A 57,106-nucleotide genomic window follows, 5' to 3' on the forward strand; every position below is an offset into this window, starting at 1 on the left:
AGCCGCCGCTGCCCGTCACCCGGCAGTTCAGGAAGCTGCCCCGCCCCTCCGCCGAGACGTAGAAGCCAGCCTCCGCCGGCGAGGTCACCGTGCAGCGCTCGATGGTCGGGTCGGCGCCCTTGGTGACGATCACGCCGGTCTGGGTGCCGTCGATGGTGCAGCCGGACAGTGTGCCGCCGCTGCCGTGGTCCCGGAACCAGGCCCCCGTCGCGGCCTCCCGGATTCGGCAGTCGTCCAGTTGCGCGGTGGCGCCGTCACTCACCGACACCGCTGTGTTGCGCACTTGGGAGAGGTCGCTGTCCACGACGTCCACGCGCGAGCCCCGGTCGAGGACGAACAGGGCGTCCGGCACGTCGTGCACCCGGCAGGAGTCGAGCACCGCGGTCGCCCCGTCGCTGACCCACACCGCCGGGTAGTCCCCGGTGCTGTCGAAGATCTCGCACTGGTTGGCGTCCACACGGGTGCCCGGGTCCCACACCGACAGGCCGTTGCGACCGAACTGCCGCACCGTCGTGCGGGTCAGCGTGAGCACCGAACGGGACCTGAGGTCGACCGCGTTCTCCGGGATGTCGTGGATGCGGCAGTCGGCCAGGGTGAGCACCGCGTCCGTGTCCATCGTGACGCCGTCCGCGGTGGTGCGGTGCACATCGCAGTCCGTCAGGTGCGCCGTGGCCCGCCCGGTGATCTGCACACCGGAGCCCCTCACCTCGTAGACCTCGCAACCGACCGCCTCCAGCGAGGAGTTCTCCCCGGTCGCCGAGAGGCCCGCGCCCGACGTGTGGTGCACCCGGCAGCGCTCGAGGCGCGGGTGCGCTCCGCCTCGCACGGCGACGCCTGACTGGGCCGCCGCCACCACCTCGCACTCCTCGAACACCCCGCCACCGCCGTCCAGGACGGCGATGCCGACGCCGGCCGGGTTGTCCACCGTGCAGCGCCGCACCGTGGGGCGAGCGTTGCCGCGGACCTCGATGCCGGCCGCGGACCGCGTCATGATCCGCACGTCGACCAGCTCCGGTGTGCCTTCCTCCACGAGGAGCGCGGGAGCCGCCGCGTCCTGCCCCTCGACGTGCAGGTCCTGGACCACGGCGGAGGCGCGCACGGTCAGCGGCACGCCGTCCACCGGCGCGATGCGCACCGAGCCGGGGGAGCCCTCGGGCCCACGCAGCGTCACCGCCCGCTGGAGGACGAGGTTCTCCCGGTAGGTGCCGGGCGCGACGGTCAGGACGTCCCCGTCGCCCGCGGCCTCCAGGGCGGCGGCGAGTGACGCGTATTCACCCGTGCGGCGCCGCCACCGCGATGTACCGGTGTGCGTCACCTGGACCGTGCCCTGTGCCATGGCGCTGCTGTGCCCCCACCTCGTTGATCACGCGGGTTCTCGCGAAGATGCCGGACGGCCCGGCGGGTCCACCGTAGCGTGCGGGGAGGAGGCCGGTTGACCGGAGGCCGAACGCCGTCAACTGCCCGTGCCGGTACGGCCCCAGTCCGGGCCCGCCTTGTCCCACGCCTGGTCCCAGCGGGCGTAACGGCGGAGGACCAGGCGCCAGACGATCAACCGGCGGCAGCCCTCGATGAGCCCCGCGGTCATCGCGGCCACGCCGAAACCGGCCAGCACGGCGTGCGTCGTGGCGGTGGCGCTGTCCAACGGGCGGGCGGTTATTCGGCCGTGGCCGTCGGTCCAGAGCGGGAAACGGTCGCCCGGGTGCGGGGAGGACAGGGTGGCCAGAACCGCGCCGTGCTGTGCGGTACCGTCCGGGGCGGTCCAGTCGGCGAGAACCCGGCTGTGCGCGTCCCGGCTCGTCGAGGAGTCCGGATCGGGGTCCAGCGGCCCGCGGTTGAGCTGTTTGACGACGGTGGCCGCCACCTGGTGACGGCTGTGCTGCTGGTCCCGTACGGAGCGCTGCAGGGAGTCCTGGGCGACCGAGCCGATCAGCGACCCGGCGGTGGGCGCGGCGACCAGGATCAGCAGCAGGGCGACCAGCGCCACCCAGGCCTCGATGAGGTCGGTCGTACGGCGCAGCGGATTGTGCCGCCAGCGCCACAGGCCGTTGATTGCTCGCACGTCCCGCACCCCCTTCCGCGTCCGTGATAACCCCCGCACCCGGCCGTTCACTCTCGAGGCCGGGGAAGAGAGAGGGAAATCACCTCTCTCCCACCCCGCCCGCCTCTCACGAACTTCCTCCGCGGACTCAACGACCGCGGCCCTCGCCCGGGTTCCCACCCGCTCGTGGCATCGCGGCGTTTCTCGCCCCGGGTGCGGAGGGATCCTGTTCCGCACGACGGCGCGGGAAGAACCTCGTACCGCAGACGGCTCGGCCCGGTCGGGGAAACGGCCGGAGCTCCCGGCCAACCGCCCTATGCGAGGACCGTGACCGGGTCGCCGATGCGGATCAGGCCGGTCGTCTCCGGTACGAGGTTCTGCCCGAAGGCGAGTTGGCCGCCGAAGCGGCGGTGGCGGGCGAGCGTGCGCAGCGGCTCCTTGCCGCGCTCGGCGGTGCTCTGGTCCGTGGTGGTCACGACACAGCGCCCGCACATCTTGGCGACCCGGAACGTGACCTCGCCGATGGAGATCCGCTTCCAGCCGTCCTCGGCCCAGGGTTCGCTTCCGGCCACCACGAGGTTCGGCCGGAACCGGTTCATGGGCAGCGGGCCCTCGTCGGCGTGATCGCCCTGCGCGATCAGGGAATTGAGAGCATCGAGGGAGGCGACCGAGGCGAGCAACAGCGGGTAGGCGTCCGCCAGGCTCACGGTCTCGCCCGGACGCCCGTACGGCGGGTCGTCGATCGGGCGGCGGGTGGCCGGATCGTCGAGGTGGACGAGGGTCACAGGCTCACCCAGGAAGGCGCTGAACCACTCGCTCGCCTCGGGGCCTGCGGGGACCGTCTCGATCTTCTCTCCCGCCCACTTCGCGGTCGTCGTGCCGACGGGATCGGGCACGGCGACGGTCAGCGGCTCAAGAGCTTCCGCGGACACCCGGACACCGCCCCCGGGCAGCGGCTCGGCGGCCGCCAACGCCAGAGTCGGGCGCTCGCGCTGGGTGACGACCCGGCCGGAGTCGTCGATCAGTGCCCAGCGCCGGTCCCCGGCCAGCCCCCATGGCTCCACCACAGCCTCGTGGGGCGCCTGGCCCCGCAGCGCCTTGACCGGGTGGACGTGAATCGAGTGCAGCGCTGAATTCGGCATGAGGCCATCGTGCCACCGGCATCGACGGCCTCACGCGGTTCGCGGATCAGTATCCGCGGTACTGCTGCCCGTTGTAGTACGGGTCCTGGTAGGGCGCCGGGGCCGGGCGCTGCGCCGCGGGACGCATCGACTCGTAGCCCGAGGCCATCGGGCGCGGCTGCTGCATCTGCTGTGGGGCCGGATAGCCGCGCGGCCCCGCCTGCTGCGGGATGTACGCGGTCGGGGCCTGTTGCAGCGGTGCGGGCTGCGGTGTCTGGGGGTAGCCGTACGCCGGGGCCTGATGGGAGGGCCCGGACGCCAGCGCGGGCAGCGCCGACGGCAGTGCGGGCAGGCTGCTGCCCGGCGTCTCGTATGCGGAGGGGACCCGGATCGGAGCGATCTGCGGGGTGCCCCGCTCGGCGACGAGCTTGTCGTAGATCGGAGTGTCCGGGAAGGGCGACGCGGAGTAGTAACCGCCGCCATAGGTGGAGCGGGGGGAGGTCATGGGACATAAGTTAAGCCCACGATGTGCTGGTTGGGGAGACCGATAAGAGGGTTGTTTTCCGTGTCCGGGGTGACGCGGGATCCCCAATGCGAGCGAACTTGGCAAAAAGGGGCGGCAAGTCGGTCCCGGATCGTGTAAAGGCCGAGTTCCGGGTGGGTTACCGTCGGTTGTGCAGCGGCCTTGCGGGGCGGGTCGCGGGAGTTCGGGCCCCGGGGGAATAGGTTGGCCCCACGGATGCGAGGCGCTGTCCGGGCCCCGGTCCCGGCGTGGCGACAGGTGGATGGGGGCGGACATGTCGATGGCGAAGGGGTCCAACCTTCAGGTGCCGACCACGGCGCTGCGCGTCGAACTGGGTCGGCGTTCCGGACCGGGCGTGCCCGACGCGGACGCCTCGGCGCTGCTGCTGGTCTCCGGCAGAGTCCGTACGGACGCAGACTTCGTCTTCTACAACCAGCCCGCGCATCCCTCCGGCGCGGTGCGCCACGAGGGCAAGCGGGACCTGGGCGGCCAGGTGACGGACACCCTCCTCGTCGACCTCACGCGCGTGGAACCCGAGGTCGAGACGGTGGTGCTCGCCGCCTCCGCCGACGGCGGCACGTTCGGGCAGGTGCCCGGCCTGTACATCCGGGTGCTCGACGCCCGGCAGGGTACCGAGGTCGCGCGCTTCGACCCCGCCGCCACCGTCGAGACGGCGTTCGTGCTGGGGGAGTTCTACCGCCGCCAGGGCGCCTGGAAGTTCCGCGCCGTCGGCCAGGGCTACAGCAGCGGACTCGAGGGTCTGGCCACGGACTACGGGATCACGGTGGACGAGCCGCAGCACGCCGCGCCCCCGCCTCCACCGCCCGCCCCGCCGGCGGCACCCCCCGCCCCGGTACGCCTCACCAAGGTCACGCTCACCAAGCAGGCACCCACCGTCTCGCTGGCCAAACAGGGCGGCACCTCCGGGGCGATGCGCGTCAACCTCAACTGGCAGGTGCGCGGGCGGTACTCCGGAGCGGGCCGCGAACAGGGCCGGGCGGTGCCCCGCCACGCGGACCTCGACCTGGACCTGTGCGCCCTGTACGAGCTGTCCGACGGCAGGAAAGGCGTCGTCCAGGCGCTCGGCAACGCCTTCGGCTCGCTGCACCGACCGCCGTACATCCACCTCGACGGCGACGACCGCACCGGAGCCCTGGACACCGGCGAGAACCTCACCGTCAACCTGGACCACAAGGACCGCTTCCGGCGCATCCTCGTCTTCGTGACCATCTACGAAGGTGCCCGGTCCTTCGCCGACCTGCACGCCACGGTCACGCTCCAGCCGCAGCACGGTGCCCCCGTCGAGTTCTTCCTGGACGAGTGCACGGTGCCCTCCACCGTGTGCGCGCTCGCCCTCATCACGAACACCGGCGGCGACCTGGTCGTCCAGCGCGAGGCCCGCTATCTCGTCCCGGAGCGCGGGGTCAGCCCGCAGCGCACCGTCGACCGGGCCTACGGATGGGGCATGAACTGGACACCCGGCAGGAAATGACCGGATCGCGTGTCATCGCCTCCGGCCCGCTCACTGCTCGTCCAGCACCGCGTCCGGGCGCGCGTATGTGCGACCCTTCCATGCCGCGCCGCGCCCCCGGTAGTGCTGCACCGCCGAATCGACCGTCATCAGCAGGTACAGGAAAGCGGTGACCGACAGCAGCGGAGCGAGCCACAGCGGCTGACGGTAGTAGCGCAGCATGGGCACGTACGTCGCCGTCATCACCGCCTTCGCGAGCCCGCCCACCACCACGGCCGCCACATCGCCGGTGACGATCCCGGCGACCAGCGCGACGGACGGCACCAGGTAGACGATCGCGAGTCCGAGCACCGTACCGACGAGCAGCAGCGGATTGTGCCTGAGCTGGGCGTAGGCGCTGCGCGAGACCATCCGCCACAGGTCGTGCAGCCGTGGGTACGGGCGCACGCTGTCGACCCGGTCGGCAAGCCCCAACCAGATGCGGCCGCCGCTTCGCTTGACCGCGCGAGCGAGCGCCACGTCGTCGATGACGGCCTGCCGGACGGCGTCCGGAATCCGTGCCCGCTCGGCGGCGTCGGTCCGCAGCAGCACGCACCCGCCCGCCGCGGCCGCCGTCCGCGAGCCCTTCACCGCGATCCGGCGGAAGGGGTACAGCTGCGCGAAGAAGTACACGAAGGCGGGCACGACGAGCCTCTCCCACACGCTCTCCACCCGCAGCCGCGCCATCTGGGAGACGAGGTCGAAGCCGCCGGTGCGCGCGGCCGCCACCAACTCCCGCAGGCTGTCGGGCGCGTGGGCGATGTCGGCGTCCGTCAGGAGCAGATACTCGGGCGCACGCGCGCGTGCCAGTCCGATTCCGTGGCGTACGGCCCACAGCTTGCCCGTCCAGCCCGGAGGAGGCTCGCCGGGGGAGCCGACGGTGAGCGGCAGCCCGCCGTGCCGCTCCGCCAGCTCGCGGGCCAGCTCCCCGGTGCCATCGGAACTGCCGTCATCGATCAGGAAGACCTCGGCGCGCCCGGGATAGTCCTGCGCGAGCAACGAGGGGAGACTGTGCGGGAGTACGGCGGCCTCGTCCCGCGCCGGTACGACCACACAGACGGACGGCCACTCCTCGGGGTCCCGGCGCGGCGGCAACCGCACATCCGTACGCCAGAAGAAGCCCTGGCCGAGCAGCAGCCACAACCAGGCTGCCAGTGACGCGACGGCGATCCACACAACGGCACTCACCCGTGGCAGTCTGCCCCACCACGGGGTCCGTTGGGCGCATCGTCTATGGTTGCCGGGTGAAGATCGCGCTCATGGACTCCGGAATCGGACTGCTGCCGGCCGCCGCCGCGGTACGCCGTCTGCGGCCAGACGCGGACCTCGTCCTCTCCTGGGACCCCGACGGGATGCCGTGGGGGCCGCGCACACCGGAGGACATCACGGAGCGGGCACTGGCCGTCGCGGAGGCCGCCGCCGCCCATGGCCCCGATGTCCTGATCGTCGCCTGCAACACCGCGTCCGTGCACTCGCTGCCGGAGATGCGCGCCCGTTTCGAACCGGACGTGCCGATCATCGGCACGGTCCCGGCGATCAAGCCCGCCGCCGCAGGGGGCGGGCCCGTCGCGATCTGGGCCACGCCCGCGACCACGGGCAGCCCCTACCAGCGTGGGCTCATCCAGGAGTTCGCGGACGGCGTGACGGTCACCGAGGTGCCGTGCCCCGGACTCGCGGACGCCGTGCACCATGCGGACGACCCGGCGACCGAGGCCGCGATCGCCGCCGCCGCGGCGCTCACCCCGGACGACGTCACGACCGTCGTGCTGGGCTGCACCAACTACGAACTGGTCGCCGACCGCATCCGCGAAGCCGTCCAGAAGCCCGGCGCGGCGCCGCTCATCCTGCACGGAAGCGCCGGGGCGGTGGCCGCGCAGGCGCTGCGCCGCATCGGTGAGGTCCCGGTGCCTGAGGCTCCCGCCGAGGGCGGCCTGACGGTCCTGTTGAGCGGTCGGGAGGGCGTACTGCCGGCCGAGGCGCTGACGTATCCCGAGGGCAGGTTCCTGCAGGCGGTCAGCCCGGCGCGGTGAGCGACGCGGGGCGAGGGAACCGGCTCTCGGCCCGAACCGGTGATGCTGCACGATGCGGTGCCCCCGTTACGGAACATGGGTACCCTCGTGGCATGAGGGACCACCCCCATGGCGACGAAGCCCCGCACCCCGACATCTGGACAGGGCGGGCGACCAATCGGGCGCAGTGGCTGGCGGCACTCGTCGGTGCGGCCTGCATGGCGCTCGGTATCGAACTGGCCGTCGACTCCGCCTGGACGTCCGGCATCGCGCCGCTCGTCATGTCGGTCGTGGGCTGTATCGCGGCCGGCCTGCTGGTTCTCTTCGGCACGCTCGCGTTCGTGCACGTCGCCGTGAAGGTCGACAAGGAATGCCTCGAGGTGCGCTGCGGCCACATCGGTGTGCCGCGCCGCCGCATCCCCCTGGCCCACGTCGCCGGTGCCGAATTCGTGCCCCGCGTCACACCACGCCAGTGGGGAGGCTGGGGCTACCGGTGGCGACCGGAGAAGGGCACCGCCGTCGTCGTACGGCGCGGCGAGGGTCTCGTCCTGCGCCTGTGGGACGGTCACACCTTCACGATCACCGTGGACAACGCCGAGACGGCGGTACGGGTCATCCGCGCCAGACTGCATCCGACGCTTCCCGGCGCCACGCACTGACTGCTGTCCTCCTTCTCCTCTTCTTACTCGTATTACTCGAAGTGCCGGCTCGCCACCGCTGCGTCGGCCGGCGGTATCAGTGGCCGACCTCCTCTTCATCGGTTCGGCGGCCTCTCGTCCACCAGCGGACGCGCGGTGGCGATCCCGGCCAGGAATCCCGCTCCCGCCGTCACCGTCGTGAAGCTCAGCGCGTTGCCCAGCGACGCGATCACCGCCAGCGCTGTCAGAGCGGCGCCCGCCGTGAGTGCGAGCGGGGTGGGGCGCCGGGTGCGCCACAGCGCGTACAGAACCCAGCAGAAGACCGCCGCGAGCAGGGCCGCGCCGAGCAGCCCCTCCTCGGCGGCCTGCTGAAAGGGCGCGGAGTGCGGTTTGCCGTCGGGCAGGAGGGACTGCGCGGCCGTGACGCTCAGATCCCCGAAGCGTCCGGGGCCCTCGCCCAGCGCCGGATTCCGGTGCGCCAGCGCCAGCGCATCGTGCCAGAGCAGAACCCGGTGTCGGCTGAGCTGGTCGGTCAGGAACACCCTGAGCCCGTCGGGGAGGAGGTCCTCGGTGATCCCCCAGGTCAGGCCGGTCACCAGGGCCGCCACGAGCCCGAGAGCGGCGAGTGCCGGGGCGCGGTGCCGGGTCCGGTCGGCGGCGAGCGAGCACAGCAGCACACCGGTGCAGGCCACGAGCCCGGTCGTGGAACCGATCGCCGCCGCGACCACCGCGATGCCGGCGGCCGACAGACGCAGCACCAGCCGTGCCGCCGGGGCCCGGGCGGCCCAGGCGGCGCAGCACGCCGCCCCCGAGGAGAGCGTCAGCAGCGCTGCGGTCCCGCCGGTGTGCCCGAGCGGCGTGGCGAACTGCGGGCCCACCGCGACGTGCGGGGCGGCCACGGCGAGTCCGACACCGGCCAGGGCGCCCGCGACGGGTGCCGCGACCGGGAGCAGCGCCCCGAAGATGCGTCCGGACGCGTATCCCGCGGCGACCGCGAGCACCGCGAGCAGGACGCCCTCGGGCCTGCCGCCGTGGGCGGCGGCCGTGATCAGCGACCACACAGCGCACGCGCCCAGCACCAGGACGCCCGCCGTGTCCGAGGCGTTCCGTCTCTCGTCCTCCGTGTCCGCGGCCCTGGCCTCGGACTCCGTCCCCGTGGATCCCACCGCCGCCCCCCTGTGACGGACCCGACCGTCCCGGCCGCCCCGTCCGGCCGTGGTGCAGAGCTCCGGCACACCGTATCGGGTGATGCGCCGATTTGTGGACGGGTTGTGCAGAAACGATGCGGCAGGGTGTGGCCCATGTCCGGTCACAAGGGGCGGACCGTCCATGGTGCAGCCACGGGCCGCGTTGTCCGCGCCGTCGTCGCGCGCCGTAGACTCCCCGGGTGACCGTCACCGCAACATCCCTGGGCGAGCCGGAACAGCTCGAACCCGCGGCCGCACCAGCACCCGCCCGTGGCGTCCGCCGGGTGCGGCGTGTCGTTCCGGCCGCCGCCGCGTCGCTGTCCGGCGTGCTGCTGTACGTCAGTTTTCCGCCCCGGACACTGTGGTGGCTGGCCCTTCCGGCGTTCGCCGTCTTCGGCTGGGCCCTGCGCGGCCGCACCTTGAAGGCGGGTCTCGGTCTCGGCTATCTGTTCGGCCTCGGCTTTCTGCTGCCGCTGCTCGTGTGGACCGGTGTCGAGGTCGGCTCCGGACCGTGGCTCGCGCTCGTCGCGGTGGAGGCGATCTTCATCGCGCTGGTCGGCGCGGGTATCGCGCTCGTCTCCCGGCTGCCCGCCTGGCCGGTGTGGGCGGCGGCCGTGTGGATCGCCGGAGAGGCGGCACGCGCGCGCGTGCCGTTCGGCGGCTTCCCCTGGGGGAAGATCGCCTTCGGTCAGGCGGACGGTGTCTTCCTGCCGCTCGCCGCGGTCGGCGGCACCCCGGTGCTCGGCTTCGCCGTCGTCCTGTCCGGCTTCGGGCTCTACGAGATCGTGCGGCTCGTCGTGGACTGGCGGCGCACCACAAACGCGCTGCGGCGCGGGGCGGCCGTCGCGGCGCTGATCAGCGTCGCCGCTCCCGTGGTGGGTGCTGTCGCCGCGCGCTCCCTGGTCAGCGACAAGGCGGAGGACGGGACCGCGACCGTGGCCGTCATCCAGGGCAACGTGCCGCGCTCCGGACTCGAGTTCAACGCCCAGCGGCGCGCCGTCCTGGACTACCACGCGCGGGAGACCGAGCGTCTGGCCGCCGAGGTCGAGGCGGGCAAGGTCGCGCGGCCGGACTTCGTGCTGTGGCCCGAGAACTCCTCCGACGTCGACCCCCTCGCCAACCCCGACGCCGCCGCCGTGATCGACCGCGCCGCCAAGGCGATCGGGGTGCCCATCTCGGTCGGCGGCGTCGTCGAGCGGGGCGGCAGGCTCTACAACGAGCAGATCCTGTGGGACCCGGCCAAGGGCCCCGTCGACACCTACGACAAACGGCAGGTGCAGCCGTTCGGCGAGTACCTTCCGCTGCGCTCGTTGCTGAACGCCGTCAACCCCGACTGGACGGCGATGGTCCGCCAGGACTTCAGCCGCGGCCACAAGCCCGGTGTGTTCACCATGGCGGGCGCCAAGGTGGGGCTGGTCACCTGCTACGAGGCAGCCTTCGACTGGACCGTGCGCTCGACCGTCACCGACGGCGCCCAGCTGATCTCGGTGCCCAGCAACAACGCGACCTTCGACCGCAGCGAGATGACCTACCAGCAACTCGCCATGTCCCGGGTGCGGGCGGTGGAGCACAGCCGCACCGTCACCGTCCCGGTGACCAGCGGCGTCAGCGCCATCATCATGCCCGACGGGAGGATCACCCGGCGCACGGGGATGTTCGTCGCCGACTCGCTCGTCCAGAAGGTGCCACTGCGCTCCTACACGACCCCAGCCACCCGGCTCGGCACCCTCCCCGAGATGCTCCTGGTGCTGGTCGCGGCCGGCGGCCTCGGGTGGGCGGCGGCGTCGGCGGCACGCGGCCGTCGCGACCGCGACGCCCAGGCCGTCCGTCCCGAAGACGCGGGAGTGACGGAACCGACCCGTTAGGGTCGGCCCATGGCTACTCCCGACTTCATCCGGACCATCCGGGCCTCCGCCGGTCATCAGCTGCTCTGGCTCCCCGGCGTCACCGCCATCGTCTTCGACGACGACGGCAGGGTGCTGCTGGGGCGCCGGGCCGACAGCGGCCGGTGGTCGGCGATCGGCGGCATCCCGGAGCCGGGGGAGCAGCCCGCGGCCTGCGCCGTGCGCGAGGTCTTCGAGGAGACGGCCGTGCGGTGCGTCGCCGAACGCGTGGTCCTCGTGCAGGCCCTGGCTCCGGTGACCTACGGCAACGGCGACACCTGCCAGTACATGGACATCACGTTCCGCTGCCGGGCCGTCGGGGGCGAGGCGCGCGTGAACGACGACGAGTCCCTGGAGGTCGGCTGGTTCCCGGTGGACTCTCTGCCGGAGCTGAACCAGTACGGCCTGCTGCGGATCAAGCAGGCCCTGTCGGATGCACCCACATGGTTTGACCCCACGAATCCGCTGTGAAGTATGGGTAGTGACCATATGGGGCGGGGCATCGGCACTGCTTAGGGTCGGCACATGACCGCGCCCCACCCCCACACCACCTCAGTCGATCTCGGCGGACGCACCGCCCTCGTCACCGGTGCCGCCGGTGGTATCGGCCGCGCCTGCGCGCTGCGGCTGGCCGCCGCCGGGGCCAAGGTGAGAGCGGTCGACCGGGACGCCGCCGGCCTCGACGCCCTCGCCGGCGTGGCCCGCGACCTCTCGGGCACCGTCGAACCACACGTCCTGGACCTCACCGATCTGGACGCCGCCGAACACGCCGCCGCCGGCACCGACATCCTCGTCAACAACGCCGGGATCCAACTGGTTCGGCCGATCGAGGACTTCCCGCCCGACGTGTTCCACACCGTCCTGACGGTGATGCTGGAAGCCCCGTTCCGGCTCATCCGCGGAGCGCTGCCCCATATGTACGGGCAGGGCTGGGGCCGTATCGTCAACATCTCGTCGGTCCACGGGCTGCGCGCCTCCGCGTACAAGGCGGCGTACGTCTCCGCCAAGCACGGGCTGGAAGGGCTCTCGAAGACCGCCGCCCTGGAGGGCGCCCCGCACGGCGTCACCTCGAACTGTGTGAATCCGGCGTACGTGCGTACCCCCCTCGTGGAGAAGCAGCTCGCCGACCAGGCGCGGGCGCACGGGATTCCCGAGGAACGCGTGCTGTCCGAGGTGCTGCTCCAGGACAGCGCCGTCAAACGGCTGATCGAACCGGAGGAGGTCGCCGAGGCGGTGGCCTATCTGTGCAGCCCGCAGGCGTCCTTCATCACCGGTACCTCGCTGGTCCTGGACGGCGGCTGGACCGCCCATTGAGCAGGGACATGCCGGAAGTTGTCCACAGGCCCGGCGGGTCCGGACCGGTCGTGGGCCATTCTGGGGGCATGTCCCGCGATCACGTACAGTCCGCGCAGCGCCCCGGCGCCGAGGCGCCCTTCCTGGAGCTCCTGGCCCGGGGCGCGTCGGCCGACGCCTATGAGCAGCCGGTGCTGCTCGCCCGCGCCGAGGGCCTGCCGCCCGAGCGCATCCGCGTGCTCGAGCAGGCCAAGCGGCTCGCGCTGCACGTGCGCGCCGAGATGGAAGGCAGACGCCGCCGCGAGGCGGAGCTGTCCGCGCTGTTCGAGACCGCCCACGACCTGGCCGGGCTGCGCGATCTCGATGCCGTCCTGCAGGCGATCGTCCAGCGCGCCCGCTCCCTGCTGAGCACCGACGTCGCCTATCTCACCCTGCACGACGAGGCCGCCGGCGACACCTATATGAGGGTCACCGAGGGGTCGGTCGCCGCCCGCTTCCAGCAGCTCAGGCTCGGCATGGGGGAGGGGCTCGGCGGGCTCGTCGCCCAGACCGCCCGCCCCTATGTGACGCCCGACTACTTCGAGGACGACCGCTTCCAGCACACCCGGACGATCGACACGGGCGTGCGTGACGAGGGGCTCGTGGCGATCCTCGGCGTGCCGCTGATGATCGGCGCACAGGTGATCGGAGTGCTGTTCGCCGCCGACCGGCGGGCCCGGGTCTTCGAGCGGGAGGAGATCGCGCTCCTCGGTTCGTTCGCGGCGCTGGCCGCTGCCGCCATCGACACCGCCAATCTCCTCACCGAGACACGTTCGGCCCTGGACCGGCTCGCCCGTGCCAACGAGATCATCCGCGACCGCAGCGCCGTCATCGAGCGCGCCTCGGACGTCCACGACCGGCTCGCCGAACTCGTCCTGCGCGGCGGCGGCGTCCACGACGTGGCGGCGGCGGTGTCCCAGGTCCTTGACGGCATGGTCGAGTTCACCGAGGCGGACGCCGCGCCCGCCGCGCCCCTGGAGGCGTCCCGTGCCGAGGGCCACGCCGTACGGCACGAGAACGACTGGCTCGCCGCCGTGACCGCCGGCGGTGAACTGCTCGGCGCGTTGGTGCTGCGCGGCCATCCGGGGCTCGACCCCGTCGACCAGCGCACCCTGGAGCGCGCGGCCATGGTCACCTCCCTGCTGCTGCTCGCCCGCCGCTCGGCCGTCGAGGCCGAACAGCGTGTCCGGGGCGAGCTGTTGGACGACCTGCTCGATGCCCGCGACCGCGATCCGCGCGTGCTGCGCGAGCGCGCCGCCCGTCTGCACGCGGACCTCGACGCCACCCACGTGGTGCTCGCGGCCCGACTGGACGGCGCCGCCGCCGACGCCGACCAGGAAGCGGCCGCACGCCGCCGCCTGTGGTCCGCTGCGTCCCACCTGGCGGCCACACGGCATGGACTCGCCGCCGCCCGCGACGGCGGTACGGTGCTGCTGCTGCCGCTCGAGGCGGGCGACACGGCGACGGACCTGGCCCGCCGCGCCGCCCGGCACCTCGGCACCGCGGTCCACGAACCGGTCACCGTCGGCGCCTCCGCCCCCGTCGAGGACCTCGCCGGCCACCCCGACGCCGTGGCAGCCGCATACGCGGAGGGACAGCGTTGCCTCGACGCCCTTCGCCTGCTGGGCCGCGCCGGAGACGGGGCCGCCGCCGAGGACTTCGGCTTCCTGGGACTCCTGCTCGCCGGGGACCGGGACATCGCCGCCTATGTCGAACGCACGATCGGTGAGGTCGTCGCCTACGACGAACGGCGCGGGACGGACCTCGTCCGCACCCTCGACGCGTATTTCGCCTGCGGGATGAGCCCGGCCCGTACCAAGGACGAACTGCACGTCCATGTGAACACGGTGGCACAGCGCCTGGAGCGGGTGGGCCGCCTCCTGGGCGACGACTGGCAGAGCCCGGCCCGCGCCCTGGAGATACAACTTGCGCTTCGGCTGCACCGGTTGTCATCCGGTCCCGGACGCTGAGCGGCTCACTTGGCATGCCGGCGGCACGACGCGCACCGGCCCCGCACGCGTGAACGTACGGGGCCGGCCGGGAAGACTCGGACTCAGACGGTACGCGCGTCCGCGGCCGGCGCCCCCGAGGGTTCGGCGTCCGCGGACTCGACCCGGGCAAGGTCGCGATCGCGTGTCTCCTTGGCGGCACCGACGGCGATCAGGGTCAGGACGGCAGCGGCGATCACGTACAGGGCGATCGGCGTGGAACTGCCGTAGTCGGACAGCAGCGCGGTCGCGATGAGGGGGGCCGGAGCGCCGGCCGCCACCGAGGCGAACTGGGCACCGATGGACGCCCCCGAGTAGCGCATGCGGGTCGCGAACATCTCGGAGAAGAAGGCCGCCTGGGGCGCGTACATCGCCCCGTGCAGCACGAGACCGACGGTCACGGCAAGGATCAGGTTCCCGAAGCCGCCGGTGTCGATGAGCGAGAAGAACGGGAACATCCACAGGCCGACCCCGGCCGCGCCCAGCAGATACACGGGTCGGCGGCCGATCCGGTCCGACAGCGCGCCCCAGGCCGGGATGACGGCGAAGTGCACGGCGGAGCCGATGAGGACGGCGTTGAGGGCCGTCTGCTTGGAGACGCCGGCCGACGTGGTGGCGTAGACGAGGATGAAGGCGGTGATCACGTAGTAGCTGATGTTCTCCGCCATGCGGGCGCCCATCGCGACCAGTATGTCCCGCCAGTGGTGACGCAGCACGGACACCAGCGGCAACTTCTCCGCACCGGCGTCAGAGGCCGCCTTACGGGCCTCGGCCTGAGCCAACGCCTGCTGGAACACGGGCGATTCATCGACGGAGAGACGAATCCACAAACCGATGATCACCAGTACCCCGGACAGGAGGAACGGAATGCGCCAGCCCCAGGAGCCGAACGCGTCGTCCGAGAGCACGGCGGTCAGCACCGACAGCACACCTGTGGCGAGCAACTGCCCGGCCGGCGCGCCGGTCTGCGGCCAGGAGGCCCAGAAGCCCCGCCGCCGCGCGTCGCCGTGCTCCGACACGAGCAGAACGGCGCCGCCCCACTCGCCGCCGAGCGCGAAGCCCTGCACCAGACGCAGCGTGGTGAGCAGCACGGGTGCGGCGGTGCCGACGGTGGCGTGGGTGGGCAGCAGCCCGATGGCGAAGGTCGCCCCGCCCATCAGCAGCAGACTCAGCACCAACAGCTTCTTGCGCCCGAGCCGGTCGCCGTAGTGCCCGAACACCAGGGCTCCGAGCGGCCGGGCGGCGAACCCGACCGCATAGGTCAGGAACGACAGGAGCGTGCCGACCAGCGGGTCGGAGCCGGGGAAGAAGAGCTTGTTGAAGACGAGCGCGGCGGCGGATCCGTAGAGGAAGAAGTCGTACCACTCGATGGTGGTGCCGATGAGGCTGGCGGCGACGATACGGGGGAGCTTCGCCTGGGGTGGGGGAGCGGTGGTTCCGGAGGCCATGTGCGCCACTTCCTCGTGTGCGGTGGGGACGTTTGTGTGTCGCCACACCGTAGAAACATGCAGGTCAGGCGCACATGTGGCGGGACAACATAGTTCAGGGATCGGCTGTGCGTGCAGCCACCATGCCGACATGGACCAGCTGGCCGGGGCGCGAGCGTTCGTAGCGTCGAATGACCTGGCCGGTGGGGCGGTCCATCCATCGCAGCCGGTTCAGGCCGTAGCGCGTCAGTACGCGATGGACTGTCGAGGTGGGTATGCCCAAAATCGGGCCTGTCCGGGCCGGTCCGAGCTTCCGTTCGCGTCGCAGCGCGCAGATTCGGCCCTCGGCATCGGCCGGGGTGCGATGCGGAGTCGTCCGGGGCCGACTTGTGCGGTCGTACAAGCCCAGATCATCCAGGCCACCGGCCGAGGCGCGGTCACCACCTGGCACTCCACCCCGGCAGACCGCCGCAATCCGGCACTGCTGACCGCCCTCCGCGAGGCCATGGTCGCCGCCATCACTCGCGCCGAACCGACGGTCCCCGCCGCGGAGACCGGCCCCGCCGCGGCGGCCCGCGCGCTGCGCGCCGCTCTCCCCGACGATGCCGATGTCCTGAGCGACGCCGAGCAGCACCTGCTGCGCGAGTGGCTCACCCGCCTTGCAGCGGACGGTGGCGTCCACGGGGAAGGGTCGTGGGCGGCCACACGGCTCCGGCCGGTTTCCCCTCGTTCATAACGCCCCGCCACCCTTGACAACGTCTAACCGCCCACTGTTGACAACGCTCGTGGTTAATACATCAAGGCCACGCGCTCGGAGAACCCGAAGCGTGCGAAGAGGCGGAAGGCGGCGGCGAGTTCCTGCTTTCGGACCTGGCGTTCCTCTTCGACGCTCAGGTCGTGCCGCGGCAGCGGCCGATGGGACCCGGCGCGGTGCGCCCCGCCGGACTCTTTCGAGTCCGGAGGCCGTCGGCGACCTGCGGGGGCGGCGGGATCAGTGCCGGGCGAACTGGACCCCGGTCGGTTGGGCGACGTTCGGCCGCAGCGCGATCCCGCCGATGGTCAGCTGTTCTCCATAGATGTCCGTGAGCCGGATCGCACCGCCGCACCCGGTGCCGTCGGCGGAGATGAAGTAGTTGAACGCGGTGCGTGGCAGTTGCCGCCAGCCGCCTCCGGCGCGGACCTCCAGCCTCGCGACAGGATTCCGGTGGCCGATCGCCTGGATGCCGCACCAGTAGGGGCTGGATCCGGTCTTGTACCTGATGGAAATCGTTTCGGACGTGCTGGGGCTCACCAGGCTCCAGGTGATCGGGAGCCGGCCGACCTTGAGGTCGGCGAGTTCGGCGAAGGCCTGTTCGCTGAGGTCGAGTTGCCCGGGTGCGCAGGGCAGTGGGCATTCGTTGGTGATCCGGACCGTGATGGAGGCGCCGTTCGCCGCGCGGACGCGCACATACGCGCCGCACGCCTTGGACCCCTCGTAGTCGGTGGTGTTCATCGCCGCGATCATGAGGTCGGGGCTCGGGCCGAACAGGCAGGCGCCGTCTCCCACCCCGGCCTTGTAGGCGGTGGCGACTCCCTGGTATGTGGTCCCTGGCCGAATCCGTCCCGCCAGCGACCCCACCGAGGACGCCGCTCTCTCGGGCCGCGCGGCTACCGAGGGCGAGGACTTTGCCGTCGCGGTGGCCGCAGCAGCCGTCGGGGACGGGGAGCCGGTCGGGGACGGGGAGCCGGTCGCTTTGGCGGCTGTCACTTGGCTGGTCGCGACGGGCGTGGCCGCGACAGGCCCTGCATCGGCCTTGCGGTCGGGAACCAATGCCAGGATCAGGTAGGCGAGAACGCCGGAGGCGGTCAGCGCCACCGCGGCGCCCAGCATGATCCTTCGTCTGTGCCCGCGCTGCCGCGCGGCCTGCCTTGCTGTCTTCATGCCCGTCCGTTCAGGAGATCGAGTCGGTGGTGCACTGCTCAGTGACCGCAGGAAGCGAAAAGGTTGCCGACGTTTTCTCACCAGGGGAGTGACGCGGGTTTCGTGGGAGGCGGACAGGGGGCGATGAGCCGGCCCTGAACCGCGAGGCAGGGCAGGGGCCTCGGCCGCGAACCCCTCGGGCATCCCCGCTCCCCTCCCGGATGCCCTCGACCGTGCAAGGAGCCGCCTCATGTCCTCCTCTCTCAGCAGACGCTCCCTCATCAAGGCCGCCGCGCTCGCCGGGGGTACCGTGGCCTTCGGGCTGCCGCAGGCCCTGTGGCCCACCGCCGCCGAGGCGTACTCGGTCTCTTCGAAGCTGGACTGGTGGTACCAGGCCCGAGGTCAGCGGCGGCAACATCAACGTCTCCATACCGACCACCGCCCCCAACGCCAACGACTCGGTCGTGGTCGTCGAGGTCACCGGCGTGCCGGCCGTCCTCGCCGACGGCGTTTACGAACTGATCTGCGCGCGCAGCGGCAAGGCCCTGGACAACGCGAACACCTCCAACGTCGGCGGCCAGGCCATCCAGTGGACCCTCGACGGCGGACCCCCGCAGCAGTGGCGGGTCACCGCCCTGGAAGGAGGCCGCTACAAGATGGTCTGCCTCCGCAGCGGAATGGCCCTCGACAACAACAACGGCGCCAACGCCGGCACCGGCATCGTCCAGCAGCCCGACAACGGCAGCAACGAGCAGCAGTGGGCCATCACCGCGCTGGGCAACGGCTACTACCAGCTCCTCAACCGGGCGAGCGGAATGGCCCTCGACAACGGAAACTCGACGACCGACAACCAGCCGGTGATCCAGTGGACCGCCAACGGCGGCCCGCCCCAGCAGTGGAGCATGGTCAAGATCGGCTGACCGCCGCACCGCTTGCCGCCCCCGGGTGTCACCGGGGGCGGCAGGCGGCGTGGGTCGCCCGCTCAGAGGGCCACGAGCTGCCAGTCCTGGTTGGCGCCGTTGGTCGCGGGCCACTGGATGATCGAGGCGTTGTCGGCGGTGGAGGCGTCCTTGACGTCGGCGCACCATCCGTTGCGGACGTTGACGAGCCGGTAGTAGCCGCTGGTCTGCGAGGGGACCAGCTTCCACCACTGGTTGTCGCTGCTGCTGTCGGTCGCCTGGTCCAGGGAGGCGCCCTGGGCGGAACCACCCGGACTCTCCAGGAGCTTGCCGCTCTTGACGCAGGCCAGCCGGTAGGAGCCGTCGGTGTTCGGCAGCAGCTTCCACTGCTGGTTGAGGCCGCTGTTCGAAGGCCACTGGATGATGGAGGCGCCGTCGGCGGTGAAGCCGTCGGCGACGTCCATCACCTTGCCGCTGTTGCGATTGACGAGCGTGAAGGTGCCCAGGTCCGCGGTGAAGGGCCGGTCGTAGACCTCCAGGTTGCGGATGGACGCCCACACGCCGGAGGGCAGCCCGGTGACCGTGACCCGCACATACCGCACCTGCGCCCGGAAGAGGGCGACCTGCACCTGGCTGGTGCTCGTCGTGGCCGTGTTGTCGACGAGGGTGGTCCAGGTGGTGTTGTCCGTCGAACCCTCGATTCTGTACCGGTAGTTGGTCTTGTCCATCTCCCAGGCGATACGGGTGCCGGTGAGGGAGCGGGTCGAGCCGAGGTCGACCTTCAGCCAGTGACCGGTGCTGCCGTTCGCCGCGCACCAGCGGGTGGAGGTGGACCCGTCGACGGCCTTGGCGGCGGTGTTGCCCTTGGACGACTCCTCGCTGTCGGCCGTCGCAGTCCTGCCGGCGGCGATGTCGGCCGGCTGCACGGACCGGTCCAGGGTGACGCCGACGACGCTGTCCTGCGGGTGGGTGGTGCGGTCGATGCCGCTGATGGCGACCCGGCCGTCGCCGCCGACCGTGTACGACAGGTTGCTGCCGGACCGCACGTCGAAGACGCGGGTGACCTGGGCATCCCCGATCGACGGGGTGGTGAAGCCGGTGCCGCTGTATCCGGGCAGGAGATGGATGTAGAAGGTGTTGTCCTTGTACGTGTAGCCGTACTGGCCGTCCACGGGGTCCCACGGGCCGCCGCGCGTGGAGTAGACCGACTGACCGCACGCCGTCATGAAGGCGCCGATTTGGCGCAGCAGGCTCGCCTGGCCCGAGGACACGGTGCCGTGCCGGTCCGGGCCGACGTTGACCATCGCGGTCATGTTCCGCACCCAGCAGTTGACCAGGATGTTCATCGCCGTGCCGTAACTCATCACTTTGCCGTCGGAGTTGTAGCCCCAACTGCTGCCGACCGTGAAGACCTTCTCGACGAGCTTGCCGGTGCGGATGGCCCCGGACGGCACGGAGGGGCCCTCGTCGCTGGCATAGTCACCCATCCAGCCGGAGCGTGACGTGGCGACGATGTCGGGCTGGTGCTTGCGCACCATGCCCATCAGCCCGAGCGGCTTGCCACTGGTGTCCGTCTCGCCGTAGGCGGCGTCCACCGGCCACTGGTTGGCCGGGTCCCGGTACTGGCCGGGCTCCCAGAAGAACGCGCCGTCGGCGTCGCTGCCCTGCTCCGCGATCCAGCCGCCGTCCCACCACAGGTCGTCGATGGCGCCGTACTGGGTGACCAGCTCCTTGACGGACTCGTACACCTCGGTCTTCATGATCCGCGCGTTCTCCTTGTGCGCGGGGTCGGTGGTGTAGTTCCAGGGGTTGGGTGCGCAGTTGGTGCCGTACACGTCGTAGTAGCCGGGGTAGCGCCAGTCGATCGGTGAGTAGTACAGGCCCACCTTCAGCCCGGCCGTCCGCACCGCCGCGACGTAGTCCTTCACGAAGTCACGGTTCAGAGGCGCCTGTCCGGAGTTCCAGCTGCCCGGGTGGTTCAGCGGCCACAGGGCGAACCCGTCGTGGTGACGCGTGGTCAGCGTCACGTACTTCGCCCCGAAGTCCTTGGCCAACTGCGCCCAGGCCGCCGGGTCGTAGGCGTCCGCGGTGAACTGCTCACTCGTGGCGTCGGTGACGTACTTCTGGTAGTCGGAAGGCGTGATGGGGGCGTTGTGCATCCACCACTCGCCCTTGGCCGGGCCCGAGTACACGCCCCAGTGGATGAACATCCCCAGCTTGGCGTCCTGCAGCCACTGGACCTTGGAATCCGGCTGCTGCTCGATGCCCATGTCGGTCTGGGGGATCCGCAGAGGAGGGAGCGGCAGCGGGGAGGCCGTCGCGGCGTACGCGGGTGTCGCCACAGCGACGGATCCGACCGCGGCGGCCGCCGTCATGGCCGCCATGCCGACGAGAACCGATCTACGTGAGAAGGATTCGGGCAACGTGGTTCCTCCTGTTGGTTTGTCGGCAACCCGCCCGGAGCTGGCGGCGTTGAGCGGGACGTCTCGGGCGCCTCCACCGCGGACGGCGCCGACGTGAACCAGTACCGCTGCAACGGTGGTACCAACCAGCAGTGGCTGCTACAGGACCAGGGCAACGGCTACTACCACCTCGTCGCCCGACACAGCGGCAGATGCCTGGACGTTGAAGGACGGGTCCACCGCCGACGGCGCCCGCCTCATCCAGTGGCCCTGCGGCACCGGCGGCAACCAGCAGTTCCAGAAGCGTGGCGCCTGACGGGCCGGGGCTTTGTCCCGTGCTCCGCCTCGGCGATGCGCGAAAACCGTTCAGACGACAGGCACCTCGGGGCCGGCCGGCCCCGAAGTGCCTGTCCGGCGTGGACCGCACCACGCGGGCCGTCGCGCAGACCACAAAGATCACCTCTTCGGGCTGGGCAACTTCATCGAACCGGTTCGAGAAACTAGCACCGGGAACCCCGACCAGCAATCCCTCCCACGCAGGGCTCTCCTGGTTTCTTTCGGGGTCACGCAAGTGCTGCCAGGGGTGTTGACAGGCGTTCCGGCAGTTCCTACCTTCGCTTCACGCGAACCGGTTCGACGGCCGGTCCTCGCCCCGTACCTCATTCCATCCCCTGACGACCGGCAGCCGTTCACTCTTGCGGAGTGTCGAACCGGTTCGAGCAAGGAGTCACCGTGAACATCGGTGAGATCGCCCGGCGGGCCGGTGTCTCGCGGAGCACCGTGTCCTACGCGCTGAGCGGGAAGCGCCCCGTGTCGGACGACACCCGCCGCAAGGTCCAGCAGGTCATCGACGAGCTGGGGTACCGGCCCAATGCCAGCGCGCGTGCCCTGGCCAATGGCCGGACCAGCACGATCGGCCTGGTCTTCCCCCCGGCCGGGAACCACTACACGGGGATGCAGCTGGATTTCATCGGCAGTGTCGTGGAGGCAGCCGCGGCATACGACTACGACGTGCTGCTGTCACCCAGCGGCATGGACAGCGACCGGTCCTTTCAGCGGTTGCTGGGGGAGCGGCGGGTCGACGGCGCGATCCTGATGGAGATCAGGCTGGAGGACGACCGGGTCGATCACCTGGCCGCACTGGACTTCCCTTCTGTCGCCATCGGCCGTACCGCCCATCCGGAGGGCGGCTGGTGGGTCGGCCTGGACCACACCGCGCTGGCGGCGGCGTGCGTCCACCACCTGGCGGATCTCGGCCACAGCAGGGTCGCCTTCGTCAACCGGCCCGAGCAGCTGCTGCAAGCCGGGTACGAGTCCGCGCACCGCGGCCTGGAGGGCTTCACCAAGGCCGCGGCCGAGCGCGGGCTGACCGTGAAGACGTACTGCTGCGGGGACGATGCCGCATCCGGTCAGGCATGCCTGGAACAGATCCTGTACGACGATCCGGCCACCACGGCCCTGGTCACGCTGAACGAGGCCGCCCTGGGCGGCCTCTACCGGGGGCTCGCCCAGGCCGGCCGCCATGTGCCGCGCGACTTCTCCGTCACCGGGGTGGTGGCCGGCCGATGGGCGGAGACGGTGACCCCGCAGCTCACCGCGGCCGACGTACCCGCGGCCGACATGGGCCGACTCGCCGTCGAGCTGCTGGTGGAGCGACTCGACCACCCCGACGCGCCGCCCCGGCACCACCTCCTCACGCCGCCCATCTCCCTGCGGGCCAGCACCGGGCCCGCAGGAGCCACGCCCACCGCGGACACCGGGCCCGGCAGGACACCCTGACCGCATCCCACGGGTGACCCCCGCGCACCTTCCTCACCGCCGATCGCTCGAACCGCTCATGGATGCCGTTCGGCGCGCCCCAGCGACCCCGTGCTCGACCCCAGCAACCCCGGCCCTCGGCACCTGCATGTCAAAAACAAAGGAACCCACGATGAACAGCTCCTCCAGACGGCGCCGTCTGACCGCCGCAGCCCTGACCGCGCTGGCCGTGACCGCCGGCGTCACGGCCTGCTCCTCGGGGTCGGGCAGCACCGATGCCAAGGGTGCCGGCAGCGGCACGTACACCGTCTGGGACCCGTACCCGCAGTTCGACAAGAGCTCGCAGTGGGCGAAGCTGCTGGACGTCTGCGGCAAGAACGCCGGGGTGAAGATCAAGCGGACGGCGTTCGACACCAGCGACCTGACGAACAAGGCGCTGCTGGCGGCGCAGCAGGGCAGCTCCCCGGACGTGCTCATCGTGGACAACCCCGTGGTGTCGACCCTTGCGGAGGCCGGGGTGCTCACCACGACCGCCGACAACAAGGTCGACACCTCGAAGGTGGACCCCAACCTGCTCGCGGCCGGTCAGGCGGGCGGGAAGACGTACGGAACGCCGATCGGCGCCAACACCCTCGCCCTCTACTACAACAAGAAGGTGCTCACGGCCGCCGGCGTCGACGTCTCCTCGGTCAAGGACTGGAAGTCGCTGACGGCGGCGCTCGCCAAGGTCGAGCAGGCGGGGAAGAAGGGCATCACCTTCTCGGCGATCGGCACGGAGGAGGGCAGTTTCCAGTTCCTGCCGTGGTTGTGGGGCTCGGGTGCGAAGCTGACCCAGCTCGACTCGCCCGAGGGCGTTTCGGCGCTGTCGCTGTGGACGGACTGGCTGAAGAAGGGCTACGCCCCCAACTCGGTCATCAACAACACCCAGACCACCAGCTGGCAGGAGTTCGCGAGCGGCGACTACGCCTTCGCCGAGAACGGCACCTGGCAGCTCGTGAACGCGCAGAAGGCCGGCTTCGACTTCGGCGTCCTGCCCATTCCCGGCGCCACGGGAGGCACCGCCGCGGCTCCGACCGGTGGCGAGTTCGTCACCGTCCCGGTGCAGAGCGACACCGGACGCTACGCCACCTCGCAGAAGCTGGTGTCCTGCCTGACCAGCGACGACAACCTCTACTACACCGACACCACACTGTCGTACGTGGCACCCACCGGCGCCGTCCAGGCCAAGCAGGTGGGCGCCAACGCCGCGCTGAAGCCCTGGGTCGACGCGGTCAAGTCGGCCAAGGGACGCACCAGCGACGACCTGGGCACCAAATACCCCAAGATTTCCGAGCAGATGTGGAAGGCCGTCCAGTCCGCCCTCAGCGGGTCCAAGTCGCCCAGGGACGCGCTGGCCGCGGCCCAGTCCGCCGCCAAGTAGCCAGGATCGCCCGGACCGCAGATGAATCACACGACACAGCTGCCGGACCACCGGTCCGTGCGCGTCCGGAACGGGGGGGCCACCGCCGCCCCGGCCCCCGCCCGCACCGGGAAACGGCGCCGGCCCACCTCCCCGCAGTGGGCGGCCTGGGGATTCCTCGCCCCGGTCGCCCTCTACCTCGCCCTGTTCTACGCCTATCCGCTGTACCGCAACATCGACCTGAGCCTGCGCAACTACACCGTTCGCTCCTTCGTGCAAGGTGACGCGCCCTTCACAGGGCTGAGGAACTACCGGACCGTCTTCGACGACCCGACCTTCGCCCCCGCCCTGCTGCACACCGTGGTCTTCACCGCCGTGTGCCTGGTCTTCCAGTACGCCATCGGCCTGGCCCTCGCGGTCTTCTTCAACCAGCACTTCCGGCTGTCGGCGACCCTGCGAGCCCTGTTCCTGGTGCCCTGGCTGCTGCCGCTGATCGTGTCGGCGTCCACCTGGTCGTGGATGCTCAACAGCGACTCCGGAATCGTCAACGCCGCCCTGCACGTCATCGGTATCGGGCCGGCGAACTGGCTGACCTCGCCGTCGTGGTCGCTGACCTCGGTGATCATCGCGAACATCTGGATCGGCGTCCCCTTCAACCTGGTCGTGCTCCACAGCGGCCTGCAGTCCATCCCCGCGAGCCTGTACGAGGCGGCGGCGATCGACGGGGCGAACGCCTGGCAGCGCTTCTGGCGCATCACCTTCCCGCTGCTGCGCCCGGTGTCCGCGATCACGCTGCTGCTGGGCCTGGTCTACACGCTCAAGGTCTTCGACATCATCTGGATCATGACAAAGGGCGGCCCCGCGGACTCGTCCACCACCTTCGCCACGTGGTCCTACCGGCTCGGCTTCGGCAATCTCCTGCCCGCCTTCGGTCCGGGCGCGGCCGTCGGGAACCTGCTCGTCGTCGCCGCCCTCGCCTTCGGCCTGGTCTACGTCCGAGTCCAGCGAAAGCAGGCGCTGTCATGAACCGAAGCCCCAGCCGTACGTGGATCAAGACGGCCGTCGGTCTGTCGCTGACCGCGATCATGCTCTTCCCGGTCTACTGGATGCTCAACGTCTCCCTGACCCGCGATCAGGACATGCGCAAGAGCCCGCCGGACCTGCTCCCCGTCCACGGCACGCTGGCCGGCTACCGCACCGTCCTCCACGAGCAGTTGCCCTACCTGGGCACCAGCCTCGTCATCGGCTTGGGCACCGTCGTCCTGACCGTCGTGCTGTCCGCACCAGCCGGGTACGCGCTGGCCAAGCTGCGTCCGCGCGGCGGCGGCGTCCTGGGCTTCGTCCTGCTGGCCGCGCAGATGGTCCCCGGCATCATCATGGCGATGGGCTTCTACGCCATCTACCTCCAGCTCGGCCTGCTCCAGACGGTCCCCGGCCTGATCGTCGCCGACTCCACCCTGGCGGTTCCCTTCGCGGTCCTCATCTTCACCGCGTTCATGTCCGGCATCCCCGGTGAACTGCTCCAGGCTGCGAAGACCGACGGCGCCGGGCCGATGCGCACCTTCTGGTCGATCGTCCTGCCGGTGAGCCGCAACGCCGTCGTCACGGTGTCGCTGTTCGCCTTCCTGTGGTCCTGGTCGGACTTCGTCTTCGCCAGCACGCTGGTCAACGGCGGCGCCCACGAGCCGATCACCCTCGGCATCTACCACTACATCGGCAACAACAACCAGGAGTGGAACGCCATCATGGCCACCGCCGTCGTGGCCTCGCTGCCGGCCACGGTCATCCTCGTCCTCGCCCAGCGCTACGTCGCCGCCGGCGTGACCGCCGGTGCCGTCAAGGACTGAGTCCCCTCGCCCCCGCCACGACGGCCGACCCGCTCGCGGGTCAGCCGGCCGTCCCCCCAGCTCCAGAAACGAGTCACGCCACATGACCGCCGCCCGACCCGGCCCGGCCTTCTCCGTCCACGACATCCCGTTCAGCACGTACGGATCCTGGTTCGGCATATCGCCCGTCGTGGCCGAGAAGACGTACGCCGAGGACCTCCACCTCGTCTCGCACCAGAACGGCATGCACGGCGTCCTGCGCCTGGTCCCCCGGGACCCGGCGACAGGCGACCGGGCCGAGACCCGCGTCGAGGCGACACCCGGCCTGCTCAGCTGGATCGGCGAGGGCGGGCGCGTCGACCTCGCCTTCGCGTCGCCGGACACCGTACGCCTGCGGGGGAGCGGTCTCGGCATCAGCGTCTTCGCCGCAGCGCAGGCGCTCACACCGTTCAGCGGAACGTACTTCTTCCGGGACGCGGCAGCGGACGCGTACGTGTTCACGTCGTACGAGACCGGTCGCCGCTACCGCGTCACCGTGCTGTCCGGCACCGTCGCCGACACGGCCGGGGCCCAGGCACTGGGCGCCGCCGACCGCGGTCTCGTCGTGACCGCGGAGGCGGACGGCGTCTGGGAGATCGCGATCGAGGAACTCGACACCTCCCGCCCTCCCTATGCGTCCTCGGCGACCTTCGACGACATCATCGAGTCCGCGCACAACGCGTTCGCGGACTTCGTCGACGCGGTGGCTCCCTGGCGCTCGACCGCCACCCCGGCCGCCGAACTCGCCGCCTACGTCCTCTGGTCGGCGACCGTACGCCCGACCGGCCTGGTCACCCGGCCCGCCGTGCTGATGTCCAAGCACTGGATGGACAAGGTCTGGAGCTGGGACCACTGCTTCAACGCCCTGGCCCTGGCGCCCGGATGCCCCGAACTGGCCCTGGACCAGTTCGCCCTGCCCTTCGACCACCAGGACGTCAGCGGTGCCCTGCCCGACTCGGTCACCCACTCGGAGGTCCTCTACAACTTCGTCAAACCGCCCATCCACGGCTGGGCCTTCGGCCTGCTGCGCCGCCGGCTTCCGACGCCACCCGGTCACACGGAACTGGCCGAGGCGTACGACCGGCTGGAACGTTGGACCACCTTCTGGCTCACCGCACGACGGGCCCCCGGAGCCGAACTGGCCCACTACCAGCACGGCAACGACAGCGGCTGGGACAATGCCACCACCTTCGACCCCGAGCGGGTGGTCGTCACCGCCGACCTGGCCGCGTTCCTTGTCCTCCAGCTGCATGAGCTCGCTGCTCTGGCACAGGAGTTGGGAAGACCAGACGAGGTCCGACGGTGGACGCGAGCGGCAGAGGAGACCCAGGCGGCGCTGCTCGACCAGCTCTGGGTCAAGAACAGGTTCGTCGCCCGAGGAGTCGACACCGGGGACACCTGGACCAGCTCCAGTCTCCTCGACCTGATGCCCATCGCGCTGGGCGAGCACCTGCCCGACGACGTCAGCGCCGCGCTGGCCGACCACGTCAAGGCCCACCTGACGCCGTACGGCCTCGCCACCGAACTGACCACCTCGCCGCACTACCTCGCCGACGGCTACTGGCGCGGCCCCATCTGGGCCCCCGCCACCGTCCTCGTCGAGGACGGCCTGCGCCGCGCCGGCCACCACCGACTGGCGGACGACATCAGCGCCCGCTTCCGCGCCCTGTGCGAGACCCACGGCTTCGCCGAGAACTTCGACGCCCTCACCGGAACGGGCCTGCGCGACCGCGCCTACACCTGGACCGCGAGCAGCTACCTCCTCCTCGCCGAGGCACACGCACACCGGGACAGTCGCTGACCGGCCGCCTCCCCCAAGCCCCGGGACCGATCGGGCCCCGGTCACCTTCACCTTTCTCCCGCCCATAGGAGCCGCACAATGACGTTACTCACCACATTCGCCAGACCAACAACCCGCACCGGACGACGAGCGGTCTCGACCGTCGCCGTCCTCCTGGCCGCACTGGCCACGAACCTGGTGCCCGCCGCCCCGTCACAGGCCGCCGACACCACCGTCGCCGTCGACTTCTCCGTCGCCGGGGGCGCCCCCACGTACCATGCCTCGGGCACCCTCTACGGGATGACCGAGGACGGCTCGCTGCCCCAGGACCACTTCTACAAGGACATCAAGTGGAAGTTGGAGCGGGCCGGCGGCGCCCAGCTGGACAGCCCGGGAGGCTGGGTCGCCGGCAAGTACGACCGCCGGTGGAACTCCACCCTGGCCCAGTACAAGCGCACCAAGGCGCTGGGCGGAACCTTCGTCATCCTGCCGCACGACCTGTGGGGCGCCGACGGCACCACCACCCCTACCTTCCCCGGTGACCACGGCGACTGGTCCAGCTTCGACGCCTTCTACGACCGCCTGCTCTCCGACGTGCGCGCAGCCGGCATGACCGACATCGAGTGGGACATCTGGAACGAGCCCGACTGCCCCGGGTTCTGGGGTTCCGGCATGCCCCAGTACCTGGAGATGTGGAAACGCGCCTACCAGAAGATCCGGGCCGCCATCCCCGGCGCCGTCGTGGTCGGCGCCAGCACCTGCGGCCACCCCACGGTGGACAACGGCTGGTGGACCACGTACCTCGACTACGTGAAGGCGAACAACGTCGAGCCGAACATCTACAGCTGGCACGACCTCCCCGGAGACCCGGTCGCCCACAGCAACTCCCTCAAGTCCCTGCTGACGGCGCGGTCGATGACGACGAGCCGCCCCTTCCAGGTCAACGAGTACGCCGCCAACACCGAGCAGAACCCCGGCCGCGGCGGCTGGTACATCTCCCGTCTGGAGCGCGCCGGAGCAGACGGCCTGCGCGCCAACTGGGCGTGGGGAGCCAACCTGCACGACTACGAGGCGAATCTGCTCACCAAGACCGGCAGTCAGTACCTGCCGCTGGGCGAGTGGTTTCTGTACCGGTACTACGGCTCCCAGACCGGCAACATCGTGAACCTCACGCCCGGCACGAACACCGACGGGGTGGCGACGAAGGACAACTCCGCGCGCAACGCGAAGATCCTGCTGGGCAGCAACGGCAACACCGGCAACGTCACCGTCAACCTCAACCGCCTCGACACCACGTCGGTGGTGGAGAACAGCCGGGTGCGCGCGATAGTCCAGCGCATACCGAACAACGGCGGCGGTGCGGTGACGGGTCCGGTGACGGTCTCCGACCAGGCCCTGACCGTGACCAACAACTCGGCTTCGGTGAGGGTGCCGTGGACGGACGCCGCGGACGGCTACACCGTCACGCTGCTGCCGCCGTCCAACACCACCGTCTCCACGGTCGCCGTGAGCGAGAACAGCGGCCAGTGCCTGGACGACACCAACCTCAGCACCGCCAACGGCACGCAGTACCAGCAGTACTACTGCGAGGGTGGCTACCAGCAGATGCTGGACTTCAAGCCGGTCGCCGGCCGGACGAACACCTACACCATCGTGAACGAGCTCAGCGGCAAGTGCCTGGACGTCTCCGGCGCCTCCACCGCCGATGACGCCGCCGTCATCCAGTACACCTGCAACGGCCAGACCAACCAGATGTTCACCCTCACCCCGGTCACCGCACTCGGCAACAGCCAGGACTACCAGCTCGTGGCCGTCCACAGCGGCAAGTGCGTCGACGTCAGCAACATCTCGACGTCGCCCGGAGCCCTGATCCACCAGTGGACCTGTGACCCGGCCAGCGCCCTCAGCACCAAGAAGAACCAGATCTGGCGACTGCAGGGCAAGGTCTGACGGCCGAGAGGTCCCGAACGTCCCCAAAGATGCGTGACCGTCTGACAGGCCCCCGGCGGCGTGCCGGGGGCCTGCAATCGGTCAGCAGAGCAGGCATGACAACGGCACAGTCGCCCTCGCCGTCGTACTGTCCCTGGTCTTCTTCCCACTGGGCCTGGCGAAGATCGTCGCGGTGCCGTTCATGCGCCAGGCGGGGAGCGCCTAGGTGTATTGAACCGGAACGTTGTTCACGCGGGTGATGGGCGGGTGGCCGCCGAGTGCCGTGTGGCAGCGGTGGTGGTTGTAGGTGTGGTGAAAGTCCGCCAAGGCTTCGGTGCGCTCGGCGTTGCTGGAGTACGGGCGTACGTACGCCCACTCGTCGAGCGTTCGCGCCGCAGCGCGCAGATTCGTCTGTCGACGTCGGCAGGGGTTCGGTGCGGTGTCGTCAGAGGGCGACTGGAGCGATCATGCAGCCCCACCTCGCCTTCAGCCCGCCAGCGCCGGACCCACTTGTAGGCCGTGGCGCGGGATTGCGGCCGCCGTTTCCGGCTATCCGCGTAGCGTGCCTTCCAGGTGGCCTGATGCCAGGACGTGCCCGGCGAACTGCGGCAGCAGGGCACCGAGGTCGTTCACCGCGGAGACATCAACCTCCATGTCGAATGCGTAGAGGTGGAAGTGGTAGTGGTGCGTGCCATGGCCGGGAAGCGGCCGGGGTCCTTGGTAGCCGCTACGGCCCCGGTGGTCGGGCAGGTAGGTGAACCGTCGGTTGTCCGCGGTGAGCTCGCCCTCGTCGATGCGGGGCGGATCGGGTGCGAAGAAGGCGGCCATGTGCCGTCCCGGCCTGGCGGTGGGGGTGTCGGTGTCTTCCATCACGAGAAGCATCTGTCGTGTGCCTGCGGGCGGCTCTTCCCAGGCCAGGGCCGGGCTGATGTTGGGGCCGAGGTCCATGGTCGCGTGACGCAGCGGGATCGTGGCGCCGTGGGTGAAGGCGGGTGAGGTGAGGTGGAGTGTTTCCATTTCGGGGGCGGCCAGTTCGGGGGCGTTGCGGATGCTGTGCGTGGTGCCCGCGCGCTTGCGGCGCAGCAGCAGGCCGAGCGGGTACAGGAGGATCGCGAGCAGTTTCATCGGGTGGTTCCTTCGGTTGCGGTGCCGGAGTCATTGTCCTGGGCCACGGTGATGGGGATGGTGCGGTCGAAGAGGGTGGCCAGAAGGGTGAGGGCTCCCAGGGCGAGAACGATCCAGCCCATGCGGTGGAAGCCGGCGTCGGTTACGTGGTCGCCGAAGCTGAGGGAGATCACGCTGGAAGAGAAGATCGCGCCGATGTAGCCGAAGGTGCGGAACAGCCCTGCGGCGACGCCGACTCCGTCGGCGGAGGTCTGGACGAACAAGGTGGTCTGGTTGGCGAAGTTGCACAGGCCGTTGGGGAAGCCGAGGACGCCGGTCGTCAGCAGACTCAGGGCCAGGGGGCTTCCCTCGTGCGCTGTGAGCATGAGCACTCCGCCCCCGACCAGCGCGAGGTTCCCGGTCAGCAGCGGCCAGCGCACCCAGCCGCGCGTGGAGACGAAGCGGGCCAGGATCATGCTGACCCCGGACATCGGCAGCATGATCATGCCGACCTGGAAGGACGAGTATCCGGCGCTGCCCTCCAGCCACTGGGTGATGGAGTACATCGAGGCATACATCCCCAGGCCCACCAGCATCTGGCGCACGTAGGTCCGGCGCAGCGCGGGATTGCGGGCGAGGGAACGGACGTCGATCAGCGGTGAGGCGGCGCGCCGTTCCCAGAGGATGAGCGCGGCGAGCGCAACGAGCGCGACGGCACCCAGTGGCCAGGCGGGGTGATCGAGGTCGTTGAGGAACTGGAGCAGGCACACCACGGACAGGGCGAACAGGGCGATCCCGACAGGGTCGACGGACGCGAGTGACTCGTTGACGCCGCCGGCTTTGGCGGGCGGGTCCTTCTCCACGTTCTTGGCGGCGAAGATCAGGGCGAAGGCGGCCAGGGGCACGTTGACGAGGAACAGGGCGCGCCAGCCGAAGGCGCTGGCCAGAACACCGCCGAGCGGCAGGCCGAGTACGGCGACGATCTGTGAGGCGATGGAGAAGTTGCCCAGCACGGTGCTGGGCACGCCGGTCTTCAGCTGCTCGGCCCGGCGGCGCACGAGCGCCATGGAGGCGGGGTAGCAGGCGGACGAGCCGATGCCGATCAGTGCGCGGGAGAGCAGCAGGACCTGGAAGCCGGGCGCGAGGGTGCCGATCGCGCCGCCGGCCAGGAGGATGGCCACGCCGGTGAGGAAGATCTTCCTGGGACCGAAGATCGCGGCGAGCTTGCCCATGGTGGGCTGCATGACCGCGCTGCACAGGTACAGCACGGATACCAGGGACGCGGCCGGGCCGGGACCCAGGTGGTAGTCGGCGGCTATCCCGGCGAGGCCGGTAGCGATCATGGAACTGTTCACTGGGTTCAACGTCGTGCCCAGCATCAGCGGGAACGTGAATCGCAGGCCGAAACCATCACTTACGGATGCTGCAGGTTTCGCGGACACATCGGGGCGCGAGAGGCGTTTGGGAGACATGGGGCCTCGTCGGTCAGCGGCGGATCCAGGGCTTGGCGGGGAGCGCACCGAGGAAACATCTTTCTTAGTACGAAACATCTTCCTTCGTTATACTAAGAAACTGTGAGTGCGAACGCAAACCCCGACGACCCGTCCGACGGCGACACCTCGGCCCTCGGCACCGAGCTACGGGTCGCGGTGGCCCGGATCTACAGCCGCTTCCGCTCCGAACGCGGCGAAGGCGAGATGGCCGAGGCGGCCGTCATCGTGCTCACCGCGCTCTTCAACCACGGCCCGCAGAGCCTGACCGAACTCAGCCGGCGCGCCCACGTGACGCCCAGCTCCATGAGTCAGACCGTCAACCGACTCGTCTCCGGCGGACACGCGACGCGGCAGAAGGACCCGGAGGACGGGCGCCGCGTCCTCTTCTGCCTCACCCCGCCCGGCGCCGAAATCGCACGCGGAGCATTGGCAGTGCGCCAGAACTGGCTGGAGGGACGGCTCGCCCAACTGTCCGGCGAGGAGCGGCTGACGCTCCTACAGGCTTCCCGAATCATGCGCCGACTCGCCGACTCCTGAGAAGCACTCGTTCCACCCGGACTCGCAAAGCCGCATCGGTGCACTGTCAACAACGTGGATGATCAATACACCTAGGTGTGTTATCGGGCCTCTACCGCGTCGGCGGCGTCCTGGAGACGGCCGGAGCCGCCGGACTACTGTTCGGACTTGCCTCCGCCCCGCTCGGGGTGGCCGCCGCGGCCGGGCTGGCGCTGCTGATGGCCGCGGCCGCAGCGGTCCATCTGCGCCACGGGGACCCCCGATCGCTGCGGCGAGGTCCTGAAAGGGCCTGTCCGAGTTGACCCCGCACCGGGCGACTTCAGGAGCCGCTCGGGCCGACGCCGGCGCTGTGGGCGTCACTGAGGTGGCATTCCACGTCCACGACACCCTCCACGGCGCGAACGAGACGTGCGGCGACGGAGATGAGAGAGGTGTCCCCCATCTGACCGCGGAGGGTGACGACTCCGTCTTTCACGTCCACGTGGATGGTGTGGGCGAGGGCCGGGAAGAGCGGGGCGACGACGGTGCGGCGGGTTTCTTCCTCGAGGTCCTCGTCCGACCGCAGGAAGACCTTCAGCAGGTCGGCGCGGCTGACGATCCCGCGCAGCGTGCCTTCGTCGTCCACGACGGGGAGTCGCTTGATGTGCTTCACGGCCATGATCCGGGCCGCCTGCGCCAAGGTGACGTCGGGATGCACGGTGATCGCAGGGGTGCTCATGAGGTCTCCGGCGGTCAGACCTCCGGCCTTGGCCGTGGCGGACAGGCGCTCTCGCTGCTCGGACAGGCTCGGGATACCGGCGCGGAACTCCTCCTTGGCCAGCAGGTCGGCTTCGGACACCACCCCGATGACGCGGCCGTCGCCCTCCAGGACCGGCAGGGCGCTGACCTTCCACTGCTCCATGGTCCTGACGATCTCCCCGAACGGCGCATCACGTCCGACAGCCACCACCGCCATGGTCATCACATCGCTCACGGTGTGCGGTGTCCCGCCCATGAAGACCTCCTCGCGCGACGACCTGGCCGGGCGCGGCAGGAAACGCGCAGCGCTTCGCCGGAAGACGCCGACGCGTCGCAGCCTTGCCCCTGTCCCTCCAGCGTCCCAAGGCGGCGGCCGGTCGGCATCCGGCCGAAGGTCCCCGTCGCAGGGCCGTTGCGCCTGTCGCGGGCCTCGCCGGACGGTGCGACGGTGGTGACAGGGGGTCCTCACAGTGAGCTGCGACGGAAGGCGGTGGGGACGATGGAGCTGCCCCTGGTTGTCGGCGCCGATGGTTCGGAATCCAGTCTTCAGGCGGTGGACTGGGCTGTGGACGAGGCGGCGCGCCACGGACTGTCGTTGCGGCTGCTGTATGCCTCCCTGTGGGAGCGCTACGAGGGCAGTCGGCCCTCCTTCAGCACCGAGCGTGCCTCCGAGGAGGTCATGGCGGAACACATCGCCGCGTCCTGCGCCGAGCGTGTCGAGCGCCGCAACCCTGAGGTCAAGGTGTCGGCCGAGGTGCTGCCCGACGAGGCCGCGCACGCGCTGGTCCAGGCGAGCCAGGAGGCGTTCGCCGTGGTGGTCGGATGCCGGGGGCGGGGTGAGATCGCCGGGATGCTGCTGGGCTCGGTCGGCCTGGCGGTGGCGGCGCGCGCCGTGAGTCCGGTCGTCGTGGTCCGTGGTCCCGAGGGGAACCGGGACGGCCGGCTCGGTCGGGTGGTGGTCGGTGTCGGGGACTCCCCCGGGAACGAGGCCGCCGTCGGATTCGCCTTCCGTGAGGCCCAAGCACGCGGCTGCGCCCTTCACGCCATCCGCGCCTGGCGCCGTCCGGCCCATGAACACCGGGACAGCCCCCTCATCGTCGACGCCGCAGGCGCCACGCACGAGGAAAGGGCCGCCATCGCCCTCACCGAGGCGCTGCGTGAGGCGGAACGAGAGAATCCCCGTGTTCAGGCGCACCGCCGCACGGTGCAGGGACCTGTGCACAAGGTGTTGCTGGACGCCGCGGCGGACGCGGACCTTCTGGTCGTCGGCGCGCAACGGCACCTCGGCCACCAGGGTCTTCAGCTCGGCCGGGTCGCCCATGCCGTGCTGCACCACGCGGACTGCCCGGTCGCCGTCGTTCCGCACAGTTCCTGAACAGAAAACTGGGCCGATCGGGGCTCGAGCGGGCTGCGGGGCCTACCGGCCCGGGCGTAGCACGCCACGGTGGCCACGAGGTGCACACCACTGATGCGAGGAGGTCGTGCCATGCGGACACCGCGTCTTCGGGGGCCACCGGCCTCCGTACCGGTCGGGCCGAAGGCGGCACGCCAGGGCACCGGACGGCCGGGACATCCCCCCACCTTCTCTCCAGGCCTCCCGTTCGCCGAAGCGCGCCAAGGGCCGATCGGCCCACTGAGCGGCGCACAGGGCCCACTCGGCTGTCCTTCCCTGGCGCGCCACTGCGAAGTCGCGCAACGTGGAGGTGAACGACGGCGTCCGGCGTGGCCGGCGAGAAGGCCGCGGAAGAGGTGAGACCTATGGGCACGGACACTTCCAGGGCTCGTGTGGTCGTCGGTGTCGACGGTTCGTCGTCGTCGCACGCGGCGCTGCGCTGGGCCGTGCGGTACGCCGGGCTGATCGGCGGCACCGTGGACGCGGTGACGGTGTGGGACATGCCCGGCGCGTACGGCTGGTCGGCGCTGGCCGTGGACGCCGACTTCGACGAGGCCGTCGCCCGGCAACGGCTCAGCCAGGAGTTGAGCGAGGTGCTGGGAGCCGAGGAGGCCGACTCGGTCAGAGCGCTTCTGGTTCGGGGGAACACCGTCGAGGTGCTTCTGCTGGCCGCCGAGGGCGCTGAGGCGTTGGTGGTGGGGAGCAGGGGGCGGGGCGGGTTCGCGCGGGCCTTGCTGGGGTCCGTCAGCCAGCACGTCGCTCAGCATGCGAAGTGCCCGGTTGTCATCGTGCGCCCGGAATCGCGATGAGGTGGTCCGGCCGGCCATGACAGGGCCCCGACGGCTCGGGGCTCGTGCGTGACGGCGGCCGCCGGCGGCCAGCGCGGTGTACGACGTGTGTTCACAGGCCTCATGGCTGTGGAAAGGGGGCTCGCGGCGAGGGCGAGCCGTCAGACGACGTCGAGCACCTCGGCCGCAGGTCGTCGCTGAGTCGGGGTGCCCACGGGGCCGTATCCCAGACGGATCACCATCTGTACGTGCCCCATGGCCGTGGTCGGGTCCCGCACCACCCATCGAAGTTCGGGCCATTCGAGGGGCTGGGAGGTCAGGGACGCGACGAGGCCGTCCAGGGTGGCCCGGAGCCAGACCTGCTCCAGCGCCTGGCCCTCCCGCAGCCAGTCCGGCGGCCGGTCCTGTGCCGTACCCAGACCCAGGTGCTTGACGTACGCGTCGGGTCCGGAGAAAGCGGCCACGGCCCGTCACCTTCTCTCGGGGGTCGCGCGGCCGGTCGTGGCCGAGCCGTGCGGTGACCGCTTGCCGGACGACAGGGGGGAGTCGTCGAACCGGTAGGTGAGCTGGTCGATCACCGTGACCACTCCGTCGGTCTGCCGGGTCATGGAGACGGCGATCTCCGTCTCGCTCTTGCGTTCCAACCGGCCGGTGAGGGTGACCACGCCTTCGACCACGAAGACGTCGATGGTCATGGGTGGCAGCCGCAGTGTGCGGACCAGGACTTCCTCGATCACTTCGTCGCGGATCTCGGCGTCGGGCCGCAGGAAGACCTGGAGCAGGTCGCGACGGGTGACGATGCCGACGAGCCGGTCCTCCTCGTCCAGTACGGGCAGCCGCTCCACTTGGCGGTGCGCCATGGTCCGCGCGGCTTCGGCGATGGTCTCCTCGGCATGAACGGTGACGGGCGGGGCGGTCATGAACTGACCGGCGGTGAAGGCCCTGGACTTGGCGGCCTGCCGATGCGCCCTGGGCGTGAGGAACCGGAAGCGACGCCTGGTGCCGTCCCTGTCGAAGGCTTCCGACTGCCTGGTCACCAGGTCCGTTTCGGAGATGACGCCGATGACCTTGTCGTCGTCGTCCACGACGGGCAGTCCACTGATCCGGGCGTCCGCGAGGAGCCGCGCGACTTCCTTGAACGGAGTGCGGTATTCGGCGCGGACGACATCCGTGGTCATCACGGAGCCGACCTTGTTGTGCTTCATGGCGCCCTCCTCCAGCCTTTCGACATTTCGAGCATCCACGGCTTTGCCGGCGATCACATGGGCTGACCGGGGTGGAACGCGGGCCGGTCGGCCCTGAAATCGAGTCGGGTTCGACGGTCAGCCCTGGAGGAGGCGGAGCACGAGGAGGCGGTACGACGCCGGACCACCCCTTTCTCGCGGGCTCGGCGCGTGCCTTTCCGGAGAGCAGGACACCGCTCGCAGGGCCGGCCGGCCCATGGGCCGCGCCCGGCGGTCAACTGGTCTTGTGGCCCCACTGGGGCCCGACCAGGGCCCACTCCCTGTCCCACTGCTCGATGCGGCCAAGGCGGGCTCGCACCTGGTGGACGGCGATCAGCCGGCGTCGGATTCGTCGGCAGCGGTGAGGCGGACGCCGGTGATCAGGTCGGGGCGGATGCGTACCGCGTGGTCCACGGTCTGGTTCACCCAGGGGGTGAGCAGTGTCCGGTAGCGGGCCGGTTCTTCGGACTCGGTCACCAGGTGGGCGTAGCCGGTGACCACGACGCTCCAGCCGAGGTGCGTGTCGGGGTCGATGGCGTCGGCTTCGTATGCCACGACGATGCCCGGGCCGTGGCGACTGGCCCGTCAAGCCCAACCCGCCGTTCGTCCCCGGCCCCCAGCGGCAGGTCGCGCAGCGACGCCCGTGCGCAGCCGATCGACGGCCGCCCGACTGGGGCCCGGCGTCGGAACAGGCAATGACGACTCGGCTCACGACAATCCGCCTCCCCGGCACACGGGCTGACCGGCCCTCACGCTCCTACGGTGCCGCCGCCGCGGCACCGATGCAGGGGCCGAATGGGCCTGACGCAGTCTTCGCGGCCCATTTCCGCCGGGTGACCGCAGGAAGATGCTGGCAGTACCGAGCAGACCGAAGCGCAGGAGGTGCGCACCATGCTTTCGCCCGTCATCGCCGGAGTCGACGGATCGTCCGAGAGTCTCGCCGCTGCGGAGTGGGCCGCGCGTGAGGCGGTGCGTCGTCACCGACCGCTGCGTCTGGTGCACGCCTGGAACTGGCACCCGCGTCAGACGGACGGTGAGCCCGCGAACGCCGCGCAGCGGCACCTGGCGAGTCGTGTCCTGAAGCAGGCGGAGGAGCGTGTCCGCGGCGCCGTACCCGGCGTGCGCCTCACCGACGAGCAGGTGGAGGGCCCGGCGACCGCGGCCCTGCTGAAGGCCGCTGAGCAGGCCGAACTGGTGGTGCTCGGCTCGCGCGGGCTCAGCGGCTTCACCGGACTTCTGGTCGGCTCGGTCGCCCAAGGCGTGGTCGCCGAGGCCCCGCGTCCCGTGGTTCTGGTTCGGAGGGGTGAGGTGGCCGACGACGAGCACGTCCCGGCCGACGACGGCAGCCCGTCCACTCGCACCGGATGCCGCGATGTGGTGCTCGGCATCGACCTCACCGATGCCTGCGACGAGGTGATCAAGTACGCCTTCGAGGCAGCCCGGCTGCGCCACGCCCGGCTGCGCGTCGTGTACGCCTGGCAGCCACCGTCCGCGATCAGTCTCGGTCCCGGCGACATCGGTCTGGTCGACGATCCCGCGAGGGCCGATGAGTGGCAGGAGTTCCTGTCCGCCGTGTTGACGATGTGGCGCGACAAGTACCGCGAGACCGAGGTCCTGGAGACGGTTGTGGAGGGCAAGGCATCCACCGCGTTGGTCCGCGCCGCCTCCACGGCGAGTCTCGTGGTCGTCGGCCGTCGCGTGTCGGAGCGGCCGACGCTTCCGCGCATCGGCCCCGTCACCCAGGCCGCCGTCCATCACGTCGGCTGCCCGCTGGCCGTCGTTCCCCACGACTGAGAGACCGGGGTGCGCGATGAGCGCACCGACGCAGTACGCGGCAGCTCCCCACACCATCTCGCCGGCCCAGCCTCAAGAATGCCCGACGGGACCAACCCCCTCGACGACACCCGAAGGCAGCGTGGACGCGGCTCACGAGTGGCGGGCCTACGGTGATCGTCGCATGGCTGGGCCCGGTGATGTCGGGCGTTACGTGGATCGGAGCTGCGGTTCAGTGTTCCTGGGCCGGCGTGGTACAGGCGAGAGCCGGGCAACATCCGGCAGCCACCCGACGGACGGGCGAGTCTCGGCGGTGACCGCGGATCCGCGTCCCTGCTGCTCTCCTGCATGAAGGTTTCAATGACCAGCGGTGCGGCGGGCGACCGCCGGCTTCGGATGTCCGGGCCGGTCGGCCCGGCGATGTGCACAGGGCGAGATCGACCAGGTCGTCGTGGCCGTCGCCGGGACTGTGGGCCGCGAGGGCTGTGCAGAGATCTTCCACGGGCAGATGGGCTCGGTGACCCTGGAGAAGGGCCGTCCGGCCCGTCGCCCTTTCGCCCGGAGGCGAGCGACGATGGATCTCGAGAGATCTGCCGCTGCGGGCTCGTGCCCCGGAGGACCTGCGAAGGTGAGGCAGAAAATGATGTTCTGGTACGGCCACGGCATGAACGGCTGGGGCTGGTTGGTGATGTCGGTCGGCACACTGCTGTTCTGGGCGCTGCTCATCACCCTCGGTGTCCTGCTCTTCCGGGCTCTGGCCCGCCCCACCCCTCCCGGCGCATGGCGCGGCACCTGGCAGAAGACGCCTCCGGGCGGTGGCCCCGAGCAGATCCTCGCCGAACGGTACGCACGCGGCGAGATCGACGACGAGGAATACCACCGCCGTCTGGCCACGCTCCGTGGATCACCCACAGACGCAGGCAGACCGTCAGCCTCGTAGCCTGCCGCCCCACCGTCTCCGGAACTCGAAGCCGGGGAAGCCGCCCGGCCCGCCCTCGGGCGGGCGGTCCGCAGACACGGCCGCTCGGCCACCGCGTTCCGGGCCGCATGCGGCGGCACATCGCACGTGGCAGGTAGGAGTACAGCATCACCATGGAGGACGGTGGGATCATGCAAGCTCAACTCGGCGATCAACTCGTCATCGAAAGTCCGACTACGGGCGCCACCCGGCGCGACGGCGAGATCGTCGGACTCCACCATGCGGATGGAACGCCTCCCTACGACGTGCGCTGGTCGGACACGCACGAGGTGACGCTGGTGTTCCCCGGGCCCGACGCACACGTCCGTCATTTTGAGCACGGACCCGCGAACACCGACGCGCCGTCCGGGTACGGCACTGCGGGGACGGATGTGGTGTCCGGCAGGCCCCTGCGGGAGACGGAACCCAACCCCGGTGACATCGGACGACGCGTGGCCGCCGAGCGCGAGCGACAGGGTCTGAGCCGCGACGAAACCGCCCGCCGCGCCGCGATGGCGCCGGACTACCTCGCATACCTCGAAGAACACCCGGCCGATCCGAGTCTGGCAACGCTCTTCCGTCTGGCCTCGGCACTGGAGACCAGCGTGGCAAACCTGCGCGGGGGCGATATCGATCTGCCGCCGGGCCAGGGCCACGCGCTCCTGCATCCCGAGCTTCGGGACCTCGACCCCGATGAGTGCCGCGTCCTGCTCTCCACCCACGGCGTGGGCCGCGTAGCGGTGACGACCCTTGATGGCCCGGCGGTCGTCCCCGTGAACTACGAGGTCATCGATGGTGCGATCGCCTACCGGACGGCAGCCGGCACCCTGCCTGCGGCGGCTGTGGGAACCGAGGTCGCCTTCGAGGTCGACCATGTGGACGAGGCCATGAGCCAGGGCTGGAGCGTGCTCGTCGTCGGGCCCGCGCGGGCCGTCACGGAGCCCGACGCCGTGCGGCGGCTTGCCGAGCCCGCCCACACCGAGCCATGGGCGGGCGGCGAACGTGAGATGTGGGTGTCGATCCAGCCCAAGCGGCTCACGGGCCGCCGCATCAGGCCGTCCGACCGGTAGAGGCCGCAGAACGCCGCCCAGGGCACCGCGGCGATTCGACGCTCCCGGGGTGCCGTCGTCGGCTTAGGCTCCGAAACCGGGGCAAGATCGGACGGCAGGTGCGATGGTCAGCCTGCCTGGGCCAGTTGAGGCACCTTCACGGAACGGGCCCGTAGGAGACGTGGATGCAGTGGTTGGTCTCGCTGGTCGGGGTCGGGCTGGTCATGGCTGCCCTGCGGGATCTGTTCCACACACTCTGGCACCCCACCCGCCACGGCGGCTTGAGCAGGCTTGTCATGACGCGGCTGTGGAGACTGGCCCGGCGCTTGCGGGCCCGCAGACGTGTGGTCGGCCTCGTCGGGCCGCTCGCCATGGTGACGGTGGTCGGACTCTGGGCCGTGGTCATCATCCTCGGCTGGGCGATCATCTACTTGCCCCACATGCCAGGGGCGTTCACGCTCACGCCAGGTTCCAGGGCGGCACAGCAGCCCGCACTGCTCGACTCCGTCTACCTGTCACTCGTCACCGTCGCCACCCTCGGGCTGGGTGACATCACGCCTGCCGCAGGATGGCTTCGCCTCATCTCGCCGTTGGAGGCTCTCGTCGGCTTCGTCCTTCTGACGGCCACCGTGTCCTGGGTGCTCGAGATCTACCCTGCGCTGACCCGCCGGAGGGTCTTGGCCATCCGGTTGGCGCTCCTGCGCGGCTCGAGTCCGACGGCCGAGCAGATCGACAGCGTTGCCGGGGCCTTTCTGCTGGACAGCCTGGCCACCGAGGTCGTAAGAGTCCGTGTCGACTTCACCCAGTACGCCGAGGCCTACTACTTCCACGACGGGGAGGATCACTCCTCCCTGGCAGCCGTCCTTGGCTATGCCGTTGCCCTTGCCCGGCGTGGGCAGGCAGCTCGGCGGCCGGATGTACGACTTGCCGGCAACCTGCTCGCCGGCGCGCTGGAAGACCTCGCCACCATCCTTGACGAGCGTTTTCTCCATACGGGCCGAACCTCGACGGAGGTGTTCGCGGCGTACGCCGCTGACCACGGCCGCAGCTCCGCGCAGTCCTGACCGCCCGGTCCGGGCGCGCCGCGGGTCCGCCCCAGGGCCGGCTGGTGTTGGTGTCGTAGAGCCTCCACGCCGGGTACCGCGGGTCCTCGCCGCGATGGCTTGCGGGGCGCGCAGTTCCCGGGCCTCGGTCCACGCGAAGCCCAGGTGTTGGATGTGGCTGCCTTGCCGAGAAGTTCGAGGCCGTGGTTGAGGCAGCCTGAGTCAAGGTCTACGAACGCGGGATGCCCCGAGCCAAACGTCTGGCTGGGGGCACCCCGCGTCGGGCCTGGCCGTCATGTGCCTGGCTGAGAGGAGCACCGTCCCGCTGTCACCGGGGGATCGGTGGTCGACCGGCCGAAGCGCTGGTGGCGCAGAAGGCACTGCGATCAGTGACCATCAGGCACCTTGATCGTGCGCCGCGTCCGGGAATGCGTGGACAGCGGAGAAGGATCCGGTGTGGCGTTACGGCGTCTGTGTCTTCCAGATGCCGCGGCCGTGCGTGGCCACGTACACCTGGCTGCCGTCCGGGCTCGGCGAGAGGTAGACCGCTGGCGAGGTGGGCAGGTTCGTACCCAGGCGCGCCCAGTGGCCCGCCGAGGTGCTGGTGAACACGCCCAGGTCGGTGGCGACCACGAGGGTGCCGTTCTTGGTGATGAGCGCCGCGTTGGCCGGGGCGTCCGGGAAGGAGTCCGTGGCTGCGGGGTCACCGCTGACGTCCGTCCAGGTCGTGCCGCCGTCGGTGGTCCTCCAGACGTGGCCGTAGCCGGCGCCGGGGCCCTCGTTCCAGTGCCGCGAGAAGCCGTTGATCACCGCGTAGACCGTCTTGCCGGATGCGTCCGACGGGTCGATGGCCAGACCGGAGATGTAGCGGTTCGGGAAGGCGGCGGGCAGGCTCACCTGGTGCCAGGCGCCGCCGTAGTTCGTGGCGATGCCCCGCCCGAAGGTGCCGTCGACCTTTGAGCAGGGGCCGCACCAGGCCGCCCACGTCACGTGGCCCCGGCTGGCGACCGCCGAGGCGGAGTGGCCGGCGCCCAGGTCGTACAGCTTGGTCCAGTCGGCGCCGGAGGTGCTCTTCCAGGTCTTGGTGTTGCCCCAGACGTACTGGCCGCCCGCGACCCACAGGCCGTTCGGGTCGGTCTCGTCCGCGCTGAACGGGGCGATGAAGCGGGCGCCGGGGTCGCCGGGAGCGATGTCGGTGATGACGTCCTCGGAGCCGTCGTCGCTCGCGGTGTAGCCGCAGTTGTTCGTGATCTGCAGCGCCAGGTCGACGTACTCGCCGACCGTCTGGCAGCCGTTGGCGGGATTGACCAGCTGATCGCCGCCGTCACCGCCGAACGGGGAGACCATCTCGCCGTCCGGGTTGAGCTGCTGCCCCTGGTAGGTGGCGCCCTTGGGCGCGAGCAGCGAGACGCCGTTGTCCTGCAGGCCGCCCCAGACGGCGTCGCCGCTGCCGTCGGTCATCCGCCCCGCGCGCACCGAGTAGTACTGGAGGTCGCGCAGGGTGCCGGACTCGTTGAGGTTGCGCCATCCGGCGGTCGCCTGCGTGGTCGGGCGGGCGTAGGCGCCGCCGTCGTTGCCGACGAAGACCTCGGGCGTGCTGCCCCTCCACTGGGAGAAGGCGAGGGCGTGCTGGTCGGAGTGCATCACGTCGCCGTCGCAGGTGTCGGCCGACGGCTCGTACGAGAAGCACGGCATACCGAAGTTCCAGTACCGGCCGATCGCCTTCCAGGTCGCGCCGCCGTCCCGGGACTCGAACATCTCCTCAAGGCCCAGGTAGACGTGGTTCGGGTCGCTCGGGTCGACCGCGATGACCTGGTCGTACCAGGCCTGGGAGCCGGGCTGGTAACCGCTGCCGATCTCGTTGACCTTCATCGCGGAGCCGCTCGTCGACAGCGACGAGGAGGTCGCGATCTGTTTGAAGGAGCCGCTGGCGTTGCCGCTCTGGCTGACGTACACACCGGCGAGGACGGAGTACACGCCGGAGCCGGAGGACTTGTTGAGGAGTTTGGGGGACTCCATCGAGACGTACAGCCTGCTGCCGTCGGCCGCGTAGGCGAAGGCGGCGTTTCCGATCTCGGCGGGGTTGATCGCGCCGGTCGGGTTGGCGCGCTTCCAGGAGGTCCCCGCGTCGTCGGAGTAGTAGAAGCCGTTGTAGTCGGCACCGCTCCGCCAGGCCACATTGGCCAGCAGCTTCCTGCCGTCGGTGCCGGGCTGTACGGCGATGTCGTTGGCGATGTCCGCGTAGTGGCCGTCCACCCCGCAGCTCACGCCGCTGATACCGACGCCCGCGCACGGAGCGAGGACCTTCGTCCAGGCGGAGGTCTGGCCGGCCGACAGCGTGCGCCGGAAGACACCGTGCGAGGAGGCCGCGAAGACGTATCCGGCGGCCTTGTCGAAGGTGAGGGCGTGGATGGAGGCGGAGTCCAGTTCCGTGCCGCCCACCTTGTCGCTCTCGCTGAAGGTGCCGGTGACCGGGTTCGCGAGCCGGTAGACGCCGCTGCCCAGGTAGTTGTCGGAGGCGGTGGTCGCCTCACCGGTGGCCAGCCACAGCGAGCCGTCGGGCGCGACCGCGAGGGCGCCCACGGACAGGGCGGGCAGCCGGTCGGCGATCGGCGTCCAGGTGTTGCCGTCGTCGGCGGAGCGGAACACACCGCCGCCGGCGGCGCCCGCGTAGACCACGCCCTGGTGCGTCGGGTCGGTGGCCAGGGCGGCGATCCGGCCCGCCGAGTGCCCCGCGCCGCCACCGGAGTTGGAGGCCGACTGATCACGGTAGTGCAGCGCGTCCTCGTTGTACGGGGAGGTGGTGACCTCCGACCAACTGCCGGACCTGACGGGCATGTTCTTGACGTGCGCCCAGGCGTCGGCGTAAGCGCCCGACGCGATCTCGCCGCTGGGCGAGAGCCTCGGCTCGTTGAATGCGTCGAGGGACTCCATGAGTTCATGGGACTCCTCGCCCGCCACGTCATGGCGGCTGGAGTCCTTGGCGCTCGCCCCGAACGCGGCGACGGGTCCCGTCCCCGCTATCAGAAGTGCGGCGGCCGCGGCGGCGAGTACCCTTCTGCCACCGCTCTCCGCCTCGCGGCGCGGTCTGCGCCGTGCGGAATACACACGCATGGACTGTCTCCGGCTTCTTCGGCGTAAGTCGCGGCCGCCCCTACGGCCGCACTTGATCTCCTACTGCCGAGCGCGGGAACCGTACTCCCGTACCCTCCCTCAACCACAGGGGTTTACGCCGACTTTACAGCCCGACAAACGTAACGATTGTTAAAAACGGCCTCGTTTGCCACCCGGCCTCCCGGAGCGACGGCACACCTCATCACTTGCAGCGCAGCCGACCGGTTTTCCGTTACCGGAACCCAGGGCGTTCCTGCTGAGCGCCTGCCTTTGGTCGCGAGCCTCGCGGCCGGAAGGCGGGCACCGTCTCAAGACGGCGCCACGGCGGTGCGGAGCCGGCGACGCGTCACCCGGGGATGTGCCCCTCCTTGGTCCGTGCGGCCACCCATAAGGCGATCTGCGTGCGCGACCGCATGCCCAGCTTGTCGCGCACCTTGTCCAGGTGTGTGGCAACCGTATGCGTCGAAAGACCGAGGCGCTCCGCGATCTGCCGGTTGGTCAGCCCCTCGGCGACGAGCTCGGCCACCATGAACTCCCTTCCGGTGAGCCTGGATGGGTCGTCGACGACCTCTACGGTGTCGGTCGTCGCTCGGTGGTCCTCGCCCCTTGTCCGCAGCGCGTACGCGACAAGCCGATCCCCGCGCAGTCGGCGACCGCCACTGACGGCTGCTTCCCGAGCTGCTGCCGGCAGCCCTGTCCTGGCGCGAGCCACCGTGCGTTCCACCTGGTGTCGCCAAGGAGCCTCGGACACGGTGTCGAGTCGGCGGCGTGCCTGCGCGCTCGCCTCGTACAGCAGAAGGGCTCGCCGCATGTCACCGCTTTCGGCAGCCACGAGAGCCAGGCCCTCCACCGGGTAGAGCGCGTGGAAACTCGTTTCGGGGACGATCCGCAGCACGTCCGCGAACAGCGCCTCGGCACTTTCCAGATGCCCCATGGCCAGCCGCACGGCGCCCGCTGTGTGCAGAGCGGCCGCGACCCGGCTCCAGGGGGCCTGCTCCCTGAGCACGGGTAGGCAACGGGACATGAGCATGTCGGCCTCCAGTTCCCCGCCCGCCTGCAGCAGCGCCCATGCCAGGTGATGGGTGCACCACGCGGTGTCCTGGGGTCTGCCCAGCGTGGCGACGACATCAAGGCCCTCGCGCAGATCCGCGACGGCCGCGGCGAACTCCCCTCGGCACAGCCGTGCCGCGGCCCGCGCGTCCAAGGCGTTGGCCAGTCCGGCGGGGTGATTGCGCGTGCGCTCCATGGCCACCGCCTGCTCACCGAGGCGCAGCGCCTGTGCCAGGTCGGCCCGCTGGCAGGCCACGCGCGCGGCAAGCGCCGGTACCGCTCCGCCGAGCGCTCGGCCGCCGGTTTCCCGCAGCAGGCCCGTCAGCAGCGCGCGGGCGGCTGACGGCTGTTCCTGCTCGTAGCGCACACGCGCCAGTTCCAGCTCCAGCCGTGGGTGCGAGGCACCGTCGCGGACGGTGGTGCCGGCCAAGGCCGCCGCGAGACTGTCCCGCTCCACGGCCAGTGGGCTGCCGGCCTGGTCGGGGAACACCTCGTCACCGGCCGGTTCTGCGAGCCCGTTCAGCCACTCGAGGAGCCGGTGCCTGGTGACGTGCAGCTCGCCGGACGTGAGCAGGCGCTCCAGGGCGTAGGCGCGGATGGCGCTCAGCTGTCTGAATCGTGTGGTCCGCGCGTCTCCTGGGAGACGGGCGATCAGGGACTTGGCCTCGAGGGCGCACAGGATGCCGAGTATCTGCGACGGCGCGATACCGTCACCGGCGCAGACCGCCCGCGCCGCAACCGTGTCGAAACCGCCGACGAAGACCGCAAGACGCCGGAAGACCGCCTGTTCGGCCGGATCGAGCAGTCGGTGGCTCCAGTCGATCGCCGCGGCCAGCTCGCTGTGGCGCCTGGGCCCGGTCCTGTGTCCGCCTGTCAGGAGGGACAGCTGGGACATCTGGTCGTCCAGTCCTGCCAGGATGTCACTCAGCGGAAGACTTCCGGCCCGGCGTGCCGCCAGCTCGACGGCGAGCGTCAGGCCGTCCAGCCTGCGGCAGATCTCGGCGACCGTCCGGCCGTTTCCGCGGTGGAGGGTGAATCCTGGTGAGCGACTCGAGGCCCGTTCGACGAACAGCCGGACGGCGTCCGCCCGCAGAAGGACGACCGGGTCGTCTCCGGCATCGGCCGGCGGCAGCGACAGCTCACCGACCCGGAGCACGGTCTCCCCGGGCACCCGCAGGGCCTCTCGACTGGTGGTCAGGATCCGCAGCCGGGGGCAGCGACTCAGCAGGGTCGCGATCAGCCGGGCGCACGGCTCGGCCAGATGCTCGCAGTTGTCCAGGATCAACAACCGGCGGGCGTCGCCGATCGCGTGGACCAGGACGTCGACACCGGATGGTCCCGCCCGTTCCCCCACGTCCAGCGCGGCGGCGACGGACTGTGCGAGCGCGGTGCCGTCGTGCAGCGCGTCGAGTTCGACCAGGTCGACCCGCCCGTGGCGGCCGGGCAGGCCCTTGGCGAACTCCAGAGCCAACCGCGTCTTGCCGACGCCGCCGGTACCAGTCAGGGTCAGGAGCCGTGACGTCCTCAACAGGGTGCGCAGCCGCGACAGTTCCGCCCGTCGGCCCACGAAGGAGTCGAGGGCCCGCGGCAGACCGCGGCCCTGGGCGGTCGGGGAGGCGGCGCTCTGTGCGGGCGGTGACGCGCCCGTCTGCGCCCCGCGGGCATCCCGGCGGGCCGAGCGCTGTCTGAACGCCCGTTGTCGGCATGCGCCGGAGCAGTAGCGAGCCGGTCGACCGCGCAGCGGTCGACCGGTCAGCGGTGCGCCGCACACGTCACATGCCATGCTCCGGTCATCCCCGATTCCGCGCCGCCCATGCCCACGCCGACACGCGACGCCGAGCGGCGGGCGTGGGCCTGGGCGGTGGACCGCCGCAGCGGCGGTGGCCGGCGCCGTCGCAGGGGACCGGCTACCGCTCCGGCGGGAGCATCAGGGCACGGCGTCAGGCTTGACGCCGAGCACAACGGTGCCGGTCACTCCCTTGCCGAGGTCGCTGCCGACTTGCGTGAGGGTCAGCAGGGTGGAGGAGCCGCCGTTGCGGTAGATGCCGTCCCTGGCGTTGAGCGTGCGGGTGGCGGTGTTGTTGCGGTAGGGGGTCAATGTGGCGACCCTGCTGTTGTACGTTTCCGGGAAGTAGAGCTGGCCGGTGTGGGAGACATGGCCTCCCTGGTACCTGCCGCCGGTGACAGTGCCGCCGACATGTGTCTTGACGTGGATGTGGAGGGCACGGCCGACGTACCAGCCGGGGTAGATGGTGGTGAATTCCGCGACGCCGGTGGAGTCGGTCAGTTGCACACCGCGCAGGAAGGTCGTGTCCGGGGTGGAGCCGCCTGCCACGTATCCGGAGTAGACGCCGAGAGCGTCGCAGTGCCAGATGTCGACCGCCGTGCCGGGCAGCGCGGAGCAGGTCGTGGTGTCGATCACCTTGACGCGGAGGGTGAGCGGCACGCCGGGCTTGCCCTCGGTGATGTCCTTGCGGACCGTCTCCAGGTCCAGGTAGTAAGGCCCCTCGGTCTGCTCGGGCGTGAGGACACAGTCGGCGGCCGGCCCGGCCGGGCGCTGGGCCGCGTTGTTCCGGTCTGCGGCTGCCGTCGCCTGCGCGGCCGTGAGACCCAGAGCGGCCGCTCCGAGGGTCGCACCGCCCAGTGCGGCCATGACGGTCCTGCGAGTCGCGCCGACCGGTCCGTCGGCCGGCTCGGGGCCGGGCTCACGTTCTGTGGAATGGGGGCGGGGGGTGTCAGTCATGCTGTGAGAATGGCGCGTGTGGCAGTCCGGTGGGATCGATCGGATGACCGGTGAATCGGCTGCCGTTACGAAACTCACCGCGCCGACGCGCCGACGCGCCGAGGGCACCGGCGGGCCGGCCGGAGCTGGGCGGTGACTCAACTGCACTGGCTCCGTGCGGCCGGCCCGCCGATGGTGATCACGTCATCGGAGCTTCCGTGCGTAGGGCGCGATGGTGATCCGGTCGATCAGCGGTGCGTAGCGGGAGCGGAGCAGGATGCCGGGGAAGGTGTCCGAGGCGTAGGTGGTGCCGTCGAAGTTCGGCAGTTCCTCGGAGCGGAAGGTGATCGTGTTCCGTCCCGTCGTGAGGTGGACCGGGACGGTCAGCTCCCAGAAGTTGTTCTGGTGGAAGGTGTGGGGGAAGTTGACGCGTCGCATGTCGCCGCCATTGACGGTGATGTCGGCGTGGCGGGCGAGCGGGTCGGGGTTGTAGTGGGTGGCTTCGGACTGTTCGGGGTTGGAGTAGCGGATGCGGAGCGCGTAGAGGCCGGTTCGGTCGGCGTCCACGGTGAAGGTCGCGGTGTTGCCGTTGCCGGGATCGCCTCCGATGCCGGTGATCGCCGTTCCGTCGGTGGCCAGGGAGAGCGGGGTGAGCGTGGCGGAGCCCGCGAGCCTGGCGTCCTGCGCCTCGTAGGTACGTGCCGTGAGGGTGCCCTCGGTCGGCGTGACCGTGAGGCGGTCGACGAGGGTGGCGGACGAACCGCCGGTGATTGTCACCTTGTTGATGCCGCCCGAGAGGGAGACCGCCACGCTTCGATGGCCCCGGATCACGTGCGTGACCTCATGCCCGTTGACGGAGAGCCGGGCGTTGGCGGCGCCGAGGGTGTCGATGCTCAGGGTGGCTTCCCGTTCGGCGGGGGAGTAGACCCAGAACGTGGCCGTCGCACCTCGCGGAAGCCGGGCCGCGCCCGAGCCGGTGGCGGGGGTTCCGGCGTCTTCGGACAGGTCGTAGACGGGCCGTGCCCCGCCGCCCAGCCAGGCCAGTTCACCCTCGTACACCTGGGTGGCGGCCGAAGGTGCGGGCAGGGAGAGGGTGAGGCGGTCGACGATGGCGTCGCCCTGGGTGGCGCGCTTGCCGTCGAGGCTCTTCGCGGCGAGCGTGAGAGTGTGCTTGCCCTTGGTGAGGTGGATCTTGGTGTCGGTGTGGTCCCAGACCACCCACTTGTAGCCCAGCGGCAGGTAGAGCTCCTGCTCGCTGTCCGCCCTGCCGTCCACGCGCAGGAAGACGTTGGCGGGGCCCTGCTCCTTCACCTTGTCGAAGGTGTTGAGGGAGTTGGCGAAGACACTCAGGTCGTAGGCGCCGTCCTCGGGCACGTCCACGGTGAAGCCGAGCGTGACGTCGGAGCCGGTGCGCAGGCCCCCCACGTCGTAGCCACCGGAGGTGTAGAACTTCGACACGTCACGGGGTGAGCCTTCCGGGCCGTTCCTGGAGTAGCCGGACCCGGTGTGGGCGGCGTCCTCCGCCTCGTACGACGCCTGCCAGCGCACGGGCGGGGACTGTGTGCCCTTCGCCTTCCCGGCCGGGCTGAGGACGATCTCGTACGCCGAGGACTCCTTCAGCTTCGGCAGCGCGCCGTCGCCGAAGTCGACGACGACCTTGCCGTCGTCACCGACCTCGAGGTTCGTCTCCGTGAGCAGCTTCGGGCCTGAGGAGTCGCCGATCTGCCCGCTCCACTCGATCTCCCGGACCCAGGCGTGCACGCGGTCCCCGAAGACCGTCCTCGGGACATTGTCGAACGTGATGTGGCCGTTGCCGGTGGATCCGCCGAACAGCAGCCGCGCCTGCCGCTTGTCCTCGTCGAGTGTGGCGACGCCCTGCATGGTGTAGTTCTCGCCGGGGAACGGCGGTGTCACCTTCACGGTGTGTCCGCTCATCGAGGCGTACGAGTGCAGCAGCCACCACTGGCCGTTGCCGCGGCCCGCCTGCACGGCGGAGTCGGAGAGGTTGCCGTCGATGTTCCAGTACGCGATGTCGGCGTCCACCTTCGACTCCTCGATCGCGGAGGCCCACTGGATCATCTGGCCGGGGACGGAGGTGTGGTAGTTGAAGGCGTACTCGTTGATGTTGACCGGGAGTCGGGTGCCCTCACGACCGGTGCCCTTGAACAGTTCCTTCTCCCACGCCCGGTACTTGGCGACATTGGCGCGCACCGCCTCGGGATGGCTCAGCTCGTGCCAGGTGATGACGTCGGGGAGGGTGCCGGCGGCCAGGGTATGGGTGAGGAAGCCCTTGACCTGGTCGTAGAGAACGCTGGTGTTGGGGCCGGCGATGCGGGCCTTCGGCATCTTCCCCTTGATGAGCCTGTAGACCTCGTCCCAGGCGGCGAAGTAGTCGTGCGGGTCGTTGAGCCAGCCGACCTTGTCGTAGCTCCACTCGCCGGTGCCGAACATGTTGCCCTCGGGCTCGTTGAACGGCACGAAGACGACGTTGTCCTGGTACTTCGCCGGTAGCCGCAGGACCTGGTCGACCTGCCCCGCGATCTTCTCCTCGTAGCGCTTGAGCTTGTCCTCGGGCGTGTCGCCCGGCCACTCGTACGGGAAGCCGCGGTGGATGTCGGTCATGTAGATGTACACGTCACCGTCGGTGGAGTCGGCCAGCGGCCCGACCACCTCCAGCGCGTCGGCACCGGGGTGCTGTGGGCCGTCCTGCGCCTTCGTGGAGACCGTGCGCAGGCCCATGCCCTCGATGAGGTTGTTGGTGGGGACGTCCGGCCCGTACACACCGTAGAGGGTGCCGGAGGCGCCGCCGTGGAAGGCGCCGGTGTCCGAACCGAGGTCGACATCCAGTTGTCCCTCGCGGACGACGGTGACGGTTGCCTTCACCGCGCGCCCGGCCGCCGTTCCCGCCACGGTGAAGGTCCCCGGCCTGGCGTACTTCTCGGAGGGTACGGCGTCCCAGGCGATCGGGGTGTCACGGTCGTAGCCGTCGGAGAAGGAGGAGCGGACGGCGGCCGGGAGAGTCGGGGAGGTCCCCGTCGTCGTACGGACTTCGAACGACGTCTGCGAGAGCTGCTGGAGGGCGGGCACCTGCCCGACCGTGCCGGCCACCTGCGCGGGGGTGAGCGCGGTGTGCCACACGGTGAAGTCGTCGATCGCGCCCTTGAACAGCGGGTCCGGGTAGAAGGACTTGCCGATGTAACCGGCGGCTGTTGCCGAACTGTCCAGGAGATCCTTGGCCTTGACACCGGTCGCGGCGGAGGAGACCGCGACGCCGTCGAGGTAGGTGGTGACGCGCTGGGCGGAGCTGTCGAGGGTGACGGTGACGGTTCGCCACTGGTCCGCGGGAAGCGCCGCATGGCCGCTCACCTGAGCCTCTGCGCCGCCGCCTCCGGTGGTCACGGCGGTGCGCAGCACCCCGCCGTCGTTGGACGGGGTGGTGAAGAGGTACTTCGTGGTGTCGGTGCCCAGGTCGAAGATCCTTTGCCAGGACGAGTCGGCACCGCTCCACTTCACGCGGGCGGAGACCGTCAGGTCGACCGCGTCCCCGAGTACTTCGCGGGGCAGACGTACGTACGCGCCATGGGAGTCGGGCGCGCCGCCGGGCAGGGCCAGAGCGCTGCCGCCGTCCGCGCCCGCGACGGACTGGGCGGTGGAGCCGTTCACCAGGCTCGCCGTAAGCCCGTTGCCGGAACTGTCAGCGATCCTGCCGGAGGCGAGGTCGTCCTGGTCGAAGGTGTAGTGGGCAGTGGGCTGGGGCGGGTCCGCCGCCTGCGCGGGGGCGGCAGGCGTGGTCAGCAGGCCCGCGCCGAGAGCCACGGCCACGGCGGCCGGGGCCCGGCGCGGCCAGGCGGGGCTGTCAGCGGATGACATCGATCGCGTCCTCAATCCCATGAGTGAGCAGACTGTCGAACCGGTTCGTTCGCATGCGTCGAAGAGCGGGGAACTCTGAGCGGAAGCCGGGAAGCCCGGCCCGTGCTTCGGGGCTGTGGAGCAGGCGGGCTCGCGGTTGCCGGCTGATCACCTCATCGAACCGGTTCGGCGAAGCTAGCACCGGGACGGGCGACCAGCAATCCCTCCGACACAGCGTTCTCCGGGAGTTGGACGGGGCTACGGCAGTGTGAGTCCGAAGTGTTGACAGACGTGCGTCGCCTTCCTGCCCTCGCTTCACGCGAACCGGTTCGACGGCCGGTCCTCGCCCCGTACCTCATTCCATCCCCTGACGACCGGCAGCCGTTCACTCTTGCGGAGTGTCGAACCGGTTCGAGGAAGGAGTCACCGTGAACATCGGTGAGATCGCCCGGCGGGCCGGTGTCTCGCGGAACACCGTGTCCTACGCGCTGAGCGGCAAGCGCCCCGTGTCGGACGACATCCGCCCCAAGGTCCAGCAGGTCATCGACGAGCTGGGGTACCGGCCCGATGCCAGCGCGCGCGCCCTGGCCAATGGCCGGACCAGCACGATCGGCCTGGTCTCGAACCAGGTTGCGGGCCGTAGTCACCGTGCGGCACCGGCGGGGTCAGCTCGGTACGCGTACTCATCCATCGTCGGATCACGGTGTCGTCGGCGATCGGGGGTTCCCCTTCGATCACTGCGGCCCGGAGCCGCATCAGATGCCGCATGGCTCGAGTCGAGCCACTGGGAAACGCCTGCGTGGCGGAGGTCGAATGGTGCCACGGTCACGATCACTGCGCCGTGGGGTTGTCGTAGTCGTTGAGAAAGGGGCTGTGGCGTTCGGTGAGTGGGCCGACGCCGAGATCTTCACGCATGAGCTTGCGCATCTTGGCGGCTGCTTTGCCGCGGGCCTCCCAGCGGGCGCGATCCTCTGGACTGCTGACAGCAGTGCCGTGGACGTAGCCGTCGCAGATGCTTCGCAGGCAGTGGAACACGCTGTTGGAGGCCTGGACGACGGGGTGGGGCGCGATGAGCCACATCCGTTCTGATGCAATGGCTATGCCTGAGTCCCGAAAGGCTTCGCGCAGCGCAAGCACCCGCTCGTCGTCGGACGGGTGCGCTCGCTCGGCCAAGGCCCGCAGGGTCTCACCGAGGACCTTCACCGTGGTCGTGTACTGCGTGTAGATGTCGAGCCGCAGCCGAAGAGCTTCTTTGACATCCTCGCGCTTCCACCGATTCCGATCCGCGATGAGAGTGGCGACGATGCCGATCGTGGCCCCGGCCAGGGTGGAGAGCAGTGGCAACCAATCCATGCGGGCCAGCTTGGGCCATCCCATAACGGCGGCACCAGGTGGGCTAACGGCGGCACCAGGTGGGCTTCGAGGGCGAACCTGTGCCGCCGGCGCCGAGACCACCCGCGCGGATGCCTTCTGACCTGCCGCGAGCCCTCCGAGGTCAACACGCTATTACAACGTGATCACTGGCAAACGGGTGCTTCCGGCGGCATCCGCCTGCACGAACAACAAGACCCCGCACCCAGTGAACTTGCTGGTGACGGGGTCTTTGGGCACCTCATACAGAGTGCTCCCGTGCTCCCGGCAGGATTCGAACCTGCGCACACGGCTCCGGAGCCCAGGTGAGAACGGGACGCCATCAGTGGCCTGACCTGCGGCGGAGGCTTCTATAAGGTGAACGCCGAGCAAGATCATTACGTCCCTATTACGCGGGCCACCTGTCGGCCGGTCGCTCCGGGCCGTATGGTCGAAGCATGATCTCGGGCAGCGGTGGGGGGCCGGTCGACGGCAGCACGGAGTTCACGGCGGAGGGCCTGGCGCCCGTGCTCCGCGAGGCGTGCGCGACAGCCGGACTCGACTCCCGCGGCGCCGAGCTGCTGCGGCTGGGGTCGAACGCGGTCTACCGCCTGGCCTCGTTACGGGGCATCGTCCGCATCGCCCGTGATCCCGCGGTTCTGGCGGAGATGGAACGGACCGTGAAGGTGGCACGGTGGCTGGAGGCACAGGACTTCCCGGCCGCCCGAGTGCCGGCCTCGGTGAGGCAGCCGCTGGTCGTCGGCGGCTTGGTGGTCACCTTCTGGGAGAGCGTCCAGGAGCACGAGCAGTACGCGCCGCTCGGCGAGCTGGCCGACCTGCTGCGTCGCCTGCACTGGCTCGAAGAACCTGAGTCCCTCGGCCTGCCGTACTTCGATCCGATGGCAAAGCTGACGGCGTCCCTCGACGGACTGGACGGCGTGGCCGAGGAGGACCGGGCCTTCCTCGAGGAGCGAGCGGCCAGGCTCTCCAAGGATTATGACCGGCTGGACTTCGTCCTTCCCTTCGGCATGATCCACGGAGACGCCAACATTGGGAACGTCCTCCGGCACCGGGACGGGCAAGCGGTACTCATCGACCTGGACGGCTTCGCGCTCGCTCCACGCGAGTGGGACCTCGTCCTGACGGCGATCTACTACGACCGTTACGGGTGGCACTCAAAGACGGAATACGCGGAGTTCGTCCATCGGTACGGCTTCGACCTCATGAACTGGCCTGGCTACGAGACCTTGGCCGACCTCCGGGAGCTGATGATGGTGGCATGGGTCGGTCACCAGGTCGGAACAAGCGAACGTTCTGCCGCCGAGTTCGCTCGGCGGATACGGTCCCTGCGGACGGGCGAGGGACGCCAGGAGTGGGGCCCTTTCTGAGCGGGGTGTCCGGCTGAGGCCGGTAGCTCATGGTCACTCGTACTGCTCGGAAGCGATCCACAACTTATGTTCGCGGGCCTGCTCTGCAAGCTCACGTGCCGCGCTGCTTCGGCCGGCTCGCTGAGGCTCCGGCGGAACTCGGCGAGGTAGCTGATGCATCGCGCCGACTTGAGCTGTTCTCCGAGATCCAGCGCGTCGAGTGCCACGCGGCAAGCCTCCTCGACGTCCCCGGCCCGCAGGTGGGCGTCGGCCAGGACCATGGTCGCGAAGAAGTCGCTGCGTACGTGGCTGCCGCTCATGGCGTTCTCGGCGTGGGCGACGGCTCGGCGGGCGCTGTTCACGTCACGGAAGCAGTGTGCGGCCTCGGCGGCAAGCTCGGCCTCGTCGAAGTAGCTGATCCACTCCGGCTCGTCGTCGTTATTCCGGCTTTCGAGGGCCTTGGTCGCCGCGCTCAGGGCGGCCTCGCAGGCAGCGACATCGCCGGTACGCGCAAGGGCTCGGGCCTCCATCGCATGGAACTGTGCGCGCAACGTCGGCGTAGCCACCGGAGAGATACCCATGAACGCGGCCCGGGCGAGAGTGGCGGCTTGGGTGTACCGCCCCAGGGACGTCGCCTGATGGCTCATCGCTGACAGGATGCTGCCCGCGAGTCGGCGGTCGTTGGCGTCCTGGGCGAGCCGGAGGGCCTGGAGGAAGTACCGCTGGGCGAGTCCGTGGTGGCAGGCGTCGTAGGACATCCAGCCAGCGAGGAGGGTCGCTTCCGCCACGGTGGAGAACAGGGCCCGGCCTACCTGTTCGGTGTACCGGCCTCGCAGGAGTGGGGCCACATCGTTGTTTAGGTACTGGATGACCGAGTGACGCGCGTGGTCTCCGCCGAACCTGTCGTCAAGATGGGCGAACATGTCCGCCGTGGTCTTTACGGCTGCTACGTCACCGAGACCGACTCGGGTGCCTTCGGTACGCGGCCGGGGGATGCCCGGCTCGGGTGCTACCAACCACCGGAGGGATGCCTCGCTCCAGGCGGGCTCGGAGGGCGCTGCGGTGAGCAACGGGTCGTACTGGTTGAGATCGGCACGCCACAGTTGGCCGACCGTCCGAATGGCGTCATCAGGGCTGGCGGGGTACGCGGCGTCGAGCAAGGCGCCGTCTTCGAGTTGCCCGTGACTCAAACCGAGTTCGGCCGCGCTGGTGGTGAAAGCGTCGCACAGGAGCGGGCCGTAGAAGTCGTCCGGGGTGCTGTGGCCGTTTTCCCAACTGGCGATACGCCGCTTCACACTGGCGTCCGAGGGGAGCTGGTGGCCGCGTCGGGCGGCGGCTTGACGTAACTCCCTTACCAGTCGTGGCTGGCTCCAGCCCCGGCCCGTGCGAGCCTCACGTAAGCGGACACTGGTCGGCTTCAAGGCGGCCTTTCACTCCCTGCGTGATGCCAGTGCGACAACTCGGAGTTCCGTTACTGAATGTACGTGCTGGTCGTCGTTTCGTGCAGGCAGTAACCGGAGCTCGTCTGCAAGGAAGGAGGAGGACGGGGGATGACGCACCGTGCGTGGACGTGTCATCCTCCGTCACCTCTCGTCATCTGCCCTGGCCAGGGGCCTCACCGGAAGTCTGGACATACGGCGGCATCGGCGCCGCACCGTAGTCCGATTGAAGGTGAGACGACGTGCAGAGGATGACCAGGCGTGGCATGGAGTGGCTGTCTGCGGCGGCGGACGACCCGGCGCAGTGCCGACAGGTTTGGGCGGATGATCCTCGGATGCCGTGCCTGCTCGCGACGGGCCGCTTCTTCGACGTGGTGAGCGTAGAACAGCGCCTCGGCTTGGAGATGTTCGACCGGCTCTTGCGCAGTGGTTTGCCGTTCGGTCCGTCGGTCGTCGACCGCAAGGCGCAGCGCGTCGGATTCTTCCTTGGCTCACAGAGTCGCGACGCCTTCACGCACTACCTCCAGCGCGAAACTCCCTCCCCGCCGC

42 protein-coding genes and 10 pseudogenes (2 of these 52 only partly in view) are annotated in these 57,106 nt (G+C 70.2%); 28 read left to right on the forward strand and 24 right to left on the reverse strand.

The genetic code is table 11. The features are described from left to right. The 4 genes from ACZ7L1_RS17630 to ACZ7L1_RS17645 form a co-directional block, all read right to left on the reverse strand. Positions 1 to 1,336 carry the 5' portion of a right-handed parallel beta-helix repeat-containing protein gene (locus tag ACZ7L1_RS17630; RefSeq protein WP_471438095.1) on the reverse strand. 1,103 nt of this gene lie to the left of the window's left edge, so the window shows 1,336 of its 2,439 coding nt (coding positions 1-1,336); the start codon lies at positions 1,334 to 1,336; the stop codon falls past the left edge of the window. 117 nt (positions 1,337 to 1,453) lie between these two features. Then, positions 1,454 to 2,059 carry an Rv1733c family protein gene (locus tag ACZ7L1_RS17635; RefSeq protein WP_471438097.1) on the reverse strand — a complete coding sequence of 202 codons (606 nt, stop codon included), beginning with the start codon at positions 2,057 to 2,059 and terminating at the stop codon, positions 1,454 to 1,456. Positions 2,060 to 2,352: 293 nt separating this feature from the next. Then, positions 2,353 to 3,180, reverse strand: a complete 828-nt coding sequence (locus ACZ7L1_RS17640) for an MOSC domain-containing protein (protein WP_471438099.1) — start codon at positions 3,178 to 3,180, stop codon at positions 2,353 to 2,355. A 46-nt stretch (positions 3,181 to 3,226) separates the two neighbouring features. Beyond that, positions 3,227 to 3,664 carry a DUF6643 family protein gene (locus ACZ7L1_RS17645; protein WP_471438100.1) on the reverse strand — a complete coding sequence of 146 codons (438 nt, stop codon included), beginning with the start codon at positions 3,662 to 3,664 and terminating at the stop codon, positions 3,227 to 3,229. Positions 3,665 to 3,956: 292 nt separating this feature from the next. Between ACZ7L1_RS17645 and ACZ7L1_RS17650 the strand changes: the two genes are divergently transcribed. Continuing rightward, positions 3,957 to 5,174, forward strand: coding sequence for a TerD family protein (locus tag ACZ7L1_RS17650; RefSeq protein WP_471438101.1), 1,218 nt, complete (start codon positions 3,957 to 3,959; stop codon positions 5,172 to 5,174). Between the two features lie 30 nt (positions 5,175 to 5,204). Here the strand turns inward: ACZ7L1_RS17650 and ACZ7L1_RS17655 are convergent, their stop codons facing one another. After that, complete coding sequence (locus ACZ7L1_RS17655) at positions 5,205 to 6,380, reverse strand: glycosyltransferase (protein WP_471438102.1); 1,176 nt, start codon at positions 6,378 to 6,380, stop codon at positions 5,205 to 5,207. 56 nt (positions 6,381 to 6,436) lie between these two features. Here ACZ7L1_RS17655 and ACZ7L1_RS17660 point away from each other — a divergent pair, with 56 nt between their 5' ends. Together ACZ7L1_RS17660 and ACZ7L1_RS17665 are read left to right on the forward strand one after the other, a co-directional pair. Next, a complete protein-coding gene (locus tag ACZ7L1_RS17660) occupies positions 6,437 to 7,222 on the forward strand; it encodes a glutamate racemase (RefSeq protein WP_471438103.1) in 786 nt (261 codons plus the stop codon). A gap of 92 nt (positions 7,223 to 7,314) precedes the next feature. Continuing rightward, complete coding sequence (locus ACZ7L1_RS17665) at positions 7,315 to 7,860, forward strand: hypothetical protein (protein ID WP_471438105.1); 546 nt, start codon at positions 7,315 to 7,317, stop codon at positions 7,858 to 7,860. A gap of 95 nt (positions 7,861 to 7,955) precedes the next feature. Here ACZ7L1_RS17665 and ACZ7L1_RS17670 read toward each other — a convergent pair whose 3' ends face one another. Next, on the reverse strand, positions 7,956 to 9,005 hold the full coding sequence (locus tag ACZ7L1_RS17670) for an O-antigen ligase family protein (protein ID WP_471438107.1): 1,050 nt from the start codon (positions 9,003 to 9,005) through the stop codon (positions 7,956 to 7,958). A 221-nt stretch (positions 9,006 to 9,226) separates the two neighbouring features. Here ACZ7L1_RS17670 and lnt point away from each other — a divergent pair, with 221 nt between their 5' ends. The 4 genes from lnt to ACZ7L1_RS17690 all read left to right on the forward strand — a co-directional run bounded on the left by lnt (position 9,227) and on the right by ACZ7L1_RS17690 (position 14,211). Then, positions 9,227 to 10,891 (forward strand): apolipoprotein N-acyltransferase, encoded by a 1,665-nt coding sequence (lnt, locus tag ACZ7L1_RS17675; RefSeq protein ID WP_471438109.1) that lies wholly within the window; start codon positions 9,227 to 9,229, stop codon positions 10,889 to 10,891. 9 nt (positions 10,892 to 10,900) lie between these two features. After that, positions 10,901 to 11,380: an NUDIX hydrolase gene (locus ACZ7L1_RS17680; protein ID WP_471438111.1), complete on the forward strand. Its 480-nt coding sequence runs from the start codon at positions 10,901 to 10,903 to the stop codon at positions 11,378 to 11,380. Positions 11,381 to 11,434: 54 nt separating this feature from the next. Beyond that, complete coding sequence (locus ACZ7L1_RS17685; protein ID WP_471438113.1) at positions 11,435 to 12,223, forward strand: 3-hydroxybutyrate dehydrogenase; 789 nt, start codon at positions 11,435 to 11,437, stop codon at positions 12,221 to 12,223. Positions 12,224 to 12,291: 68 nt separating this feature from the next. After that, positions 12,292 to 14,211: a helix-turn-helix domain-containing protein gene (locus ACZ7L1_RS17690; RefSeq protein WP_471438115.1), complete on the forward strand. Its 1,920-nt coding sequence runs from the start codon at positions 12,292 to 12,294 to the stop codon at positions 14,209 to 14,211. Between the two features lie 83 nt (positions 14,212 to 14,294). On the opposite strand, the gene ACZ7L1_RS17695 is transcribed toward ACZ7L1_RS17690, so the two are convergent. Beyond that, the gene (locus ACZ7L1_RS17695) at positions 14,295 to 15,677 is read right to left on the reverse strand and encodes an MFS transporter (RefSeq protein WP_471438117.1); all 1,383 of its coding nucleotides are present in this window, start codon (positions 15,675 to 15,677) and stop codon (positions 14,295 to 14,297) included. A 127-nt stretch (positions 15,678 to 15,804) separates the two neighbouring features. After that, positions 15,805 to 16,068 (reverse strand): annotated as a pseudogene (locus tag ACZ7L1_RS17700) (IS481 family transposase); the annotation flags it as partial. Here ACZ7L1_RS17700 and ACZ7L1_RS17705 point away from each other — a divergent pair. Beyond that, positions 16,060 to 16,392, forward strand: a pseudogene (locus tag ACZ7L1_RS17705) (hypothetical protein); the annotation flags it as partial. The pseudogenes ACZ7L1_RS17700 and ACZ7L1_RS17705 overlap by 9 nt on opposite strands. Before the next feature lie 255 nt (positions 16,393 to 16,647). On the opposite strand, the gene ACZ7L1_RS17710 reads toward ACZ7L1_RS17705, so the two are convergent. Continuing rightward, positions 16,648 to 17,577 (reverse strand): expansin EXLX1 family cellulose-binding protein, encoded by a 930-nt coding sequence (locus ACZ7L1_RS17710; protein ID WP_471438119.1) that lies wholly within the window; start codon positions 17,575 to 17,577, stop codon positions 16,648 to 16,650. 229 nt (positions 17,578 to 17,806) lie between these two features. Between ACZ7L1_RS17710 and ACZ7L1_RS17715 the strand changes: the two are divergent. Together ACZ7L1_RS17715 and ACZ7L1_RS17720 are read left to right on the forward strand one after the other, a co-directional pair. Beyond that, positions 17,807 to 17,956: pseudogene (locus tag ACZ7L1_RS17715) on the forward strand (twin-arginine translocation signal domain-containing protein); the annotation flags it as partial. Between the two features lie 64 nt (positions 17,957 to 18,020). After that, positions 18,021 to 18,476, forward strand: coding sequence for an RICIN domain-containing protein (locus tag ACZ7L1_RS17720; protein ID WP_471438121.1), 456 nt, complete (start codon positions 18,021 to 18,023; stop codon positions 18,474 to 18,476). A 62-nt stretch (positions 18,477 to 18,538) separates the two neighbouring features. Here the strand turns inward: ACZ7L1_RS17720 and ACZ7L1_RS17725 are convergent, their stop codons facing one another. Then, positions 18,539 to 20,839 (reverse strand): alpha-L-fucosidase, encoded by a 2,301-nt coding sequence (locus tag ACZ7L1_RS17725; protein WP_471438123.1) that lies wholly within the window; start codon positions 20,837 to 20,839, stop codon positions 18,539 to 18,541. A gap of 132 nt (positions 20,840 to 20,971) precedes the next feature. Here ACZ7L1_RS17725 and ACZ7L1_RS17730 point away from each other — a divergent pair. The 7 genes and pseudogenes from ACZ7L1_RS17730 to ACZ7L1_RS17760 all read left to right on the forward strand — a co-directional run. Further along, positions 20,972 to 21,037: pseudogene (locus ACZ7L1_RS17730) on the forward strand (hypothetical protein); the annotation flags it as partial. 552 nt (positions 21,038 to 21,589) lie between these two features. Then, the gene (locus tag ACZ7L1_RS17735; RefSeq protein WP_471438124.1) at positions 21,590 to 22,636 is read left to right on the forward strand and encodes a LacI family DNA-binding transcriptional regulator; all 1,047 of its coding nucleotides are present in this window, start codon (positions 21,590 to 21,592) and stop codon (positions 22,634 to 22,636) included. Between the two features lie 151 nt (positions 22,637 to 22,787). Then, complete coding sequence (locus ACZ7L1_RS17740; RefSeq protein ID WP_471438126.1) at positions 22,788 to 24,035, forward strand: sugar ABC transporter substrate-binding protein; 1,248 nt, start codon at positions 22,788 to 22,790, stop codon at positions 24,033 to 24,035. Positions 24,036 to 24,056: 21 nt separating this feature from the next. Next, on the forward strand, positions 24,057 to 25,040 hold the full coding sequence (locus tag ACZ7L1_RS17745; protein WP_471438128.1) for a carbohydrate ABC transporter permease: 984 nt from the start codon (positions 24,057 to 24,059) through the stop codon (positions 25,038 to 25,040). Beyond that, positions 25,037 to 25,861 (forward strand): carbohydrate ABC transporter permease, encoded by an 825-nt coding sequence (locus ACZ7L1_RS17750; RefSeq protein WP_471438129.1) that lies wholly within the window; start codon positions 25,037 to 25,039, stop codon positions 25,859 to 25,861. The genes ACZ7L1_RS17745 and ACZ7L1_RS17750 overlap by 4 nt, the downstream gene beginning before the upstream one ends. 82 nt (positions 25,862 to 25,943) lie before the next feature. Continuing rightward, positions 25,944 to 27,680 (forward strand): amylo-alpha-1,6-glucosidase, encoded by a 1,737-nt coding sequence (locus tag ACZ7L1_RS17755; RefSeq protein ID WP_471438131.1) that lies wholly within the window; start codon positions 25,944 to 25,946, stop codon positions 27,678 to 27,680. A gap of 78 nt (positions 27,681 to 27,758) precedes the next feature. Further along, positions 27,759 to 29,609 carry an RICIN domain-containing protein gene (locus ACZ7L1_RS17760; protein WP_471438132.1) on the forward strand — a complete coding sequence of 617 codons (1,851 nt, stop codon included), beginning with the start codon at positions 27,759 to 27,761 and terminating at the stop codon, positions 29,607 to 29,609. 201 nt (positions 29,610 to 29,810) lie between these two features. Here ACZ7L1_RS17760 and ACZ7L1_RS17765 read toward each other — a convergent pair. The 4 genes and pseudogenes from ACZ7L1_RS17765 to ACZ7L1_RS17780 form a co-directional block, all read right to left on the reverse strand. Further along, positions 29,811 to 30,008 (reverse strand): annotated as a pseudogene (locus ACZ7L1_RS17765) (integrase core domain-containing protein); the annotation flags it as partial. A 14-nt stretch (positions 30,009 to 30,022) separates the two neighbouring features. After that, positions 30,023 to 30,208, reverse strand: a pseudogene (locus ACZ7L1_RS17770) (helix-turn-helix domain-containing protein); the annotation flags it as partial. Beyond that, a complete protein-coding gene (locus ACZ7L1_RS17775) occupies positions 30,138 to 30,713 on the reverse strand; it encodes a YbhB/YbcL family Raf kinase inhibitor-like protein (RefSeq protein WP_471438133.1) in 576 nt (191 codons plus the stop codon). The gene ACZ7L1_RS17775 and the pseudogene ACZ7L1_RS17770, both read right to left, overlap by 71 nt. Then, complete coding sequence (locus ACZ7L1_RS17780; protein ID WP_471438135.1) at positions 30,710 to 32,242, reverse strand: MFS transporter; 1,533 nt, start codon at positions 32,240 to 32,242, stop codon at positions 30,710 to 30,712. Before ACZ7L1_RS17780 ends, ACZ7L1_RS17775 begins: the two co-directional genes overlap by 4 nt. A 24-nt stretch (positions 32,243 to 32,266) precedes the next feature. Here ACZ7L1_RS17780 and ACZ7L1_RS17785 point away from each other — a divergent pair, with 24 nt between their 5' ends. Further along, positions 32,267 to 32,722, forward strand: a complete 456-nt coding sequence (locus tag ACZ7L1_RS17785) for a MarR family winged helix-turn-helix transcriptional regulator (RefSeq protein ID WP_471438136.1) — start codon at positions 32,267 to 32,269, stop codon at positions 32,720 to 32,722. Positions 32,723 to 32,799: 77 nt separating this feature from the next. Further along, positions 32,800 to 33,003 (forward strand): DoxX family protein, encoded by a 204-nt coding sequence (locus tag ACZ7L1_RS17790; RefSeq protein ID WP_471438138.1) that lies wholly within the window; start codon positions 32,800 to 32,802, stop codon positions 33,001 to 33,003. 17 nt (positions 33,004 to 33,020) lie between these two features. Here ACZ7L1_RS17790 and ACZ7L1_RS17795 read toward each other — a convergent pair whose 3' ends face one another. Continuing rightward, positions 33,021 to 33,695, reverse strand: coding sequence for a CBS domain-containing protein (locus ACZ7L1_RS17795; RefSeq protein ID WP_471438140.1), 675 nt, complete (start codon positions 33,693 to 33,695; stop codon positions 33,021 to 33,023). A gap of 243 nt (positions 33,696 to 33,938) precedes the next feature. Here ACZ7L1_RS17795 and ACZ7L1_RS17800 point away from each other — a divergent pair, with 243 nt between their 5' ends. Both ACZ7L1_RS17800 and ACZ7L1_RS17805 read left to right on the forward strand, forming a co-directional pair. Continuing rightward, positions 33,939 to 34,814: a universal stress protein gene (locus ACZ7L1_RS17800; protein ID WP_471438142.1), complete on the forward strand. Its 876-nt coding sequence runs from the start codon at positions 33,939 to 33,941 to the stop codon at positions 34,812 to 34,814. Positions 34,815 to 35,197: 383 nt separating this feature from the next. After that, on the forward strand, positions 35,198 to 35,641 hold the full coding sequence (locus ACZ7L1_RS17805; protein ID WP_471438144.1) for a universal stress protein: 444 nt from the start codon (positions 35,198 to 35,200) through the stop codon (positions 35,639 to 35,641). Positions 35,642 to 35,781: 140 nt separating this feature from the next. Here the strand turns inward: ACZ7L1_RS17805 and ACZ7L1_RS17810 are convergent. From ACZ7L1_RS17810 to ACZ7L1_RS17820, 3 genes and pseudogenes are all read right to left on the reverse strand, one after another. Then, a pseudogene (locus tag ACZ7L1_RS17810) lies at positions 35,782 to 36,039 on the reverse strand (Acg family FMN-binding oxidoreductase); the annotation flags it as partial. A gap of 51 nt (positions 36,040 to 36,090) precedes the next feature. Continuing rightward, entirely contained in the window at positions 36,091 to 36,825 is a 735-nt protein-coding gene (locus ACZ7L1_RS17815; protein WP_471438145.1) for a CBS domain-containing protein, read from the reverse strand. Positions 36,826 to 37,176: 351 nt separating this feature from the next. Further along, positions 37,177 to 37,413 (reverse strand): annotated as a pseudogene (locus tag ACZ7L1_RS17820) (pyridoxamine 5'-phosphate oxidase family protein); the annotation flags it as partial. Positions 37,414 to 37,734: 321 nt separating this feature from the next. Here ACZ7L1_RS17820 and ACZ7L1_RS17825 point away from each other — a divergent pair. The 4 genes from ACZ7L1_RS17825 to ACZ7L1_RS17840 all read left to right on the forward strand — a co-directional run bounded on the left by ACZ7L1_RS17825 (position 37,735) and on the right by ACZ7L1_RS17840 (position 41,687). Next, positions 37,735 to 38,637, forward strand: coding sequence for a universal stress protein (locus ACZ7L1_RS17825; RefSeq protein ID WP_471438146.1), 903 nt, complete (start codon positions 37,735 to 37,737; stop codon positions 38,635 to 38,637). 619 nt (positions 38,638 to 39,256) lie between these two features. Beyond that, positions 39,257 to 39,556, forward strand: coding sequence for an SHOCT domain-containing protein (locus ACZ7L1_RS17830; RefSeq protein WP_471438187.1), 300 nt, complete (start codon positions 39,257 to 39,259; stop codon positions 39,554 to 39,556). 170 nt (positions 39,557 to 39,726) lie between these two features. Then, positions 39,727 to 40,644: a DUF1918 domain-containing protein gene (locus ACZ7L1_RS17835; protein ID WP_471438148.1), complete on the forward strand. Its 918-nt coding sequence runs from the start codon at positions 39,727 to 39,729 to the stop codon at positions 40,642 to 40,644. A 164-nt stretch (positions 40,645 to 40,808) separates the two neighbouring features. Beyond that, on the forward strand, positions 40,809 to 41,687 hold the full coding sequence (locus ACZ7L1_RS17840; RefSeq protein ID WP_471438149.1) for a potassium channel family protein: 879 nt from the start codon (positions 40,809 to 40,811) through the stop codon (positions 41,685 to 41,687). 441 nt (positions 41,688 to 42,128) lie between these two features. On the opposite strand, the gene ACZ7L1_RS17845 is transcribed toward ACZ7L1_RS17840, so the two are convergent. The 4 genes from ACZ7L1_RS17845 to ACZ7L1_RS17860 form a co-directional block, all read right to left on the reverse strand. Continuing rightward, positions 42,129 to 44,780, reverse strand: coding sequence for a WD40/YVTN/BNR-like repeat-containing protein (locus ACZ7L1_RS17845; RefSeq protein WP_471438150.1), 2,652 nt, complete (start codon positions 44,778 to 44,780; stop codon positions 42,129 to 42,131). A 346-nt stretch (positions 44,781 to 45,126) separates the two neighbouring features. Continuing rightward, positions 45,127 to 47,613, reverse strand: coding sequence for an ATP-binding protein (locus tag ACZ7L1_RS17850; RefSeq protein ID WP_471438151.1), 2,487 nt, complete (start codon positions 47,611 to 47,613; stop codon positions 45,127 to 45,129). Between the two features lie 144 nt (positions 47,614 to 47,757). Then, positions 47,758 to 48,573 (reverse strand): intradiol ring-cleavage dioxygenase, encoded by an 816-nt coding sequence (locus ACZ7L1_RS17855; RefSeq protein ID WP_471438153.1) that lies wholly within the window; start codon positions 48,571 to 48,573, stop codon positions 47,758 to 47,760. Positions 48,574 to 48,756: 183 nt separating this feature from the next. Continuing rightward, on the reverse strand, positions 48,757 to 52,422 hold the full coding sequence (locus ACZ7L1_RS17860) for a LamG-like jellyroll fold domain-containing protein (protein WP_471438155.1): 3,666 nt from the start codon (positions 52,420 to 52,422) through the stop codon (positions 48,757 to 48,759). Between the two features lie 407 nt (positions 52,423 to 52,829). On the opposite strand from ACZ7L1_RS17860, the pseudogene ACZ7L1_RS17865 reads away from it, so the two are divergent. Continuing rightward, positions 52,830 to 53,021: pseudogene (locus ACZ7L1_RS17865) on the forward strand (LacI family DNA-binding transcriptional regulator); the annotation flags it as partial. Positions 53,022 to 53,232: 211 nt separating this feature from the next. Here the strand turns inward: ACZ7L1_RS17865 and ACZ7L1_RS17870 are convergent. Next, the gene (locus ACZ7L1_RS17870; RefSeq protein ID WP_471438156.1) at positions 53,233 to 53,754 is read right to left on the reverse strand and encodes a hypothetical protein; all 522 of its coding nucleotides are present in this window, start codon (positions 53,752 to 53,754) and stop codon (positions 53,233 to 53,235) included. A gap of 455 nt (positions 53,755 to 54,209) precedes the next feature. On the opposite strand from ACZ7L1_RS17870, the gene ACZ7L1_RS17875 reads away from it, so the two are divergent. After that, positions 54,210 to 55,139 (forward strand): phosphotransferase family protein, encoded by a 930-nt coding sequence (locus ACZ7L1_RS17875; RefSeq protein ID WP_471438158.1) that lies wholly within the window; start codon positions 54,210 to 54,212, stop codon positions 55,137 to 55,139. A 33-nt stretch (positions 55,140 to 55,172) separates the two neighbouring features. Here ACZ7L1_RS17875 and ACZ7L1_RS17880 read toward each other — a convergent pair. Further along, positions 55,173 to 56,413 (reverse strand): annotated as a pseudogene (locus tag ACZ7L1_RS17880) (hypothetical protein). Positions 56,414 to 56,799: 386 nt separating this feature from the next. Here ACZ7L1_RS17880 and ACZ7L1_RS17885 point away from each other — a divergent pair. Then, on the forward strand, positions 56,800 to 57,106 hold the 5' portion of the coding sequence (locus ACZ7L1_RS17885; RefSeq protein WP_471438160.1) for a bifunctional DNA primase/polymerase. 254 nt of this gene lie beyond the right edge of the window; only the first 307 of its 561 coding nucleotides appear in the window; it begins with the start codon at positions 56,800 to 56,802; its stop codon lies beyond the right edge, outside the window.

The sequence above is a fragment of the Streptomyces sp. NPDC107546 genome, from assembly GCF_055639175.1.

Coding starts and splice junctions, on each gene's coding strand:
- ACZ7L1_RS17640 (WP_471438099.1), bottom strand. CDS start 3,180: ATGCCGAATTCAGCGCTGCACTCGATTCACGTCCACCCGGTCAAGGCG.
- ACZ7L1_RS17645 (WP_471438100.1), bottom strand. CDS start 3,664: ATGACCTCCCCCCGCTCCACCTATGGCGGCGGTTACTACTCCGCGTCG.
- ACZ7L1_RS17650 (WP_471438101.1), top strand. CDS start 3,957: ATGTCGATGGCGAAGGGGTCCAACCTTCAGGTGCCGACCACGGCGCTG.
- ACZ7L1_RS17665 (WP_471438105.1), top strand. CDS start 7,315: ATGAGGGACCACCCCCATGGCGACGAAGCCCCGCACCCCGACATCTGG.
- ACZ7L1_RS17680 (WP_471438111.1), top strand. CDS start 10,901: ATGGCTACTCCCGACTTCATCCGGACCATCCGGGCCTCCGCCGGTCAT.
- ACZ7L1_RS17685 (WP_471438113.1), top strand. CDS start 11,435: ATGACCGCGCCCCACCCCCACACCACCTCAGTCGATCTCGGCGGACGC.
- ACZ7L1_RS17690 (WP_471438115.1), top strand. CDS start 12,292: ATGTCCCGCGATCACGTACAGTCCGCGCAGCGCCCCGGCGCCGAGGCG.
- ACZ7L1_RS17695 (WP_471438117.1), bottom strand. CDS start 15,677: ATGGCCTCCGGAACCACCGCTCCCCCACCCCAGGCGAAGCTCCCCCGT.
- ACZ7L1_RS17710 (WP_471438119.1), bottom strand. CDS start 17,577: ATGAAGACAGCAAGGCAGGCCGCGCGGCAGCGCGGGCACAGACGAAGG.
- ACZ7L1_RS17725 (WP_471438123.1), bottom strand. CDS start 20,839: ATGGCGGCCATGACGGCGGCCGCCGCGGTCGGATCCGTCGCTGTGGCG.
- ACZ7L1_RS17740 (WP_471438126.1), top strand. CDS start 22,788: ATGAACAGCTCCTCCAGACGGCGCCGTCTGACCGCCGCAGCCCTGACC.
- ACZ7L1_RS17745 (WP_471438128.1), top strand. CDS start 24,057: ATGAATCACACGACACAGCTGCCGGACCACCGGTCCGTGCGCGTCCGG.
- ACZ7L1_RS17750 (WP_471438129.1), top strand. CDS start 25,037: ATGAACCGAAGCCCCAGCCGTACGTGGATCAAGACGGCCGTCGGTCTG.
- ACZ7L1_RS17755 (WP_471438131.1), top strand. CDS start 25,944: ATGACCGCCGCCCGACCCGGCCCGGCCTTCTCCGTCCACGACATCCCG.
- ACZ7L1_RS17760 (WP_471438132.1), top strand. CDS start 27,759: ATGACGTTACTCACCACATTCGCCAGACCAACAACCCGCACCGGACGA.
- ACZ7L1_RS17775 (WP_471438133.1), bottom strand. CDS start 30,713: ATGAAACTGCTCGCGATCCTCCTGTACCCGCTCGGCCTGCTGCTGCGC.
- ACZ7L1_RS17780 (WP_471438135.1), bottom strand. CDS start 32,242: ATGTTTCGTACTAAGAAAGATGTTTCCTCGGTGCGCTCCCCGCCAAGC.
- ACZ7L1_RS17795 (WP_471438140.1), bottom strand. CDS start 33,695: ATGGGCGGGACACCGCACACCGTGAGCGATGTGATGACCATGGCGGTG.
- ACZ7L1_RS17800 (WP_471438142.1), top strand. CDS start 33,939: ATGGAGCTGCCCCTGGTTGTCGGCGCCGATGGTTCGGAATCCAGTCTT.
- ACZ7L1_RS17805 (WP_471438144.1), top strand. CDS start 35,198: ATGGGCACGGACACTTCCAGGGCTCGTGTGGTCGTCGGTGTCGACGGT.
- ACZ7L1_RS17815 (WP_471438145.1), bottom strand. CDS start 36,825: ATGAAGCACAACAAGGTCGGCTCCGTGATGACCACGGATGTCGTCCGC.
- ACZ7L1_RS17825 (WP_471438146.1), top strand. CDS start 37,735: ATGCTTTCGCCCGTCATCGCCGGAGTCGACGGATCGTCCGAGAGTCTC.
- ACZ7L1_RS17830 (WP_471438187.1), top strand. CDS start 39,257: ATGATGTTCTGGTACGGCCACGGCATGAACGGCTGGGGCTGGTTGGTG.
- ACZ7L1_RS17835 (WP_471438148.1), top strand. CDS start 39,727: ATGCAAGCTCAACTCGGCGATCAACTCGTCATCGAAAGTCCGACTACG.
- ACZ7L1_RS17840 (WP_471438149.1), top strand. CDS start 40,809: ATGCAGTGGTTGGTCTCGCTGGTCGGGGTCGGGCTGGTCATGGCTGCC.
- ACZ7L1_RS17845 (WP_471438150.1), bottom strand. CDS start 44,780: ATGCGTGTGTATTCCGCACGGCGCAGACCGCGCCGCGAGGCGGAGAGC.
- ACZ7L1_RS17850 (WP_471438151.1), bottom strand. CDS start 47,613: ATGGCATGTGACGTGTGCGGCGCACCGCTGACCGGTCGACCGCTGCGC.
- ACZ7L1_RS17855 (WP_471438153.1), bottom strand. CDS start 48,573: ATGACTGACACCCCCCGCCCCCATTCCACAGAACGTGAGCCCGGCCCC.
- ACZ7L1_RS17860 (WP_471438155.1), bottom strand. CDS start 52,422: ATGTCATCCGCTGACAGCCCCGCCTGGCCGCGCCGGGCCCCGGCCGCC.
- ACZ7L1_RS17870 (WP_471438156.1), bottom strand. CDS start 53,754: ATGGATTGGTTGCCACTGCTCTCCACCCTGGCCGGGGCCACGATCGGC.
- ACZ7L1_RS17875 (WP_471438158.1), top strand. CDS start 54,210: ATGATCTCGGGCAGCGGTGGGGGGCCGGTCGACGGCAGCACGGAGTTC.